Origin of the sequence: Actinobaculum suis (assembly GCF_900618115.1) — a bacterium.
GTDB classification, from domain to species: Bacteria; Actinomycetota; Actinomycetes; order Actinomycetales; family Actinomycetaceae; genus Actinobaculum; species Actinobaculum suis.
On the sequence record NZ_UYIO01000001.1, the window covers coordinates 346,029 to 403,699 of the forward strand.

At 58.5% G+C, this 57,671-nt stretch carries 44 protein-coding genes and 1 tRNA gene (2 of these 45 cut by a window edge); 26 read left to right on the plus strand and 19 right to left on the minus strand.

Going from position 1 to position 57,671, the window contains the following annotated elements:
- On the plus strand, window positions 1–531 hold the 3' portion of the coding sequence (locus H8274_RS01385) for an ATP-binding protein (protein WP_185933634.1). Its footprint begins 909 nt before the window's first position; the window shows 531 of its 1,440 coding nt (coding positions 910–1,440); its start codon lies off the left edge, out of view; it ends in the stop codon at window positions 529–531.
- Window positions 532–596: 65 nt separating this feature from the next.
- Here the strand turns inward: H8274_RS01385 and ybaK are convergent, their stop codons facing one another.
- Both ybaK and H8274_RS01395 read right to left on the minus strand, forming a co-directional pair.
- Window positions 597–1,145: a Cys-tRNA(Pro) deacylase gene (ybaK, locus tag H8274_RS01390; RefSeq protein WP_185933635.1), complete on the minus strand. Its 549-nt coding sequence runs from the start codon at window positions 1,143–1,145 to the stop codon at window positions 597–599.
- A 62-nt stretch (window positions 1,146–1,207) separates the two neighbouring features.
- Window positions 1,208–2,419, minus strand: coding sequence for a zinc finger domain-containing protein (locus H8274_RS01395; RefSeq protein ID WP_074662541.1), 1,212 nt, complete (start codon window positions 2,417–2,419; stop codon window positions 1,208–1,210).
- A gap of 314 nt (window positions 2,420–2,733) precedes the next feature.
- Between H8274_RS01395 and H8274_RS01400 the strand changes: the two genes are divergently transcribed.
- The 3 genes from H8274_RS01400 (at window position 2,734) to H8274_RS01410 (ending at window position 6,740) form a co-directional block, all read left to right on the plus strand.
- Window positions 2,734–2,997, plus strand: a complete 264-nt coding sequence (locus H8274_RS01400; RefSeq protein WP_185933636.1) for a hypothetical protein — start codon at window positions 2,734–2,736, stop codon at window positions 2,995–2,997.
- Window positions 2,990–5,644: an ATP-dependent chaperone ClpB gene (clpB, locus tag H8274_RS01405; protein WP_185933637.1), complete on the plus strand. Its 2,655-nt coding sequence runs from the start codon at window positions 2,990–2,992 to the stop codon at window positions 5,642–5,644. The genes H8274_RS01400 and clpB overlap by 8 nt, the downstream gene beginning before the upstream one ends.
- Before the next feature lie 100 nt (window positions 5,645–5,744).
- Window positions 5,745–6,740: an NAD(P)/FAD-dependent oxidoreductase gene (locus tag H8274_RS01410; RefSeq protein ID WP_185933638.1), complete on the plus strand. Its 996-nt coding sequence runs from the start codon at window positions 5,745–5,747 to the stop codon at window positions 6,738–6,740.
- Window positions 6,741–6,866: 126 nt separating this feature from the next.
- Here the strand turns inward: H8274_RS01410 and H8274_RS01415 are convergent, their stop codons facing one another.
- Window positions 6,867–7,277, minus strand: a complete 411-nt coding sequence (locus H8274_RS01415) for a hypothetical protein (RefSeq protein ID WP_185933639.1) — start codon at window positions 7,275–7,277, stop codon at window positions 6,867–6,869.
- Between the two features lie 148 nt (window positions 7,278–7,425).
- On the opposite strand from H8274_RS01415, the gene H8274_RS01420 reads away from it, so the two are divergent.
- Together H8274_RS01420 and H8274_RS01425 are read left to right on the plus strand one after the other, a co-directional pair.
- Window positions 7,426–8,973: an amidase gene (locus H8274_RS01420; protein ID WP_185933640.1), complete on the plus strand. Its 1,548-nt coding sequence runs from the start codon at window positions 7,426–7,428 to the stop codon at window positions 8,971–8,973.
- A gap of 315 nt (window positions 8,974–9,288) precedes the next feature.
- Entirely contained in the window at window positions 9,289–10,371 is a 1,083-nt protein-coding gene (locus tag H8274_RS01425; RefSeq protein ID WP_049619512.1) for a 2,3-butanediol dehydrogenase, read from the plus strand.
- A gap of 259 nt (window positions 10,372–10,630) precedes the next feature.
- On the opposite strand, the gene H8274_RS01430 is transcribed toward H8274_RS01425, so the two are convergent.
- Window positions 10,631–11,542, minus strand: a complete 912-nt coding sequence (locus tag H8274_RS01430; protein WP_049619513.1) for a serine hydrolase domain-containing protein — start codon at window positions 11,540–11,542, stop codon at window positions 10,631–10,633.
- A 289-nt stretch (window positions 11,543–11,831) separates the two neighbouring features.
- Here H8274_RS01430 and H8274_RS01435 point away from each other — a divergent pair, with 289 nt between their 5' ends.
- The 5 genes from H8274_RS01435 to H8274_RS01455 all read left to right on the plus strand — a co-directional run bounded on the left by H8274_RS01435 (window position 11,832) and on the right by H8274_RS01455 (window position 18,607).
- Window positions 11,832–13,232 carry a GntT/GntP/DsdX family permease gene (locus tag H8274_RS01435; protein ID WP_185933641.1) on the plus strand — a complete coding sequence of 467 codons (1,401 nt, stop codon included), beginning with the start codon at window positions 11,832–11,834 and terminating at the stop codon, window positions 13,230–13,232.
- Between the two features lie 150 nt (window positions 13,233–13,382).
- Complete coding sequence (locus tag H8274_RS01440; RefSeq protein ID WP_185933642.1) at window positions 13,383–14,846, plus strand: D-serine ammonia-lyase; 1,464 nt, start codon at window positions 13,383–13,385, stop codon at window positions 14,844–14,846.
- Between the two features lie 226 nt (window positions 14,847–15,072).
- On the plus strand, window positions 15,073–16,353 hold the full coding sequence (serS, locus tag H8274_RS01445) for a serine--tRNA ligase (RefSeq protein ID WP_185933643.1): 1,281 nt from the start codon (window positions 15,073–15,075) through the stop codon (window positions 16,351–16,353).
- A 43-nt stretch (window positions 16,354–16,396) separates the two neighbouring features.
- Window positions 16,397–17,755 carry an L-serine ammonia-lyase gene (locus H8274_RS01450; protein WP_256332543.1) on the plus strand — a complete coding sequence of 453 codons (1,359 nt, stop codon included), beginning with the start codon at window positions 16,397–16,399 and terminating at the stop codon, window positions 17,753–17,755.
- A 78-nt stretch (window positions 17,756–17,833) separates the two neighbouring features.
- Complete coding sequence (locus tag H8274_RS01455) at window positions 17,834–18,607, plus strand: HAD-IIA family hydrolase (RefSeq protein WP_049619517.1); 774 nt, start codon at window positions 17,834–17,836, stop codon at window positions 18,605–18,607.
- A gap of 289 nt (window positions 18,608–18,896) precedes the next feature.
- On the opposite strand, the gene H8274_RS01460 is transcribed toward H8274_RS01455, so the two are convergent.
- Window positions 18,897–19,745 (minus strand): exodeoxyribonuclease III, encoded by an 849-nt coding sequence (locus H8274_RS01460; RefSeq protein WP_049619518.1) that lies wholly within the window; start codon window positions 19,743–19,745, stop codon window positions 18,897–18,899.
- A gap of 166 nt (window positions 19,746–19,911) precedes the next feature.
- Here H8274_RS01460 and H8274_RS01465 point away from each other — a divergent pair, with 166 nt between their 5' ends.
- On the plus strand, window positions 19,912–20,682 hold the full coding sequence (locus H8274_RS01465; RefSeq protein ID WP_185933644.1) for an SDR family NAD(P)-dependent oxidoreductase: 771 nt from the start codon (window positions 19,912–19,914) through the stop codon (window positions 20,680–20,682).
- Window positions 20,683–20,812: 130 nt separating this feature from the next.
- Here H8274_RS01465 and H8274_RS01470 read toward each other — a convergent pair whose 3' ends face one another.
- Window positions 20,813–21,808 carry a hypothetical protein gene (locus tag H8274_RS01470; RefSeq protein WP_049619519.1) on the minus strand — a complete coding sequence of 332 codons (996 nt, stop codon included), beginning with the start codon at window positions 21,806–21,808 and terminating at the stop codon, window positions 20,813–20,815.
- A gap of 477 nt (window positions 21,809–22,285) precedes the next feature.
- Between H8274_RS01470 and H8274_RS01475 the strand changes: the two genes are divergently transcribed.
- The 3 genes from H8274_RS01475 (at window position 22,286) to H8274_RS01485 (ending at window position 25,579) form a co-directional block, all read left to right on the plus strand.
- A complete protein-coding gene (locus H8274_RS01475) occupies window positions 22,286–22,996 on the plus strand; it encodes a TrmH family RNA methyltransferase (protein ID WP_185934419.1) in 711 nt (236 codons plus the stop codon).
- A gap of 506 nt (window positions 22,997–23,502) precedes the next feature.
- Window positions 23,503–24,648 (plus strand): 3-dehydroquinate synthase, encoded by a 1,146-nt coding sequence (aroB, locus tag H8274_RS01480; RefSeq protein WP_083078470.1) that lies wholly within the window; start codon window positions 23,503–23,505, stop codon window positions 24,646–24,648.
- A 4-nt stretch (window positions 24,649–24,652) separates the two neighbouring features.
- Window positions 24,653–25,579, plus strand: coding sequence for a cation diffusion facilitator family transporter (locus H8274_RS01485; RefSeq protein ID WP_049619522.1), 927 nt, complete (start codon window positions 24,653–24,655; stop codon window positions 25,577–25,579).
- 86 nt (window positions 25,580–25,665) lie between these two features.
- On the opposite strand, the gene H8274_RS01490 is transcribed toward H8274_RS01485, so the two are convergent.
- Window positions 25,666–26,139 (minus strand): RidA family protein, encoded by a 474-nt coding sequence (locus tag H8274_RS01490; RefSeq protein ID WP_185933645.1) that lies wholly within the window; start codon window positions 26,137–26,139, stop codon window positions 25,666–25,668.
- 199 nt (window positions 26,140–26,338) lie between these two features.
- Window positions 26,339–26,677, minus strand: a complete 339-nt coding sequence (locus H8274_RS01495; protein WP_065415050.1) for a WhiB family transcriptional regulator — start codon at window positions 26,675–26,677, stop codon at window positions 26,339–26,341.
- A 357-nt stretch (window positions 26,678–27,034) separates the two neighbouring features.
- On the opposite strand from H8274_RS01495, the gene H8274_RS01500 reads away from it, so the two are divergent.
- From H8274_RS01500 to H8274_RS01515, 4 genes are all read left to right on the plus strand, one after another.
- Window positions 27,035–29,299, plus strand: a complete 2,265-nt coding sequence (locus tag H8274_RS01500; protein ID WP_185933646.1) for a transglycosylase domain-containing protein — start codon at window positions 27,035–27,037, stop codon at window positions 29,297–29,299.
- A gap of 193 nt (window positions 29,300–29,492) precedes the next feature.
- A complete protein-coding gene (locus H8274_RS01505; RefSeq protein WP_185933647.1) occupies window positions 29,493–30,629 on the plus strand; it encodes a metallophosphoesterase in 1,137 nt (378 codons plus the stop codon).
- Window positions 30,630–30,690: 61 nt separating this feature from the next.
- A tRNA-Pro gene (locus tag H8274_RS01510) sits at window positions 30,691–30,764 on the plus strand.
- 1,005 nt (window positions 30,765–31,769) lie between these two features.
- The gene (locus H8274_RS01515) at window positions 31,770–37,802 is read left to right on the plus strand and encodes a Rib/alpha-like domain-containing protein (RefSeq protein ID WP_185933648.1); all 6,033 of its coding nucleotides are present in this window, start codon (window positions 31,770–31,772) and stop codon (window positions 37,800–37,802) included.
- 525 nt (window positions 37,803–38,327) lie between these two features.
- On the opposite strand, the gene H8274_RS01520 is transcribed toward H8274_RS01515, so the two are convergent.
- Window positions 38,328–38,738 carry a hypothetical protein gene (locus H8274_RS01520; RefSeq protein WP_185933649.1) on the minus strand — a complete coding sequence of 137 codons (411 nt, stop codon included), beginning with the start codon at window positions 38,736–38,738 and terminating at the stop codon, window positions 38,328–38,330.
- Here H8274_RS01520 and H8274_RS01525 point away from each other — a divergent pair.
- The gene (locus H8274_RS01525) at window positions 38,731–39,030 is read left to right on the plus strand and encodes a hypothetical protein (protein WP_185933650.1); all 300 of its coding nucleotides are present in this window, start codon (window positions 38,731–38,733) and stop codon (window positions 39,028–39,030) included. The two genes, H8274_RS01520 and H8274_RS01525, sit on opposite strands and share 8 nt — an antisense overlap.
- A 442-nt stretch (window positions 39,031–39,472) precedes the next feature.
- Here the strand turns inward: H8274_RS01525 and H8274_RS01530 are convergent, their stop codons facing one another.
- The 5 genes from H8274_RS01530 to H8274_RS01550 all read right to left on the minus strand — a co-directional run bounded on the left by H8274_RS01530 (window position 39,473) and on the right by H8274_RS01550 (window position 44,065).
- Window positions 39,473–40,150 (minus strand): Crp/Fnr family transcriptional regulator, encoded by a 678-nt coding sequence (locus H8274_RS01530; protein WP_049619530.1) that lies wholly within the window; start codon window positions 40,148–40,150, stop codon window positions 39,473–39,475.
- 282 nt (window positions 40,151–40,432) lie between these two features.
- Window positions 40,433–40,969 (minus strand): type II secretion system F family protein, encoded by a 537-nt coding sequence (locus H8274_RS01535; RefSeq protein WP_185933651.1) that lies wholly within the window; start codon window positions 40,967–40,969, stop codon window positions 40,433–40,435.
- Window positions 40,966–41,682: a type II secretion system F family protein gene (locus tag H8274_RS01540; RefSeq protein WP_185933652.1), complete on the minus strand. Its 717-nt coding sequence runs from the start codon at window positions 41,680–41,682 to the stop codon at window positions 40,966–40,968. The genes H8274_RS01535 and H8274_RS01540 overlap by 4 nt, the downstream gene beginning before the upstream one ends.
- Window positions 41,679–43,067, minus strand: coding sequence for a TadA family conjugal transfer-associated ATPase (locus H8274_RS01545; protein ID WP_185933653.1), 1,389 nt, complete (start codon window positions 43,065–43,067; stop codon window positions 41,679–41,681). The genes H8274_RS01540 and H8274_RS01545 overlap by 4 nt, the downstream gene beginning before the upstream one ends.
- Entirely contained in the window at window positions 43,064–44,065 is a 1,002-nt protein-coding gene (locus tag H8274_RS01550) for a CpaE-like family protein (protein ID WP_185933654.1), read from the minus strand. The genes H8274_RS01545 and H8274_RS01550 overlap by 4 nt, the downstream gene beginning before the upstream one ends.
- 364 nt (window positions 44,066–44,429) lie before the next feature.
- Between H8274_RS01550 and H8274_RS01555 the strand changes: the two genes are divergently transcribed.
- Window positions 44,430–45,953, plus strand: a complete 1,524-nt coding sequence (locus tag H8274_RS01555; RefSeq protein WP_185933655.1) for a hypothetical protein — start codon at window positions 44,430–44,432, stop codon at window positions 45,951–45,953.
- An 18-nt stretch (window positions 45,954–45,971) separates the two neighbouring features.
- On the opposite strand, the gene H8274_RS01560 is transcribed toward H8274_RS01555, so the two are convergent.
- From H8274_RS01560 to H8274_RS01575, 4 genes are all read right to left on the minus strand, one after another.
- Complete coding sequence (locus H8274_RS01560) at window positions 45,972–46,880, minus strand: metal ABC transporter permease (protein ID WP_074662595.1); 909 nt, start codon at window positions 46,878–46,880, stop codon at window positions 45,972–45,974.
- Window positions 46,877–47,935: a metal ABC transporter permease gene (locus H8274_RS01565; protein ID WP_185933656.1), complete on the minus strand. Its 1,059-nt coding sequence runs from the start codon at window positions 47,933–47,935 to the stop codon at window positions 46,877–46,879. Before H8274_RS01565 ends, H8274_RS01560 begins: the two co-directional genes overlap by 4 nt.
- Window positions 47,936–47,940: 5 nt before the next feature.
- Window positions 47,941–48,678: a metal ABC transporter ATP-binding protein gene (locus H8274_RS01570; RefSeq protein ID WP_185933657.1), complete on the minus strand. Its 738-nt coding sequence runs from the start codon at window positions 48,676–48,678 to the stop codon at window positions 47,941–47,943.
- 81 nt (window positions 48,679–48,759) lie between these two features.
- The gene (locus tag H8274_RS01575) at window positions 48,760–49,725 is read right to left on the minus strand and encodes a metal ABC transporter substrate-binding protein (protein ID WP_049618905.1); all 966 of its coding nucleotides are present in this window, start codon (window positions 49,723–49,725) and stop codon (window positions 48,760–48,762) included.
- A 427-nt stretch (window positions 49,726–50,152) separates the two neighbouring features.
- Here H8274_RS01575 and H8274_RS01580 point away from each other — a divergent pair, with 427 nt between their 5' ends.
- From H8274_RS01580 to H8274_RS01590, 3 genes are all read left to right on the plus strand, one after another.
- Window positions 50,153–50,332 carry a DUF4244 domain-containing protein gene (locus tag H8274_RS01580; protein WP_049618906.1) on the plus strand — a complete coding sequence of 60 codons (180 nt, stop codon included), beginning with the start codon at window positions 50,153–50,155 and terminating at the stop codon, window positions 50,330–50,332.
- A 344-nt stretch (window positions 50,333–50,676) separates the two neighbouring features.
- The gene (locus tag H8274_RS01585) at window positions 50,677–51,099 is read left to right on the plus strand and encodes a TadE family type IV pilus minor pilin (protein ID WP_049618907.1); all 423 of its coding nucleotides are present in this window, start codon (window positions 50,677–50,679) and stop codon (window positions 51,097–51,099) included.
- Window positions 51,100–51,551: 452 nt separating this feature from the next.
- Window positions 51,552–52,112, plus strand: coding sequence for an Rv3654c family TadE-like protein (locus tag H8274_RS01590; protein ID WP_185933658.1), 561 nt, complete (start codon window positions 51,552–51,554; stop codon window positions 52,110–52,112).
- Between the two features lie 69 nt (window positions 52,113–52,181).
- Here the strand turns inward: H8274_RS01590 and H8274_RS01595 are convergent, their stop codons facing one another.
- Entirely contained in the window at window positions 52,182–54,641 is a 2,460-nt protein-coding gene (locus tag H8274_RS01595; protein ID WP_244924488.1) for a DEAD/DEAH box helicase, read from the minus strand.
- 164 nt (window positions 54,642–54,805) lie between these two features.
- Between H8274_RS01595 and H8274_RS09560 the strand changes: the two genes are divergently transcribed.
- Both H8274_RS09560 and topA read left to right on the plus strand, forming a co-directional pair.
- The gene (locus H8274_RS09560) at window positions 54,806–56,767 is read left to right on the plus strand and encodes a methyltransferase (RefSeq protein ID WP_244924489.1); all 1,962 of its coding nucleotides are present in this window, start codon (window positions 54,806–54,808) and stop codon (window positions 56,765–56,767) included.
- Window positions 56,768–56,831: 64 nt separating this feature from the next.
- A protein-coding gene (gene topA / locus H8274_RS01605; RefSeq protein WP_185933659.1) for a type I DNA topoisomerase crosses the window boundary here: on the plus strand, window positions 56,832–57,671 show its start. It continues 1,977 nt past the right edge of the window; the window shows 840 of its 2,817 coding nt (coding positions 1–840); its start codon is at window positions 56,832–56,834; its stop codon lies off the right edge, out of view.

Sequence of the window (57,671 nt, forward strand, 5' to 3'; positions counted from 1 at the left end):
ATGCATCGTGACTATTCGCCGCAGGCGCGGGGCACGCAAGTGCAAGTAAATATGTTTGTGGATCGCTTGGAAATAATGAGCCCGGGTGGGTTATATGGCGGCGTAACCCTTGAATCTCTCGGCACCGCGGGGCAAAGTTCCACCCGCAATGAGCGGCTGGCGACCTTCTTGGAAAGCCCAGCCTTGCCCGGCGGGGCCTTGGCAGAAAACCGCGGAACAGGAATTCAAGTTATACAGACTGCGCTTGAAAGAGCTCTAATGCCACCTGCGGAAATGTATAACGATCTCACTCAGTTCACGATTATCTTCCGGAAACGACGCGTGGCACCAACGGAACGTTATGCGACAGCGTATGACAAAGTGAAAGCACAACTCGAGAGCCAAGAGAGTGCTAGCACCACGGAGTTAATGGAGAAAACCAAGCTCAGCCGTACTTCCATACAGCGCGCAATAAACAGGCTGATCGAAGATGGTATAGCTGAGCCAACTGAACCACCGCGGAGCCCTAGGCAAAGATACCGGGCCCGCTAACCGTATAGGAGACCTTTCCCGGACGGGTTGTCACTGCCGAGTGCACCCGGGCAGGTTGCCGACACCTAGAAATGCCGGGAGAAATCGGCGACGGCGGCGAACTTTCCTTGCGGGGCAACCCGTACCAAATCCGCGGGCGCAAGTTTTACGGAAAGCGTGCGCTTCCCACCAGAAACCAGCATGTATTCCAGCTCGCGCGCGGATTCATCAATAAAAGTAGGCGAGGTGATCTTTTGCCCGAGCGGGGAAATCCCACCCGTCACGTAACCGGTACGGCGTTCCGCGGCCGCCGGATCCATCATCGCGGCCTTCTTCCCGCCCGCAGCTTTCGCCAAAGCCTTCAAATTGAGCATCGCATTAGCCGGCACCACCGCTACCACCGGTTTACCATCGACCTCCGCCAGCAAAGTCTTGAATACGGTAGCCGGATCCAAACCCAAGGCCTGCGCCGAATCTAACGCATACCCATGTTCCATATGCGCGGCGTGTTCATATTCGACCTCCGTGAACGGCACCCCAGCCTGCTCCAAAACTTGCAAAGCCGGAGTCGCCGCCGCGCCCGGCTTTTGGCCCGCCGCCCCGCTACGCCCGCGGTCTCGCTTCTTCTTTGCCATACTTCCTAGGGTAGTACCTTCCCGCGCGGCCCCACGCCAGCGGAGATACGGCGTCGTACCCGCTAGTGTTGGCAACCCGGACACCAGAAGAGGCGGCGGCCAGCCATTTTTTCTTCGGCGATTGTGGCGCCGCAACGCACGCAAGGCCGGCCGGTGCGATGGTAGGCCACAAAGCGGGAAAGTTCCGGGTCATCTGCGGGGATTGGGTCGGGCTGGTATTCCGGCGGGATGGTAATAATGATGCCGGTAGCTACGTCCTTGCTCATGTAAAAGCACAGGTCATCCCAAAGTTTTTCCCATCTTTGCACGGATACCTTGTTGGCGGGCCGGTGCGGGGAAATCCCGATATGCCACAAACAATCTGCCCGGTAAATATTGCCCGGCCCGGCCACAAGCGACTGGTCCATTACCGCCTGCCCGGCAGGAATGCGCCGGCGGCGCACGCCCTCCACGAAGCGCTCCCGATCGCCGGGCTGATTCCGGATCGGATCGGGCCCCAAAGTGGCAAGCTTTTCTTGCACCTCGGCGCCCGTCAAAATATTGCATTGGGCCGGGCCGGTCAGCTGCGCCACCGCCGCCGCCCCCACAATGCGCAGCCGCGTAGTAGGCCGCGGGGCAAGCGCGGCCGTGACTTCAATATTGTCTTCCGGAAATTGAAGCGAGGTAGTCATGTCCTTCCCGCCATCAGTAGCTTGCCGCATAGCCGCCATCATCCCGGAATCTTCCGTCGGGGAAATCTGAATCCCGGCGCCCCCTAAATCTGCTACGCCGGCTCCCGCAAAAGCCCATTTTCCGTACAAACCCAAATGGATCTGCAACCACACCGGGCCTTCCTCGCCCAGCTCCGCCTCCGGAATTACTAATTCCGCGTTTTCTGCGGGGGCGTTTTCCGCAGAGGAGTTTTCAGCCGCGTGCGGGTGCGCCGCAACCACCGCGTTAGCGCTTTCCGCAAACGCCGTGCCAGCGCTCTCCGCAAACGCGGAATTGGTAGGAACTGAAACCGCGGAATTGGTATCGGTGGCTGCAACCGGCGGGGCGGGCGCATCGGCCGGCGAAATAGGTGCATCGGCTGGCAGGGCAGGCACATCGGCCGCAGAAAAGAAGGGCCAGAAAAGATGTTTGCCCCAGGCTTGGGCCCGGCCGGGGATGCGGCCATCGAGTATTTGTGCCCCGGCCGCGAAGCGCCCTTGCGGGGAAGAAGTATGCACGGGCCGCCCGCCAAATAGTGTGGTGAGAATCCGGGCATGCCGGTGAATGGAATGGCCCTCAGGCATTTCTGCGCTCCTGCTCCTCGTTCCGCTCAACTTAGCTATGACTCTATAAAAATGCTATCTGGAGACATTCGATTATAGGTGGGCAGGGGTTTTCGGGACATGCCCTAGCTCTCTCAATCCCGTCGCAGCCGCGCCGCGCGTCCCCGGCCGCAGCCGCGCCACGCGTTCCCCAGCTGCAACCTGTGCCCAGTCCTTCCCAGTTGCGGTCTGCACCGCGCCTCTCGGCCGCAGTCTGCGTCTTGCTCTCCCGTACACGTCCCTCTGCCCTGCGCCACATAAACTCAGGAAAGCTTGAGTGGAATAGACTCAAGAACTTGCGCGTTGTCTTTATCGGACGGGGAAACTACAAGGGTGAACCGGCCGCGCAAGGTACGAACCGGCAAGGCCTTAGCCACAGCGTAGGTACGTGTTACGACGTCGTTCTGCGGCGGCTGGCAGCCACGGCTGGCTACGGCGGCGGCGTTTTACTGCGGCGCGCTACGACGGCGGCGCGCTACGGCGTCGGGCTGCGGCGTAGCGTTGCGGCGGCACACACCACGGCAATGTTCCCCATGAGGAGAATTGGAGAAAATGGATAAGTACACAACGAAATCACAGGAGGCGCTAGCACAAGCTGTGCAGCAAGCAACTGTGGCAGGCAATCCGCAAGTGGAGCCGCTACATTTGCTAGGCGCACTCCTGGAACAGGAAGGCGGGGTTGCCAACGGTCTGCTGGAAGCCGTGGGTGCGAACCGTGCGAATATCGTCAACCGCGTGAATGGGGCATGTGCGGCTTTGCCGGCAACCAGTGGCGCTTCGGTACAAAACCCGCAAGCGGCACGCACTCTCGCGCAAGTACTCAGCCAGGCAGGGAAGGAAGCCACCGCGCTTTCCGATTCCTACATTTCCACCGAGCACTTGCTGCTTGCCCTGGCCGAATCCCAATCCCAGGCAGGGGAAATCTTGCGGGCGGAAGGCGCTACCCATGAAGCACTCATGGCAGCGCTCCCGAATGTGCGCGGATCGGCACGCGTCACTTCCCCCGACCCGGAAGGCACCTATAAGGCGCTCGAAAAGTACGGGCAGGACCTCACGCAAATGGCTCGGGAAGGAAAAATGGATCCCGTGGTGGGCCGCGATAGCGAAATCCGCCGCGTTATCCAAGTACTCTCGCGCCGCACAAAAAACAACCCGGTACTAATCGGGGAGCCCGGCGTCGGGAAAACTGCGATCGTAGAAGGGCTCGCCCAGCGCATGGTAGACGGCGATGTGCCCGAGTCCTTGCGCGGCAAGCGGCTCATTCAGCTCGACGTAGCTTCGATGGTTGCGGGTGCCAAATACCGCGGCGAATTTGAGGAACGGTTCAAGGCCGTGCTCAACGAAATCAAGGATGCCGACGGCGAAATCGTCACCTTCATTGACGAAATCCACACCATTGTGGGTGCCGGTGGAGGTTCCGAAGGCGCCATGGACGCGGGCAATATGCTCAAGCCCATGCTCGCCCGCGGGGAACTGCGGCTCATTGGCGCCACCACGCTAGACGAATACCGCGAACACATCGAAACCGATCCGGCCCTAGAACGCCGCTTCCAACAGGTGTACGTGGGAGAACCGAGCGTGGAAGATACGGTAACTATCTTGCGCGGTATCGCACCCAAATACGAAGCACACCACAAGGTGACCATCACGGACGGCGCCCTGGTAGCCGCCGCACAACTTTCGAACCGGTATATTACCGGCCGGCAACTACCCGATAAGGCAATCGACCTGATCGACGAAGCCGCCTCGCGCCTGCGGATGGAACTCGATTCTTCCCCGGAAGAGATCGACACCTTGCAACGGCAGGTAGACCGCCTAAAAATGGAGGAATCCTACCTTGCCGATACGGAAGATCCAGACGCTGCCACCACGGAACGGCTCGCCGAAATCCGTGCCGAACTGGCCGATAAGCAAGAAGAACTCTCCGCGCTCAACGCGCGCTGGGAATCCGAAAAAGCGGGCCGCAACCGGGTGGGCGATTTGCGCGTACAACTTGATGATTTGCGCACGCAACTCGAACTGGCCATCCGCGAAGGACGCTTCGAAGATGCCGGCCGCCTACAAAACCGGGACATCCCGGGCGTAGAACGCCAAATCGAACAAGCCGAAGCGGCCGAAAAATCCGGTGCCGGTAAGGAAACCGAACCCATGGTGGCCGAACGGGTTGATTCCGAAGAAATCGCGGAAGTCGTAGCCGCATGGACGGGCGTACCGGTAGGCAAACTACTACAGGGCGAAACCGAAAAACTACTCAATATGGAGCAGGAGATCGGCAAGCGGCTCATCGGCCAAGAATCTGCGGTGCGCGCGGTATCCGACGCGGTGCGGCGCTCGCGGGCCGGCGTTTCTGATCCGAACCGCCCCGATGGTTCCTTCATGTTCCTCGGCCCCACCGGTGTGGGTAAAACCGAACTGGCGAAATCTTTGGCGGAGTTCATGTTCGACGACGAACGGGCCATGGTCCGTATCGACATGTCCGAATACGCGGAGAAACACACCGTTTCGCGGCTCATTGGTTCCCCTCCGGGGTACGTGGGCTATGAGGAAGGTGGCCAGTTGACGGAAGCGGTACGCCGCCGCCCGTACTCGGTAATCTTGCTCGACGAAGTGGAGAAGGCCCACCCGGACGTCTTTGACGTTTTGCTGCAGGTGCTCGATGATGGCCGGCTCACGGATGGGCAGGGGCGAACCGTGGACTTCCGCAACACCATCCTCATTATGACTTCTAACCTGGGTTCTGCTGCGCTCGCGGATCCGAGCCTGGGCGAAGAGGAGAAACGTAATGCGGTAATGGTGGATGTGCGGGCCCACTTCAAGCCAGAGTTCTTGAACCGTTTGGACGATATTATTATCTTCCAGCCTTTGACGATCGAACAGATCGGCAAGATCGTAGACCTGCAGGTGAGCCAGTTGGAGGCACGGCTGGCCGAACGGCGCATCCACTTGGATGTAACCGCGGCAGCCCGCGACTATCTGACTTTGGAAGGATACGATCCGGCCTATGGGGCCCGCCCGCTACGCCGGCTCATCCAACGCGAAATTGGCGACCAGCTGGCCCGGGAAATCTTGGCCGGGCACGTGGAAGATGGCGATACCGTCCGCGTAGACGTAGCCGTAGGCGATGTGCCCACGGATGCGCAAGGCCGGCGGCACGGCCTCAACCTCACCGTGGAAGATAAAGCTACCGCGGAAGGCGTGGAAGCCTAAAAAACTGAGAGGCCTCGGCTACTGCGCCGAGGCCTCTTTTGTGACTAATATCGGGGGAAGGTCCCCGAAAAACCAACGACGGTGGAAGAAGATGATGGAAATGGCCGAAGAACGTATTGAAGACGTCATTATTGTTGGAAGCGGGCCGGCGGGATGGACCGCCGCAATCTATGCCGGCCGGGCCGGCCTCAGCCCGCTCGTATTAGCTGGGAAAAAACCTTTGGGCGAACTAATGCGCACCCACCGTGTATACAATTTCCCCGGCTTCGCCGAAGGCATCGAAGGCGGGGAGCTTATGGACGAAATGCGCGTGCAAGCTCTGCGTTTCGGGGCGGGCGTGATCTACGAAGAAGTAACGGGCTTCGCGCTATCTGAGCCCATCAAAGTGGTCCGTACCGATGAACGCGTGTACCGGGCCAAGGCCGTGATCTTGGCGGTGGGAGCACGGGCCCGCCAGCTCGGAATTCCGGGAGAAAACGAATTTGCGGCCCGCGGGATTTACTACACTTCCCGCGTGAACGGCCCGGACCTAGAAGGCAAAGAAGTGGCCGTAGTAGGCGGGGGAGATTCTGCGGTGATCGCCGCTTCCTTCCTTTCCCGCTTCGCCCGGAAAGTGCATCTCATCCACCGGCGCGACCACTTGCGGGCGGTTAGCCCACTGGCCGAACGCGTGCAGGACGCCGAGAACATTGAGATCCACTGGAATACGGAAATCACCCAGGCACTCGGCCAGCGCGATGGGAATCTGGAAGCAATCCGGGTACGTACCGCGGCGTCGGCCGCAAACGGAGGCACCAGTACCGAAAGTGCGGAAAACGCTACGGAAACCGATATTCCGGTAGATTCGCTTTTCGTGGAGATCGGCCGGGAACCGAATACTACGCTTTTGCAGGAGGAACTAGACCTGGGGTCCAATGGCTACATTTTGGTGCAGGCACCATCTTCGCGCACCAGCCGTTCCGGCGTCTTTGCCTGCGGTGATGCGATCGATCCGGTGTACAAGGAAGCGATCAACGCGGCCGCTTCCGGGTGCCGGGCAGCTATCGATGCGCAACGGTACGTAGAAGATATCGACGCCGTCGCCGCCGCCAAGTAAGCCGTGGAAGCCGCCAAGCAGGCCGTAGAAGCTGCCGCTAGGCAGACCGTGGAGGCCGCCGGCAAGCAGGCCGTGGGGGAAACGAGCGCCGAGCCGCTAGGTAGGGGCCGGGCTGGCAAGCAGGCGCTACGCGGCGCGAGACGCTACCGCGTAAGCGCCGGCCCACGGTTGTGGAGTGTTATCTAGTTGCCGAAAATGGGCTTGTGCTCCGGACGGCTGGCCTGCCAGCTGGCTCGCCTGCGCGTTTGCTTGCGCGCCTGCCTGCGCGCTTGCCTCGTACAAAGCGTGGCGGTGGGCTTGGCGGCGGCGTGCCCGGCGGCGCACCATTACGAAGCAGGCGATAGGGCCCGCAAAAGGTATGAGCGCAATCGCGCACCACAGCACTTTCACGCTCACCGGTAGGGAAGAAAGCGCCACCCAGTTGAGGGCGAGAAGGAAGAGAATCAAAGCGAGTGCGCAGGCGGCCAACACCAAACCGATTACGCCGATCACGGCCGGGAGGTTCAAACCGCGCACCATGTCCATGAGCTTGTCCATGTTTTAAAGCTAGGGCGGGCCGGGCGAAAAGGGATGGGCGCCAGCTCTCTTCGATGGTAGACCTAGGTGTACCATCGGGCGGCGCCCGGCTCCGCCGCGCGGCAAGTTTCCGTGGCCAGTGCCGTGCCAGCTGGATAGGATTAGGTGCATGACTTCCCGTGCTTTTGATCTGGGCGGTATCGACCCGCTGGATTTGCCGGCAGTGGAGCTGGCCCAAGAAATGAAAAATGGACGCGTGGACCCGGTAGAACACACCGAACGGGTGTTGGATCGTGCCCACGGCCCAGGCGCTACCATCGGCGCCTTCGCCAGTTATGCGGAAGATCTATCTTTGCGGCAAGCCGAAGCGGCCCGGCAGGCCATTGCCGCCGGAGACCAACGGCCCCTCCTAGGTGTACCCTTCCCGATCAAAGATGCCACGGCAGTAGAAGGCTTACCTTTCGAACTGGGTACGCCCTTGCTGGCCGGCAATATTGCTAGCCACACGGACGGCGTGGCCCAAGACATCCTGGACGCCGGCACGGTAACCATTGGCAAAACTAATGTGCCCGAATTCTTGTTCCCCGGCTATACCGAACCGGAAGGGAAAACCCCGGCCCGTTCGCCGTGGGATTTGCGGCGCACGGCCGGCGGTTCCAGTGGCGGATCGGCCACGGCAGTAGCTGCCGGTATCGTCCCTATCGCCCATGGGAACGACGGCGGAGGTTCGTGCCGCATCCCGGCCGCCTCCTGCGGCATCCTCGGCCTGAAAACTACGCGCGGCCTGGTTTCACCCGGCCCGCACGGCAATGCCGGCCCCGGTTTAGGCGTACACGGCGTACTTACCCGCACGGTTATGGATATGGCAGCCGGGCTGGATACGATCGCCCATATTCGCCCCGGCGACGACTACCCCTACCCGCACGAATACTCGTATTTGCAGATCATTCGGGCCGAACCGCGGCCCACTAGCACCACTTTTGAAGGATTGCGGGTAGGCGTACTTACCGAACCGCTCAATGTAGACACAAACGTGCATTCCGGGTGTCTGAATGCGGTAGATCGCGCTGTTAGCCTCCTTGAAAGCATGGGCGCACAAATCACGCGGATTAGCCGCCCCTTCGGCCCGGAAGATTGGGCGGCTTTCATGCCGATCTGGCAGAGCATGGCCGTCACCCTTCCGATCCCGCCCGGCGGCGTCGAAAAACTCAAACCGCTCACGCGGTGGCTATACGAAACCGGGCAGCAAGTAAGCCTCAAAGAATTTTTGGCAGCACAAGCAGGAATGCAGGCAATCGCCCGGCGCATGGGGCTCGCTTTCGCAGATTTCGACGTGATTCTCACCCCCGGGCTCGCTAAACCCGTGGTGGAACCGGGGTGGATGGAAATCCTGGACGACCCGGCGAAAGACTTCGAGCGGCAATGCGAATATACGCCGTGGACGAGCTCCTGGAATATGTTCGGCCCGGCCGCCCTCGCCGTGCCGCTACACCGAGAGACCATCCAGCGCGGCCAGTTCCGTGCCGAAAGCGATTCCGACGGCGTCCTTCCCGCCGGCGCTTCCGCCCGGCCAGACGATAACGAGCCGATCGAACTGCCCTTCGGCGTACACTTCGGCGCCGTGATGCCCGGCCAAGAAGCACTCTTGCTGCGCATCGCCCGCGCCCTGGAAATCCTCGACCCGTGGCCAGCCATTAAACGCCCGGTTGCGGCATAACGCGGCAAGGCACAGCTACGCCGGGCGGAAGCGGCCAGTACGGTTGCGCTGGGCCTAGCCCGGCCTAGTATGGCGCGGCGCGGCTACGCTGAGCCGAAGCGCAGCCGCGCGGTTACCGGGAAGGGCCGGCATGTAACTAGGGCAACGAGCACTAGTGCGGCCAGTGGCGGAGCTCTATGTTCGCACGAGAAAGAAACGCCCAAAAAACACGCCGTCCCGAACAGCCTTAAATCCAGCGTTAATCAAAATGCGTACTACTCTGGTAGCGTGCGGAAATTCCTTCCGTGACAGCGAAGTCTCAAGGAGAGGAACACTATGAAGGCAGCACGTTATTACGGTAACCGTGATATTCGGATCGAAGACATAGAACCGCAGCCCTTACTGCCGGGCACGGTTCGTATTGACGTGGCATGGTGCGGTATCTGCGGTTCCGACCTGCACGAATATTTGGACGGCCCGATCTTCTGCCCGCCCAAGGGCCACCCGCAGCCAATTTCTGGGGAGGAATGCCCGGTCACGCTCGGCCACGAGATGTCCGGCGTCGTTGCTGAAGTAGGCGAGGGCGTAGAAAAGGTAAAGGTAGGGGACCACGTAGTGGTGGAACCGTACCTGATTTACGACGACGTAGACACCAGCGAAAAGTCCACCACCTACCACCTTTCGAAGGATATGAACTTCATTGGTCTGGGTGGCGGCGGCGGTGGCCTCTCCGAAAACATCGTGGTCAAGGAACGTTGGGTGCATAAGATCCCGGATTCGATTTCACTGGACGAAGCAGCGCTCATCGAACCACTTTCGGTGGCAGTGCATGGCGTGCTCGACCGCGGGGAAGCGAAGAAAGGGCAGTTCGCGCTGGTGGGCGGGGCTGGCCCGATCGGGGTGCTGTGCGCGGCGGTCCTCAAGGCCGTGGGATGCACGGTGGCAGTTTCGGAGCTTTCGCCAAAACGGCGTGAAATGGCGCTGGAAGCTGCGGGCGTGGATTATGCCTGGAACCCGAACGAAGTTGACATTGTGGAAGAAGTGCAGAAAGTAACCGGCGGGAAGGGTGCCGAGCTGGCTTTCGAATGCACTTCGGTAGACGCGGTGCTCAACCAGCTGATTGCGGCGCTCGGGCCGCGGGGTGTGCTCGTAAATATGTCGATCTGGGGCCACCGCCCGCAAATCGACATGCATTCCGTAGTCATGAAAGAAATTGATGTGCGCGGGGTGATCGCCTACGTGAACACGCATCCGAAGACGATCGAGCTGGTCGCTTCCGGAAAGATCAACCTCAAGCCGTTCATCACCCGCAAGATCAACGTGGAAGACCTAGTAGAGAAGGGCTTCGAAACCCTTATTCACCACAACGAGGATCAGGTGAAGATCCTTGTTTCCCCGAACGGGCAAGGCGAAGACTAAACGCTTGGCCACCGGCTAAGAGTGCGCTACTGGCGCGAGCGTACCGCCGCAAAATGTGCGGTACGGCGAGAAGCTAGCGCTAACGCCAAAAAAGGAATAACGTGCGCCGCGAGGGCGTGGGCTGCGGCTCGCCCCTCGCGGCGCGGGCTTTAATAAAGCCGGGCTTTACTACAGTCTGGCTTTACAGCCTGGCTTTATAGCACACCTTTATAGCCCGCCTTTACCGCCCGCCTTTACCGCCTACCTTTCCCGCCCGCCTTTATAGCCCGCGCATTTCGGCGGTTATGGCCGGCCAGGCGTGGGAGTGGGCGCGGCCGAATTTCTGGGCACCCAAGAAAATGCCGGCTTTGCCCAGGTCTGGATCTACCCAAATAAAAGAACCCGAAATACCAAAATGGCCAAAAGTGCGGGGAGAGAAAACATCTGCCAACCAGTGTGGGCGTTTATGACCGCGAATTTCGCAACCCAAACCCCACAAATTGTCTTCCTGATAGCCATAGCCAGGCAAAATCCCCGGCAGGCCCGCGTACTGGGCGCTTTGTGCGTAGCGTGCCAGCGGCTCCGAAATTAGTTGTGGATCCATTAGTTCGCGCACAAAAAGCCGCAAATCTTGCACATTAGAAAAAGCGCCGTGCGCGGGCGAACCGCGCAATTCGGAAGAAACCATGCCGAGCGGGCGAAATACGGAATCATGCACCCAGGTAGCAATCGGCATGCCCACCCGCTCCTCCACGTAACGGCCCAGCACTTCATAGCCATAGTTCGAATACACGCGCCGCTCGTACAGGCCGTGCGCGGGTGGGGTTATTGGCGCATCGGTACCCGGGCCCCACGCCTGGCCCATATCGGATTCCTTTCCGTAAGCGTAACGGGTGAGCCGGCGGGCGCCGTCGATCCGACGCCGAAACTCCCCATCCACCGGAAGCCCGGAAGCGTGCGCGAGCAGCGCGCACACGGGAAGCTGCCACGCCGTAACTTCATCATCTAGATCTAACTTGCCCGCTTCGATCGCCACCAAAACCGACCAGGCCACGATCGGCTTGGTAACCGAAGCTAGCGGCCACACGACTGCTGTGTCCGAATCCCGATAGGTGAGTTCGCCGCCGCGCTGCACCACCCCGAGAGAATGTTTGAAGGGGAGGGTATCCGAAGCCAGGCGTGCACGATTCATGAGGTTATTCTTCCACGCGCGGCGGCTGCCGGGCAGCGCTCTCGGGTCGCAGTTTTGTGGTACCCAGCGCCCGGCGCGCGGCGTTCGGTTAGTACGAACCCGGGCGGTGCCTAGCGCGCGGCGCGCGGCCTGGTACGTAGCTGAGCTGGGGCAATGCTCGGTGCAGGGTTGGTGGCACGCGGCGTTTAGCAGGTAGTAAACAAGCAGGACTAAAGTCTGAGAAAAATGAGGCCTGGCGAATAGGCTCTAAGCCACAAACCAGACCGCTTTCGAAGAAGAAGGAGGCACTATGGTGACTTCTACCGCGGGACTAGTGGGCGTGCTGATAGCCGCTATCCTGCTCATTGTTTTTCTGATTGTTGTCCTCAAAATGCACGGCTCGATCGCGCTGACGATTGCTGCCATCGCCGTCGCCCTCGTTACCGGCGTGAAACTCTCAGACGTGGGCGACCTGTTAGAAACCGGCGTGGGTGGCACGCTCGGCTTCCTGGTGCTGATTATTGGCTTTGGGGCTGTGCTTGGCAAAATGCTGGAAGTTTCGGGCGGTGCGGAACGGCTCGCAAACACTATGCTGCGTGTTTTCGGAGAAAAACGTGCCCCGCTAGTTATGTCCCTGTTGGGAATTATTGCCGGCATCCCGGTTTTCGTGGAGGTCGGTTTTGTGCTTTTGGTGCCTCTCGTTTTCGTGGTGGCCCGCCAGGCTGGAATGAGCAAGTTGCGTATCGGCGTGCCACTAATTATTTCGCTCATGTGCGTACACTGCCTGCTCCCACCCCACCCGGCCGCCACCGCAATTTCTAATACTTTGGGTGCCGATATTGGCCAGGTAATTATGCTCGGCCTGCTCGTGGCCCTGCCGGCTTCGCTGATTGGCGGGCCGCTGTACATGCGCTTCGCGGACCGCTGGTTCGCGCGCCAGGAAGCCAAAGTCGAAATCCGTGCCGAATCCCTTGCCGAAAACCAGGCTGAAATCCATGCCGAAAGCAGCGGACGGCACGCTGCGCCGCAAACCCCGGCGCGGGAGCTACCCGGCTTCGGGATTACTTTATTTACGATTTTGCTGCCGTTGCTTTTGATGATCGGCAAGACTATTACCGAGGCCACGCTGCCGGAGACGCATGCCTTGCAACAAGCTTTTGCACTGGTAGGGCACCCGATTATTGCGCTGTTGGTCTCTACGCTTTTCGCCTATTGGTCGCTGGGATTGCACCGGGGTGCTTCGCTCAGTCAGCTTTCGGAAGTAACGGATTCTTCTTTCGGGCCGATTGCGGGCGTGCTGCTAATTATTGGTGCGGGCGGGGCTTTCAATGCGGTACTTACCGAATCGGGAGTGGCGCCGGCTTTGGCGGAAGCACTCGGAAACCTGCCGGTAAGCCCGGTGATTATTGCCTGGCTGATCGCGCTGGTTTTGCACTTTGCGGTCGGTTCGGCCACGGTGGCGATGATTTCCGCGGCCGGGATTGTGCTTCCGATGCTCACTACCAACCCGGATTTGAATCCGGCGGTGCTGGTTTTGGCGGTGGGTGCCGGGGCGATGGGGCTCACGCATGTTACGGATTCGCTGTTCTGGCTGTACAAGGAATACATGGGGATTTCGGTAGGTCGGGCCTTGCAAACCCTCACCGTTGGTACCACGATCGCTTCCGTGGTCGCCCTCGGCGGGGTGCTTATTTTGCACCTAGTTATATGACGACGCCGGCCGCCACCGTATCTGGCACGCCCGGACGGCGTCGTACCCGCTATCGCCGGTAGATAACCGGCGCATCGTACAAAGAGGCAAAACGCAAAGCACAAAAGCATAAGGGCGCAAAAGAACCAAGAACTAGAAAGGAAAACTCTCATGACGCAAACACCACAAACCCCGGAATCCAGCTCCGCGAACGCTGCTTCGCCCGCTGCCGCTAATACCGCCGCTAACCCGGAACCCAACCAGGCGAACTCCGCTCCGCAGCAGGTACTTGGCAAAGACCTTTCCGCGTGGGTGGCCGAATATCCGCTTCTGGAAACGCTCATGGACTATCAGGAGACCGCGTGGTTTAACCCGAAGGTCACCGGTGTTGCGGAAGGATTGGAGCACGTGGGTCTATCCGCGGCGGATGTGGCAGATACGCGGCGCCGGCTCCAACGCTGGGCGCCTTATTTGGCGCAGGTGTTCCCGGAGGCGCGGGCTACGGGCGGGATTTTGGAATCCCCACTGGTATGCGTACCAGATTTTAAGGCGCGCTTGGAAACCCACTACGGCCAGGAAATTTCGGGCCAGTTGTGGGCGAAACTGGATTCACACCTGCCGATTTCGGGTTCGATTAAGGCCCGCGGCGGCGTGTATGAAGTGCTCAAACATGCCGAAGATATTGCGCTCAAACACGGGCTGATAGAACTAACGGACGATTACCGCGCCCTGGATACGCCGGCCGCGCGGGAAGTATTCGGCCAGTACAAAGTGGCCGTGGGTTCTACCGGAAATCTCGGTCTTTCCATTGGGATTATGAGCGCCCAGCTCGGCTTCCAAGCGTTTGTGCACATGTCTGCCGATGCCCGGCAGTGGAAGAAAGATAAATTGCGCGCGCACGGCGTTACCGTGGTCGAATACGAATCGGACTATTCGGTCGCCGTTGCGGAGGGCCGCAAACAAGCCGAATCGGATCCTTCCATGTACTTCGTGGACGACGAAAATTCCACCTCCCTATTCTTGGGATATGCGGTTTCCGGCTTGCGGCTGGCCGGCCAGCTGCAAGCCCTCGAAGTTACGGTGGATGAAGAACACCCGCTGTTGGTCTACTTGCCGTGCGGGGTAGGTGGGGGCCCGGGCGGCGTGGCTTTCGGTTTGAAGTCCGTGTTCGGAGAAGCTGTGCGTTGCATTTTTGCCGAACCAACCCACTGCCCGTCCATGCTGATCGGCGTAATGACGGGCCAGCACGATAAAGTTTCCGTGCACGATTTCGGGATCGATAATGTGACCGCGGCAGATGGTTTGGCCTGCGGGCGGCCTTCCGCTTTCGTGGGTGAACACATGCAGTACCTGGTGGATGGTTACTATACGGTGGACGACGCCGAAATGTACCGGCTCGTGGCTCTCTGTGCCGAAACCGAAAACCTGCGCATGGAACCTTCATCAGCCACGGCTTTTGCCGGCCCGGCACACCTTCTTGGCAGTGGGGAAGCCGCTACCGCTTACCGGGAACGCCTCGGGCTCACGCCCGAAAAACTGGCCCGGGCCACCCATCTGGGTTGGGTGACGGGCGGCAATATGGTGCCCCAAGCTGAAATGGACGATTACATTAGCCGCGGCAAATCTTTGCTCTAAACGGCGTCTTTGCTGCGCCGGGCGGCGCGGAACGGCGTCGCCCGGGCACGCACGCAGGAAAGTGCCCGGGCACGCACGCAGGAAAGTGCCTGGGCGCGCGGACTGATTCGCGGCGCCGGGCGGGCCGGCGCGCTAAAGTGGTATGAATACAGCTAGGCGGGTGGCTATATCGCAGTTGAGCCCAGAGGGGCACTTATAGCCACCCGCGGACGCACAAAGGAGAAACATGCTTGATATTCGCCTCGTTCGGGAAAACCCGGATGCAGTTCGTCAATCGCAGGAAAAGCGCGGCAACGATCCGGCACTGGTTGATGCCTTGTTGCAAGCCGATGAAGCGCGCCGGGCCGCGCTGAATGCTTTTGAAACCGCGCGTGCGGAACAAAACGAAGTATCTCGCTCTATCTCCAAGGCGTCCCAAGAGGAACGGCCGGCAATCATTGCCCGGGCCAAGGAACTTTCGGAACGCGTCAAGCAACTCGAAGAAGCTGCGGATGTAGCCGAAAAGGCCTATGTGCATGCCAATTCGGTGATCGAAAACCCGATCCTGGAAGGCGTGCCGGCCGGTGATGAAACCAAATCGGAAGTAATCGAAACTATTGGTACGCCACGTGATTTCGCGGCGGAAGGTTTCACGCCGAAAGACCATCTAGACGTAGCCGAAGGTTTTGACGCCATCGATATGGCCCGCGGTTCTAAGGTATCCGGTTCGCGCTTCTACTACATGAAGGGGATCGGGGCCCGGCTGGAATGGGCGCTGCTCAATATGGCCATGGACCAAGCTCACGAGCACGGCTATCTGCTCATGAATACGCCTACGATCGTCAACCCTGATATTATGGCCGGCACCGGCTTCTTGGGCGAACATTCGGATGAAATCTACTATCTGAATGCGGACGATCAATACTTGGTGGGTACTTCGGAAGTAGCTTTGGCCGGCTACCACAAGGATGAAATCATCGACCTTTCGAACGGCCCCCTCCGTTACTCCGGATTTTCGGCCTGCTACCGCAGGGAAGCGGGTTCCTACGGGAAGGATACGCGCGGAATCATCCGCGTCCACCAGTTCAATAAGGTGGAAATGTTCGTATTCTGCCGGCAGGAAGACGCCCTAGCTGAACATCAAAAGCTTTTGGCGATGGAAAAGGAAATGTTGGCCAAGGTAGAACTGCCGATCCAGGTGCTCAATATTGCAGCGGGGGATTTGGGCTCTTCTGCCGCACAAAAGTTTGATTGCGAAGCTTGGCTACCCAGCCAGCAACGCTATATGGAAGTAACTTCTACTTCGAATTGCACTACCTACCAGGCCCGGCGCCTCAATATTCGGGAACGTACCGAAAAAGGTACGCGAACAGTAGCCACGCTCAACGGCACTTTGGCTACTACCCGCTGGCTCGTGGCCATGTTTGAAAACCACCAGCAGGCAGACGGTAGCCTCTACATTCCGCAGGCAATGCGGCCCTACCTGGGCGGCCTGGAAGTAGTAGAACCGCTCGGCCGGGAAGAATAAATTAAACAGGAGGGAGTGCTTTTCGCTTTCGGGAGGATAAACATTGTTTGTCAGCGTTTTTGACATGTTCAAGATCGGGATTGGGCCTTCTAGTTCGCACACCCTCGGCCCGATGAAGATCGGCAAACAATTCGTAGATGAGCTGCAAGAGCAAGGCTTGCTCACACGGGTGGATAGCGCCGTCGTCGACCTTTACGGTTCCCTTTCCGCCACCGGAAAGGGGCACAATACTGACCTGGCGATCACGCTGGGTTTGGCCGGCGAAGAACCGGAAACTGTGGATGTGGACGCTATCCCGCAGTTCATGGCACAAGTGCAGGCTACCGGCCGGTTGAAACTGGCCGGTACGCAAGAAGTGAGCTTCCCGGAAGAAGCGATTCGCTACCGCACCGAAACTCTACCTTTGCATGAAAACGGGGTCACGCTAACCGCGTATGCGGGCACCGAAAAACTGTATGCGAATACGTACTATTCGATCGGTGGGGGCTTCACGGTGGATGAGGCACATTTCGGGGCGCCCGCGGTAAACGAAGTGGAAGTGCCCTACCCGTATAACAGTGCGGCAGACGTGCTCGCATTTTGCGAACGGGACGGTATTTCCATTTCGGAGATGCAGTGGCGCAATGAGATAGCGGTGCGGCCGGCGGAAGAGGTGCGGGCGCATTTGCGGGCCATTTGGAACGTAATGCAAGAAAATATTCGCCGCGGCACCAGCGTGGAAGGGCCCTTACCCGGGCCTTTGCAGGTGCCGCGCCGGGCCAAAGCCCTCTACGAACGCATCAGCAAGAAGCGGGATAAAAGTGATCCGCTGCTCGCAATGTCGTGGTTGAACGTGTACGCGATGGCGGTCAATGAAGAAAATGCGGCCGGGGCGCGCGTGGTCACTTCGCCCACGAATGGGGCGTGCGGGCTGTGCCCTGCTGTGCTCGCTTACTATGATGCTTTCTTCGGCCCCACGGATGAAGAAAGCCGCGGCCGGTTTTTCCTCAACGCTTCGGTGATTGGCGCGCTCTACAAAATGAACGCTTCGCTTTCTGCGGCGGAGGTTGGTTGCCAAGGGGAAGTGGGCGTGGCCTGTTCCATGGCCGCTTCTGCCTATGCTGAGCTGCGCGGCGCCGACCCCGAAAAAGCGTGCAATGCCGCCGAAATCGGGATGGAACACAACCTTGGCCTCACTTGCGACCCGGTGAATGGCCAAGTGCAAGTGCCCTGCATTGAACGCAACGCTATGGGCGCGGTGAAAGCCGTGAACGCGGCCGCGCTGGCCATGCTGCGAGATTCCGATCCCATGGTAGGGCTCGACGCCGTAATCACCACCATGTACGAAACCGGCAAGGACATGCACCCGGACTACCGGGAAACTTCCCTGGGCGGGCTCGCCCGCAACGTGCCGTGTGCGTAAACGAGCTGTGGCGCACAGCCGGGCGCCGATTAGCTCCCATTTACCCAGAATTTGGGATTAACCCCGTATCCTTGAGGTATGACACGTGTAATCAAGAATTGGTTGACGGACATGGACGGCGTGTTGATCCACGAAGAGGTTGCACTGCCGGGCGCCGTCGAATTTATTGAGACTTTGCAGGAAAAGGAGTACCCCTACCTGGTGCTCACCAATAACTCGATTTTCACGCGGCGCGATCTTTCCGCGCGTCTGCACGCCGCAGGCTTGCAGGTGCCGGAAGAAAACATTTGGACTTCCGCGAGTGCTACCGCTAATTTCTTGGCCCAGCAGGTGGAGAATAAGCGGGCGTACGTGGTGGGAGAAGCCGGGTTGACGACGTCGATGTACAACGTGGGTTTCATTATGACCGATGTGAACCCGGAAGTGGTGGTGTTGGGGGAGACCCGCACGTATTCGATCGAGTCTTTGACCACGGCGATCCGGCTCATTGAAAAAGGAGCGCGGTTCATTGCCACCAATCCGGATGTGACCGGGCCTTCCGAGCACGGCCCGATTCCGGCCACGGGTGCGGTAGCTGCCATGATTACTGCTGCTACCGGCCGCAAGCCCTATTACATAGGCAAACCGAACCCGGTAATGCTACGGGCCGGCCTGAACTTGGTAGGCGCCCATTCGGAGGAAACCGCTTTGGTAGGCGACCGGATGGATACGGATATTTTGTGCGGTATGGAAGCCGGCTTGCAAACGCACTTGGTGCTTACCGGTTCTTCCACGCTAGAAGACGTGCAAAAGTTCCCCTACCGGCCCGATTACATTCGTAATTCGATCGCCGATATCGTGGAGCTTCTCTAGCTCACAACGTGTTAATTCGCGAACATCCAGCTAGCTGGCCAGAACGCTCCCAGCCTGCTAGCGGATGGCTTGCACGCTCCGGCCTGTTAGCAAATAGCTTGCACGCTCCGGCCTGTTAGCAAATAGTTTGCTGGCTGGTGGCTTGCTAGCGGATAGCTTGCTAGCGGGTGGCTTTCTGATTGTGCTGCGGCGCCGGGCCCTTAGCCTGGCGCCTTTCTAGTCTCTGCCAAACCTGTATACAAACCGGCCCCTAGCCCGGCTATACAAACCGGCCCCTAGTCCGGCGTATTTACGTGAACTCGAGAATAACGGGCACGTGGTCGGAAGCACCTTTACCTTTGCGTTCTTCGCGATCGATCCAGGCCGCCGAAAAATCTTGGGCGAGGGGCTGGCTAGCCCACGCGAAGTCAATCCGCATTCCGTGATTTTTCGGGAAACGCAGCCGCTGATAGTCCCAGAAAGTGTATTGGGCGCCGCTTGCCTGGCGGCTCAGTTCCACCAGCCCGGGTGCCGCCCCTTGGCTTTGCCCGAAGGCATGGAAAGCAGCGCGTTCTTCCGCGCTCGTATACATCTTTATTTCTTGCGCGAACAGTTCCGGATCCCATACGTCCGTATCTTCTGGGGCCACATTCCAATCCCCGCCCAACAAAATTCGGGCTTGCGGGCGCGCCGCCAACTCTGCCTTGACGGCTGTATTCAGCTTTTCTAGGAACTCCAGTTTGTAGTGGAAATGCGGATCCCCATAAGCGCGGCCATTGGGCACGTAAATACTCCACACCTCGATGCCGGTTTCCTTCTCGGTACCGCCCACCCGCGCGCCGATCGCCCGCGGTTCCACCACGGGAGTAGCCAGCAGAGCACCGCTAGCATCTTGTTTCGCAAAAGCCGGTTGGCCGGGGAACTGGGTTTGCACTTCAGAAATCCCAACACGGGAAATGATAGCCACCCCGTTCCACTGGTTCAGGCCTGCCGCAGCTACCTCGTACCCGGCTGCCGCAAAAGCATCAACCGGGAACTGGTCCGGCCGGCATTTCGTTTCCTGGAGGAGAAGCACGTCTAGGTCCCAGCGGTCTAAAACATCCAGGGCCCGTTCGGTGCGGGCCCGCACTGAATTGATATTCCACGTAGCAATGCGCACGCGCCCATCCTAGCCGCACCAGGATTTTAGGACTATCGGTTAGCTCGTGCCCGCGCAGCTAGAGTGCCCGCGCGGCTAGGGCAACTGCACAGCTAAGGTTCCCGCGCGGGCTAAGGTACCGGCGCGGGTGCGCGCCGGGCGGGTATGGGCGGCTAGGCTTAACCGTATGGGAACAGCATTGATTACGGGCGCGAGCTCCGGTTTGGGCCGCGAATTTGCCTGGCAGCTGGCTGCAGAACGTAATGACCTCGTTTTGGTGGCCCGCAACCGGGAAGCTTTGGAAACCGTGGCGGAAGAAATCCGGCAGGTGGCAAATGTACAGGTAGAGGTTTTCCCGGCAGACCTCGCTAAGCGGGAAGACGCCATCCGCGTGGGTGAACGCGTAGCCGATACGGCCCGCCCGATCGGTTTGCTGGTAAACAATGCGGGCTTCGGATTAGGGCAAGATTTTGCTACCGGCAGCCTGGAACAGGAAGAAAATGCGCTCGCGGTAATGGTGCGAGCCGTAATGATCACCTGCCACTATGCGGCCCGCGAGTTTTCCCGGCGCGGCTACGGTGGCATTATCAATGTTTCCTCACTAACCGCCCTTACCGCACAAGGTTCATATTCGGCCCATAAATCCTGGGTGCGAACATTTTCGGAGGGTTTGGCGGTAGAACTGGCCCCGCACGGAGTATCGGTAACCGCGGTCATGCCGGGCCTGATTCACACTGATTTCCATCGGCGTTCGGCTGTAGATAGTACGCAGTGGCCGGAGATTGCTTTCATACCTGCCGAAAAAGTGGTGAATGCTGCCCTTGAAGCTTGCCGGCGGCGCCGGGTGCTGGTAACTCCCAGCCTGCTATATAAGACCGCTGCCGGTATAACTCGCTTGGCGCCGCGCAATTTGGTTCGCAAATTTGCGGGACCAGGCCTTTCCGGTCGCGGGAAGTAACCACAGGCACGCACAGCGCGTGCCCACCTACGGCCGTTTGCCGCCGAAGGGTTGGGTAGCTGCCGGCCCACACCGAGCAGAGCCCGCGCCTTGCCCGGTGCTTAGAGTCAGGCAACACCCTGCCCGGTACTTACAGCGCCGTGGCTCCCATAATGGAGTTGAAGATTTCTTCGCCCGGGAATTCCGTGCCGTTTTCGGCTTCGGCCGGTAAAACAATCTGCGGGGTGGCGGTTTGGTCGTACACGCTCGTCGTCGTTAACGAAAACGCATTACCATCAACCTCGGTACCTCGAAAAGTGTACGAAACGCCTACGGATTCGAAAGTTTCCTTATTTACCAGGATTTGCATGGAAGAATCAGCCCCGGAAATCTTCATGCCCTGGGCTTCTGCATCTTTCATGCTTTCGAGGACGAACGGGCTCACAGGCCCGCTAATCAGATACGCCTCCGCGTTTTCTTTCACCTGGTAGAGAGCCGGATCGGCGAACAAATCGAGCTCGCCCGAACTAGGCACGGCAAGGCTGCCACTTTCACTAAGTAAACGATCGAAATCAGTGGCGGAAAGCGTTCCCTTCATCCACATCCCCAAGGCTTTCGCATACAACTTCACCTGCCCGTCCGGGGTAGCGGCAAGATAACCCTCGATATACAGATCCTGCCCGGATGCCTCACCTAGCGAATCGACGGGAATATCGGCCAGGGAATTCATGTCTATCGTGGTGCGCATAATTTTTGCTTGTGCATCAACTTCGTATTCCACCGGGATTGATACGGAAACAAAACCGACCGTAGGGTCCGTGTATTCAAAAGTGGTGACCGTGGAAGTTGCCATGGAACGGGCAAAAATATCGGTGGTGGTAGGCCACTGCGCGGCGTCGGCCTTGGTGCGCTGAAGTATTTGGTCAATAACTTGCTGGGCCGCTTCACCTTCCACCAGCTGGTAGTTTGCCGCGTCTTCGAAACTTGGCAGGTTCTGCGCTTCATCGGTGGCGGTACGCGGGAAGGTGCCCTGCGCGGCCGGGGCTTGTGCGGTTTCGAACAGTTCCCCGCTCCCCGTGTTCGCACAACCGCTGAGCCCCATGAGTGCCGCGGCTCCCACCGCCAAGGTTTTCTTGAGCTTCGCCATTGCTGTGCCTTCCCCGAGTTTCCGGTGTTTCGTGCGGAGCTTCCGGCGGCGCTTACACTTGCGGTGCCGGTGAAAACTTCCCGCGGCGCTTACACTTGCGGTGCCGGTGAAAACTTCCCGCGGTGCCTTCCGGATTTTGCGTTACTACCTGTGCAATATCCTACGCGACGCCGCCCCTCTGCGGAAATGCGAAGCCGAACGCAAAATGCGGAATCGTTTTAGTGCCGACGCCGCACACCGCGGAAAACTGTGCGTGGAACGCAAAGCGTACTTGCGGCGTCGGTAACACTAGGGCGAAAAACGCTGCCGCCTCCACGCGGCTACCAATTCCGCGAAATTGGTACGGCGTAGGGGCCGGGCGCATCGTCTAGGCTGGAATGCGTGGAAAATTCGGAAGGAAAGCAGTCAGTAAATCCGGAAAGCACGGCCGCAGGCCCCGGGGGCGCCGAAGCGGGCACCCCGGGCCCGAAAGCGGGCTTGACTCCGGATGCAGAAACGGGGGCCTTCGCCAATACGGTCGCGGGTGCGGACTTGCCGCCCGGTGTGCAACCGGCGAGTGGTGGTTCGCCTTATGGGGAGCGCCGCACGGTAGGTGTGGGGCCGTATGTGGGGCCGTGGCCGGAAGATCCGCGCCTTGACCCGGAACTGTTAGCGGCCGGTGATCACCGGAATGTGCTCGACGAATATCGGTATTGGACGGTAGAGGCAATCAAGGCTGATCTGGATACGCGCCGCGCCCCGCTGCATATTGCGATTGAGAACTTGCAGCACGATCTCAATATTGGTTCGATTGTGCGTTCCGCAAATGCTTTCAATGTAGCCGGCGTGCATATCGTGGGCCGGCATAAGTGGAATCGGCGCGGGGCCTTGGTCACCGACCGCTATCTGAATATGCATTATCACCGCGAACCTGCCGAACTGACACAGTGGGCGCAAGAGAATAGCTACGAACTCGTGGCCATTGATAATCAAGAAGGAGCCACACCGATTGAGAGCACGGCTTTACCGGCGCAGTGCGTGCTCGTATTCGGGCAAGAATCGGCCGGGATTTCCCCGGAATTGCTAGAGCTTTGCAATAGCGCGGTAGAGATCAGCCAGTACGGTTCCACCCGTTCGCTAAACGTGGCGGCCGCGGCGGCAATCGCCATGTTTGCTTGGTCGCTCCAACACCAGGCCGCGCGCAACTAGGCCCGCTAGGCCGCCCGCGCGCAAGTAGATCTGGCCGGGGGAGAGCGGGCTCACGGTGGGCACACGTAGATCCGCCCCGGGCGGCCTGCAAAGGCTCACGTATCTGCACAAGCAAACCCTGCAAGCAGCACGCATCTGCATAAACAAGCACTGCGCAGTAACTACCGCGCCACATATTGGCCTGCGCCACCGCCACCGGGCGGCCCGCCGGCTAAGATCGGTGCACATAACCATCATTGTTCAACCTGCTAATCGGGTTCGGCCTGGAAACAGGCGTGAACCTGAAACCGGGCCCGGCCTGGAGACAGGCTAGAACCCGAAACCGGGTCGCGCTTGGACAACAGGCTCGGCCTGGGTAACGGGCCGGAACCCAAAACCGGGCCACGGCTGAAACCAGGCCGGAACCCAAAAACCAGGTTGAACCTAAAAGAAGATCCGAAAAGAAGACCGGGAAAAGAACCCCGGAAGAAAAGCCCCGGAAGAGAACCGGAATAGAAGGGATTTACGTGGGAGCAACGCGAATCACTATTGAATTGCAGCGGCAGATCGACGAATCCTATCCGCTCATTATTGGACGCCACGTACTGCCCGAGTTGTTGCAGGTGCTCGCTCAACCCGATTTGGCACAGCGCCGCATCGCCGTAATTTCCGATTCCACCGTGGCAGAAAATTATTGCGGCGAGATTATGGAGGCGCTGGCCGCGGCGGGCCGGCCCGCACAACTGTTTACTTTCCCGGCCGGGGAGAAATCCAAAACCCGGGCCACGAAGGAACGCCTGGAAGATGAAATGCTGGCCGCTGGCTATAACCGGGATACCGTAGTGCTCGCGGTAGGTGGCGGAGTAGTCACCGATTTGGCCGGTTTCGTGGCAGCCACTTTCACGCGCGGAGTGCCCTATGTTTCTTATACGACCACGCTCGTGGGTGCGGCCGATGCGGCTATTGGCGGGAAAACTGCGGTTGATACACCGGCCGCAACCAATCTTATCGGGGCTTTCCACCAGCCGTGCGGCGTCGTTATTGACCTTGAAACTTGGCTCACGCTAGACGCCCCGAAAATTCGGGACGGTTTGGGCGAAACCGTGAAACACGCGTGCATCGCGGATGCCGAATTTTTCGCCCGCCTCGAAGATGCTTTCGTAACCCGCAAACTCACCCCGGAACAGTTCGTGCGGGAAGCGGAACTGGCCCACTACACAGCGCTTCGCAACGCCGAAATTAAACAGGATTTCGTGCAGTCAGACGTTACCGAAGGTAACCGGCGCATGGCCCTAAATTTGGGGCACACGATCGGCCGAGCCTTGGAAGCCGCGCTCGGTTTTACGTGGGCGCACGGCGAATGCGTGGCGGTAGGGCTGAATTTGCAAGCGCGTTTGGGGCGCAGCTTTGGCTACCTCACCGCTACCGAAGCAGAGCGGATTGAAAAACTATTGCTGGCTATCGGCTTGCCCACGGAAATCCCGGCCGGGGTGAGCGTGGACGCCATCATGGCCGCCATGGGGCACGATAAAAAATCCTTGGGCGGGCAGGTCCGCTTCGTATTCCAACGCGGCATCGGTGCCATGCAGACCTTCGAAAATGGTTCCTATGCGCGCGTAATTCCCGTTGCAGATATCCGCGAATTTTTGGAAGCACAACCGAAAGGTAAATAAAACTATGGGGAATAACCATGCCGAGCACGCCCACTCACACGGCGTGAGCCAAGACGCAGATCGGCGTTACTTGTGGGGCGCATTAATCCTGCTCGTGGTCTTTATGCTCGGGGAAGTAGTGGTGGCCTTCGCCTCCCACTCCCTGGCTTTGCTTTCCGACGCCGCCCACATGCTCACGGACGCCGCGGCGATCGCCATCGCGATTTGGGTGAGCCACGTGGTTACCCGCCCCGCCACTAAACGCTGGACTTTCGGTTTGGTGCGCGCGGAAATCCTTTCCGGACTGGCCAATGGTGCCACGCTGCTTATTTTGGGCGTAATCATCGTGGTGGAAGCGGTGCAAAGGTTCTTTGCCCCGCCGGAAGTTTCCGGGTGGGCAGTGGTGATCACAGCGCTCGCGGGCGTGGTGGTAAATGTTGGGGCCACGGCTCTGCTAGCCCGTGCCAATCGCGATTCTCTCAATATTCGCGGCGCCTACCAGCACATTCTTACGGACCTGTACGGTTTTATTGGTACGGCGGTAGCTGGCGTGATCATTGTGACCACGGGGTGGGTGCACGCGGATGCGATCGCCTCGCTTATCGTTGCTTTCTTGATGTTGCATGCCGGGTGGGGTTTGGTGCGCGACGCCGGGCACGTGCTTTTGGAAGGCGCACCCGCAGATATTAACGTGGCCGAAGTGCGCGAACATATTACGGGCGTGGAAGGCGTGCTGGCCGTGCACGACCTGCATTTGTGGTCGGTGGGAAGCGAATTCCCGGTAATTTCCGCACACATCGTGGTAGAAGACGAAGCTTTCTACGATGGCCGGCTCCCGCACCTATTGGATAAAGTGCAGGATTGCTTGCAGGATCATTTCGACGTCGAACACTCGACCTTCCAATTCGAACCGGCCGTCCATTCCTCCCACGAACCCCGCAGGGACTGCTAAGGCGGCGCGCCGCCGCTGTCCGCCGTGCTTAGGCTTGGCCGCCGCACTACCTCGAGCTTAGGCTTGGCCGCCGCACTACCCCGTGCTTAGGCTTGGGCCCGTACCGTGAATACTGCTTCCACTTCTACCGGGGCGTCGAGCGGCAACACGGCTACTCCAACCGCAGACCGGGTATGGGCGGCGGCTTCCCCAAAAATCTCTCCGTACAGTTCGGAAGCCCCATTGGCAACCACGTGTTGTTCGGTAAAGCCTGGCGCGGAAGCTACAAATACCGTCAGGTGTTCCACTCCGGTTAGGTTATCTACCCCACCGGCGGCTTGCGCGGCCGCGGCCAAAGCATTCAGCGCACTAACCCGGGCATAGCCAGCTGCCGTGGCCGCTTCGCCTGGCTCTACTTTGCCGCTGGCCACGAGCTTCCCATTCGTGGAAGGCAACTGGCCGGAGGTGCGCACTTTACCCGCGCCGCGGTCGGTTTTGGCCGGAACATATGCGGCAACCGGTGCCGGAACGTTCGGCAATTCAATATCCAGTTCTTGCAAACGCTGCGAAACACTAACCATAAAAACTCCTATCCGCTCAATTTCTTCGATGCCCCACAGGTGTTCTATAGGGCTATATTCATGTACCTATTATGGTGGGCGCGGAGCTGTTTTGTTGGCGCCGCTCATGGTGAGCGCGGAGATGTTTTGTTAGCGCTGCTCATGGTGGGCGGGTGGCTGCTCAGTTGGCGCCGCTTATGACGCGCGGGTAGCTGCTTGGTTAGCGCCGCCGGTTGCGGCGGGCAGGTTTTTCGGCCGGGCCTTCTCGCAGGGTGCGGGAAAGCTCATCTTCGCCTTCCATAATGTGGCGATACCAGTTTGTTTCATGCGGGAACTTGCGTAGGAGGGCCCGCCTTTCGCGTTCCGTCATGCCACCCCACACGCCAAAATCCATATTGTTATCGAGGGCATCGGCTAGGCAGAGCAGGCGTACCGGGCAGGTGAAGCAGATCTGGCGAGCTTGGCGCTGCGCAGCACCTCGCACAAAAAGCGCATCTGGATCGCTCGCGGCACACGCGGCATGGGATGCCCAGTCGGTATGCCGAGACAGCTGCCCCATATTACTCAAACCGTCCTCTTCCCTACTTAGCCAACCATATGTAAACAATTATCAACGGCACGCAGATAATAAAAACCGCTATCGCGGCGCCGCCCGGCAATTCCTATCCGAACGCGAGAGAGCTAAATACTGCACGCAAAACGCCCTGGTTGATTACTTTACTTGTACACCCGCAATGGTGCCAATAAATGGGCTGAGGGTGGAGTGTGAAACCACAAAAAATACCCTTCTGTAGCCCGTAACCTGGCCTAGCGGCGTTCTTACTGTACTTTACAGTACAGAATCACTAGAAAATATGGCGTAGCTGGCTCGCGGGCTTCCTCCCTTTTCGCGGCGCAGGCACGTATTCTTGAGACTATGGTAAATAACCGTCCACCTCGGCAGGCTACGGGACGCCAGATCGGCACTTTGCTGCTGGCTCTTATTTTGGCAATCGCGGGAGGAGGCGTGCTTGTAGCAGGCCTCATCCTCCCGCTTGCCATGACGGCCGGTACCGCCGCTAATGCGATAACCGGTGTGTTCGAAGATGTTCCAGATGATCTCGGTTTCACCGAACCTTCGGAACAGTCCGTGTTGCTGGCGGCGGATGGTTCGGTGATTGCGCGGTTCTATGCGGAGAACCGGATCGTGGTTTCTTCCGATCAGATCTCCCAGCCGATGAAAGACGCGGCGGTAGCGATTGAGGATCGGCGTTTCTACGAGCATCACGGGATTGACGTGCAGGGCACCCTCGGCGCCCTCTTCTCCAATATTGTTTCGGGTGGTACTTCGGGTGGTTCTTCGATCACCCAGCAGTACGTGAAGAATTCTTTGGTGGAGCAAGGCCGCACTCTCGGGGACGACGACTTAGTCAAAACCGCCACGGAGCAAACCCTTTCCCGAAAGATTAACGAAGCCCGGTACGCTATCGCCGTCGAAAAGACGATGACGAAAGACGAAATCCTCACCGGATACCTAAACCTCGTTCAGTTCGGCCCCTCCCAGTACGGCGTGGAAACTGCGGCGCAATACTATTTCTCCAAGTCCGCGAAAGACCTCAGCTACCTGGAGGCGGCCACGCTCGCCGGGATCACTCAGAACCCGGCGAAGTGGGACCCGGTAAAGCATCCGGATAATTCTTTCGAACGTCGTAACGTTGTTCTTACCACCATGTTGCGTGATGGTTATATCACTCAGGAAGAGTACGACGCCGGTGTCAACGTTCCCGTGGAAGATACTTTGCACGTTTCGCGGCAGGTAGCCGGGTGCGGGGCGGCCGGTAATTCCGCGTACTTCTGCGAATACGTGGTCAAGGATTTGTTGCAAGACGAATCTTGGGGCAAGGACGCTGCCGACCGTACCCGCCAGCTGTACCGGGGCGGCCTGGTTATTCGCACTAGTTTGGATCCGAAGAAGCAAGAAATTGCTTTCAATACGGTAACCAAGCATCAGCCGGTGGATGATCCTTCGGGTATTGAGGCCTCGCTGACTTCCATCGAACCGGGTACCGGGCACATCGTGGCGATGGTGCAAAACACCCGGTGGGGTACGCCGAATGAAACTGATGATCGCATGACCCAAGTGAATGTAAACGTGGGTAAGACCATGGGTGGCGGTTCTGGTTTCCAAACGGGTTCCACCTTCAAGATTTTCACTCTGGTGGAATGGATCCGCGCTGGCCATAGCGGGAAAGATGTGGTCTCTTTGAATGCGGATACTACTTTCCCGGCCGGTACTTTCAAGGCTTCGTGTTCCCCGCGTTCGGCAATGACCAGCTGGCGGGTTTCTAACCTGGGCTGGCCGGGCGGTGCAAATACCGTCGAATACGCGATCAAGAACTCGATCAACGGCGGCGCCGCCCACATGGCGATGCAACTCGACCTGTGCGATATTATTAACGACGCCGAAAAGATGGGCGTGCGTTTGGGAAATCCGGATGCGGAATGGAACTACGGGCCCTCCCTGGTATTGGGCGCGAATGAAGCTACGCCGCTTTCGATGGCCGTGGCCGTATCGACGCTGGCCAATGATGGTACGCGGTGCGATCCGATGAGCTATACGACCATCGAGGATCAGGACGGGAACGTGATTTCCAAGCGTTCTCCGAAATGCGAGCAGGTTTTGGAACCAGATGTGGCCCGGCAAGTCACTAAGGTTTTGCAGGGTGTGGTGACGCCCGGGGCTACCGGTGATAAGGCGCGGCTGGCGGATGGCCGCCCGGTAGCTGGTAAGACGGGTACCGCGAATAATGACTGGCACGCGTGGTTCGTGGGTTATACGCCGCAACTGGCTACCGCCGTGTGGCAGGGCCATATCGAAGGCAATATTTCAATGCTCAACTCCACGATCAACGGGCGGTTCTACCGCGAAGTTTATGGTGGTTTGTTCCCGGCCATGATCTTCTCCGAATACACTTCGCAATCTTTGGAAGGGGTGCCGCCGGCAAGTTTCCCGGCGCCCAGCCAGCCTAATATTCCGACGCGGCCACATTATGAGGCGCCAGCGGAAGAAGAGCACGAAGAAGCGACCGAAGAACCGGCAGTTGAGGAACCGGATAATGCTGCTCCAGAGCCGGCGGAAGATCCCGAAAACTGGGAAAATAACGGCAATGGCGCAGAGGGCACCAAAGTCGAAAGTAACTAGCCTTCTAAGAATGGATGGCTAGATTCACCAAGCCCGGAAGCAACCAACGGCACCGAAACTGAAACGGTAGCGGCGGTAAGGCCGGAAGTGGCCAACGGCTAACGGTATGGAAATAAAGCAGCTAACAGAACTTGAGTAACACAGGGAACTCGAGTAACACAGGGAACTCGAGTAACACAGGGAAAGGAAGTGCATGGTTTTCTCGCGTAAGGGGTGTGGCCGCCTACTTGGGGCCGGAGTGGTAGCCGGGCTGGGCGTGCTGGCCGGGGCCTATGTGGAGGCCCGGGCGTATTGTTTGCGGCAACGCACTCTTATGCTTATGCGGGAAGGCGCATCGGATAATCGGGCGAGTTCTTCGGAAAACGGCGAGGCTGGGCAGCACACCGGCGAAGAGGAGCCGTTAGTGCCGGAGCGCCCCTTGCGGGTTTTGCACTTGACCGATATTCACCTGGTACCCACCCAGCGCAAGAAGATTGCATTTGTGCGGAGTTTGGCCGCGCAGGATCCGGATCTCGTAGTGCTTACCGGTGATCTGCTGGCTGCTCCAGATGCACTGGATTCTTTGTTGTATGCGCTAGAGCCCTTTGCGGGGATTCCCGGTGCTTTCGTGTATGGCTCCAATGACTACTTCTCGCCACGTCCTAAAAATCCGCTCAGTTATTTGGATAAAGCTCGCTATCAGCACTCTTCGCGTGCCGCCGAGCCAGCAACCGAGGCACCGCGGCGCTTCCCAGATCTGCCATATCAAGAACTCACCGAACGCCTGGAAAACTATGGTTGGCTCAACGCCAATAACCAGCGCGGGCGCCTGCAAGCCGCCGGATGGGAGATTGATCTGGTAGGTGTAGACGATCCGCATATTGGCCGCGACCGGTTCCCGGAAGCTACACCGCACCTTGCGGAAGGGGTGGCTTTCTCAGAAGGGCAGTCTCTCGTAGCCGGCGTGGATGGAAAATCGCAAGCTGCTGATAAGAAAGCAGATCTGTACGTGGGGCTCACGCATGCCCCCTACACGCGTACTTTGAACGCCATGCTGGCTGATGGCCGCGATCTCGTATTTGCCGGGCACACGCATGGCGGCCAGTTGGCTTTACCGGTGATCGGTGCTCTAACCACGAACTGCGATCTGGTGAACCGCCTGGATTCCGGGCTGTTCTCCTGGCCAGATACGGGTGCGCAACCCGTGCGCGGTGATGGGGGAGTGGTCAGCCTGGAAGGGGAAATGTACGTGAATACGCCAACGGGTATCGGCACTTCCCCATTTGTTCCCTTCCGGGCGTTTCGGCAACCGGAAGCCGTTTTACTCGAAATTCGGGCAACGGTGCGCTAGATCTCATAGCTCAGGGTTTTACGTTTCGGCTTCTCTTAGTTATTATGTATGAGTTGCCAATCGGGGTATGGCGCAGTTTGGTAGCGCGCTTCGTTCGGGACGAAGAGGTCGTGGGTTCAAATCCCGCTACCCCGACAGATAAAGGGAAATCGCGAAAAACGCGGTTTCCCTTTTTTGTTTTCCACGCCGGCGCGCAATCGGGGTGTAGGTGTGGCGTATAGGCGTATAAGGCCTAGGCGGCGTATAAGCCTATAAGGCCGGCCCGCATGGTTCCTCTATCGCATTGTAAATAAAATCTGTTCTCTCGCCCCGAACCGGGCAAAAGTCCCGCCGTAAACCCTTTTCGCGATCTGCATCACTGCTGCTAAGCGTCTGCACAAATGTGAAATATAAGCGGGGCTCCAGCCACTACTGGTTATGCGGATTTAGGGGCTAGCGTGTAGTTCAGTGACGTACAGATTGCAATACTGTCTTCCAGGTAATCTGCCGGCCTACCAGCGCAAATATCGGCTTGTTATTTCATACGCCTGGGGCGTGCGGCCGGGCAATGCCTTAAGGGTTGCGGCGCGTCACCTAATGCTAAGCCGGGCTCATTGGGAAGGTTTCTCCTGCCTAACAGATGTGTGAGTTTGCTTACTGTGCGCGGGGTCGAAAGTCCCATGCCTACAAACCTAAATGGCGAAGTGGCGCCGAAAGAGCCTGAAAACTAACGTAAGCATTGATTAAATCCGCGAATGTGAAGTTCTCAAGAACTGCTGTGAAATGGCTGAATGCCGCGTAAATTTTTACATACACCTTCGAGGTTGGGATAGCGCACTGGCACGTTTTTCGAGGCTCGGCACGGCCTTGAGCTGCTTCCCGGGAGTTCGGACCCGAGAAGCGAACGACGCGCCCCCTTCCGGATTTTGGCGCGCAAAACCGCCAGTTGGAAGGTGTTTGCAAAAATATGGAGGAAATATGCAAGAAAAGCCGAAAGCGCGGCGGCAAAGAGCTAGAAGATCTCTAGCCCTCCTCGCTGTAGCTTCTTTGGTAGGTACGGGCTTTGGGTTGCCCGCGGCCGCCTATGCGCAGCCCCGGGGAGGTGCTCACGCTAATCTCACTCCTACGGATAAGACAGATGTTCGATCTGTCCCGAATTCGGTGGACTCTCCCGGTAGTACCGACACTCCGAATACGATTTCGGGCACGGTAAGCCTACTTAATTCTGACGCCAAGCCGCTCATCTTCAGTACCGGTAAGGTTCCGCTGAAGGGCGTACGTGTATATGCACAGTGGTTCGAGCATGGTGTTGCATCGCCCGTTTATACGTCGGTTTCTGATGATCAGGGCAACTGGGGCATTATCATGCAGCCCTTCCTGGGTGCTGATGGTGCTGTTCATACTTTCGATGCGGATCCGAATCTGCCCGAGGGCGAGAAGTTCCGCGTTTGGTCCGACAATCCTGATCCGTCCTCGTACTCGGTGCAGTACTCGTGGGGAAATCGGCAGATTTTCCCGAAGACTGACGCCTATGAACTGCAGGGTGGTACCAACTTCCTAGTCGGCACGAATGAGATCAAGCCCGTATCCATTTTCTACCAGGCCAATCCGAATCGGGAGCAGTGGCACCTAGATGCGGGTAGTGAGAACCTGGTAGACACTTCGGATGTGACTAAAGATGCGTACGGCCAGATTCGTGGTCGCGCCATGTGGCAGTACGGAGTTGACTCCATCATTTCGAGCTATGGGGTTACGCCGACTACCTGGGCGGCAAAGAATCCCGAGGATTCATGGGCGCCAGGCCTGCGCGTTACCGGATCGTATCTTAGCGATTACGGGGTTAACTACATTAACGATCACTTCACGAGCGAAGATGGGCGCAAAGCTCGCGAGTCTGGCTGGACTGACAAGGATGAAGCCGAGCTTCAGACTTGGATTCAGACGCAGATTGCGCGCGAAGGCAAGGAAAAGTGGATCGCCGAAACGGCGACCGCGACTACCGGTATTGACGGCACGTACCGTCTGCAATTCAAGGGTACTTTCGGTAATAGTGCAACCGAGAAGGGCATTGTTTCCGAGGGAAAGTTCCACAAGCTTGCGAACAGCCCTGCCGACGGTTGGTGGACTGCTGGCGCTCTGGTTTCGAAGCACATCAACTTCGATTACTTCGCCCTGACCGCTGAGAATGCAGAAGGTGTTGAAATTGCTAGCGCGACGCCTCGCACTGGTTTCGTGAATGTTTCTACTCAGAACGTCTGGGGCGTTGGTAACCCTGGTTTCCAGGAACGTTACGATTACAACTTCGTTTTGCAGCCGAGCGATCCTCGCTTTGATGTGACGCCGTATGATTCCAACGTCAACTTCGCCAAGATTGGTGACACTGCGGAAACTAAGACGACCGGCCTGGGCTATAAGTTTGACCCGGATCGTACTTACACGATTACGTGGACCACTGAAGAACCTCAGCCGGACGGTAGCTCAAAGACCGTCGAAGTAAAATCGTGTGAAATGGTTCCGCCGAACCAGGATGGCACGCTTGAGTCGTGCCCGCTCACCGTACCGGAAGATGCCTTCTCTCAAGGCGAGAAGTCTCGTACCTATACTGCAACTATTCGGGCGGTAACCAAAGATGGGAAGGTTTCGGAGCCTTTCGGTATCGATTCCTTCACGGCGCTACCGACGCCGGCCGCACCGCTTGGTTCGGTAGGGGACGAATACAACCTGCCGTCGAATTTGGAACTCACGGTTTCTAAGAAGTCGGATGCAAAGGTTTCGCGCGGTGACTACACCACGGAAAACCCGTTGCCCGAAGGATTGGAACTCGATCCGAAGACTGGCACTATTTCTGGCACACCCACCAAGCCAGGCACCTACCCGGTGACGCTGACTCGGCAGTACACGGTTGAGGTTCCGGGTGCGGATCCGATTTCGGGTACGCAGAAGGTCGAATACACGATCATCATCACCGATTCGCCGCTAGCCGACGGACAAGAGGGTAAGGAATACAGCCAGAAGGTTGAACCGCAAGGTCTTCCGGAAGGTGCCTCGGTTCAGAACATGCAGGTTACTAACCTGCCTGAGGGCCTGAAGTTTGATCCCGAAACACAGACCATCACGGGTACCCCGGCGGAAGGCACTTCGGATCAGAGTCCTTATGCCGATGTGAAGGTCACCTACGATGTAGTCCTTCCTGCAGGTGTGAATGTTGATGGTAGCGAAAAGGTGTATATCGGCAAGAATCCTGCCGACGTCGTTAAGCAGCACACCGATACCGTTACGCTCAACATCACGAAGCCGGAAATTGTCGATGATGATCACGATGGAGTACCCAACGAGCTCGACAAGTGCCCGGAAACTCCGGAGGGTCAGAAAGTTGACGAAAACGGTTGCTCTTTGAGCCAGAAGCTCGAAGGGTCCTACACGGATACTCCGGCCAACATCGGCAAGGAAGCTACTTCGGCTGCTCCGGTCTTCGATAATGTGAAGACCGAGGACGCCAAGGAAGCTGATCCGGCTCCTAAGGGTTCGACCTTCGCGCTCGGCCCGAACGCTCCGGCTGGCGCCAAGGTTAACGAAACCACTGGCGAGGTCAGCTACACGCCGACTCTCGATGATGCAGAGAAGACGATCTCTGTACCGGTTGTTGTTACCTATCCGGATAATGGAGGTACCGACAACCTGACGGCAAACTTCGTCGTCGGGAAGAAGGATGCGGATACGCACAACCCGAGCTATGGTGATGCGTCTGGTAAGCCTGGCGAGGAAGTGACTGTGCCGTTGGTTCCTGGTGATAAGGAACTGCCGGAAGGCACGACCTTTACTGGCCCGAAGGACGATCCTTCGGTGACGGTTGACCCGAAGACTGGTGAAGTCAAGGTTACGGTTCCGGCTGATGCTCAGCCTGGTTCCGAAATCACCAAGGAGATCACCGTTACCTACCCGGATGGTTCGCAAGAAACCATCCCGGTCAAGGTCAAGGTTGCTGAGCCGATCGATTACCAGCCGGCATACAAGGAATCGCCGCTCGTCAAGCCTGGGGAAACCGCAAAGTCCACCCCGAGCTACGAAGGCGACACTCCGGCTGCTGCTAACTACTCCATCGCTGACGGTTTCGTTGCCCCCAAGGGCTGGAATGTGGCGATTGACAAGGCCACTGGCGAAGTTACCGTTACCACTGCCGCAGAAGGTGTGGAAGGTCAAGAGTTGAAGGTTCCGGTTCACGTGGAATACCCGGGTACGGGTTCCGCGGCGGACGATATTGAAGCTACCTTCCAGCTCGATTCGGACGGCGACGGCGTGCCCGATGCCACCGACCTGTGCCCCGGTACCCCCGCGGGCGTGAAGGTTGATGGTTCCGGTTGCTCCCTGAGCCAGATCTACGACGGTAGTTACGCTGATACGCCGGCCAAGGTTGGCAAAGAAGCAAAGTCTGCTGCTCCTGTGTTTGACGTCGTATCCACGAAGGACAAGCAGGAAACCGAAGCTGCACCGGAAGGCTCCACCTTCGCCCTGGGTGAAGGCGCTCCGGAAGGCGCAGCCGTAGATCCGCAGACCGGCGTCGTCTCTCTCACCCCTGCACTCGAACAGGCCGGCACGGAAGTTACCGTTCCGGTAGTGGTGACCTATCCCGATAACAGCGGCACTGATAACCTCACCGCGAAGTTCGTGGTTGAGCCCAAGGATGCGGATACGCACAACCCGGCTTACGAAGATGCTTCTGGTAAGCCTGGCGCGGATGTGACCGTGGACCAGACTGGTGATACGAAGCTGCCGGAAGGCACGAAGTTTGCTGGTCCGGAAGGCGATGACACCGTGACGGTTGATCCGAAGACTGGTGAAGTCAAGGTTACGGTTCCGGCTGATGCCAAGACCGGTGACGTGATTTCTAAGGACATCACTGTTACTTACCCGGATGGTTCGCAAGAAACTGTTCCGGTGAAGGTGACGGTTGTTCCGACCGATGCGGATACGCACAACCCGGCTTACGAAGATGCTTCTGGTAAGCCTGGCGCGGATGTGACCGTGGACCAGACTGGTGATACGAAGCTGCCGGAAGGCACGAAGTTTGCTGGTCCGGAAGGCGATGACACCGTTACGGTTGATCCGGCTACTGGCAAGGTGACCGTGAAGGTTCCGGCTGATGCTAAGGCCGGTGACGTGATTTCTAAGGACATCACTGTTACTTACCCGGATGGTTCGCAAGAAACTGTTCCGGTGAAGGTGACGGTTGTTCCGACCGATGCGGATACGCACAACCCGGCTTACGAAGATGCTTCTGGTAAGCCTGGCGCGGATGTGACCGTGGACCAGACTGGTGATACGAAGCTGCCGGAAGGCACGAAGTTTGCTGGTCCGGAAGGCGATGACACCGTTACGGTTGATCCGGCTACTGGCAAGGTGACCGTGAAGGTTCCGGCTGATGCTAAGGCCGGTGACGTGATTTCTAAGGACATCACTGTTACTTACCCGGATGGTTCGCAAGAAACTGTTCCGGTGAAGGTTACGGTTGTTCCGACCGATGCGGATACGCACAACCCGAGCTATGGTGATGCTTCTGGTAAGCCGGGTGAGGAAGTGACTGTGCCGCTGGTTCCTGGTGATAAGGAACTGCCGGAAGGCACGACCTTTACTGGCCCGAAGGACGATCCTTCGGTGACGGTTGACCCGAAGACTGGTGAAGTCAAGGTTACGGTTCCGGCTGATGCTCAGCCTGGTTCCGAAATCACCAAGGAAATCACCGTTACCTACCCGGATGGCTCGCAAGAAACCATCCCGGTCAAGGTCACGGTCTCTGAACCGGCTGCGAAGGACGCCGATAAGCACACGCCTGGTTACGGCGAAGCGTCTGGTAAGCCTGGTGAGGATGTGACCGTGGATCAGACTGGTGATAAGAACTTGCCGGAAGGCACGAAGTTCGCTGGTCCTGAGGGTGATGACACCGTGACGGTTGATCCGGCTACTGGCAAGGTGACCGTGAAGGTTCCGGCTGATGCCAAGGCCGGTGACGTGATTTCTAAGGACATCACTGTTACCTACCCGGATGGTTCGCAAGATAAGGCGACCGTGAAGGTGAAGGTAACTGAACCTGAAGTTGTGGTTACGGATGCTGAAAAGCACACGCCTGGCTACAACGATGCTTCTGGCAAGCCTGGTGCGGATGTGACCGTGGACCAGACTGGTGATACGAAGCTGCCGGAAGGCACGAAGTTCGCTGGTCCGGAAGGCGATGACACCGTGACGGTGGATCCGGCTACGGGCAAGGTGACCGTGAAGGTTCCGGCTGATGCCAAGCCCGGTACCGAGATCACCAAGGAAATCACTGTTACCTACCCGGATGCTTCGCAAGATAAGCCGACCGTGAAGGTAACGGTTACCGAACCGGAGAAGCAGCCAACGGATGCCGATAAGTATCAGCCGGTTTACGGTGATGCTTCGGGCAAGCCGGGCGATACCGTAGAGGTTCCGCAGACTGCCGATCTGCCTAAGGGCACGAAGTTTGCTGGTCCGGAAGGCGATGACACCGTTACGGTTGATCCGGCTACTGGCAAGGTGACCGTGAAGGTTCCGGCTGATGCCAAGCCTGGTTCTGTGATTGAAAAGCAGATCACGGTTACTTACCCGGATGGTTCTAAGGAAACCGTGACCGTCAAGGTCAAGGTTGCCGAACCGACCCCGGTACAGACGGATGCTGACAAGTATCAGCCGGTTTACGGTGACGCTTCGGGCAAGCCGGGCGATACCGTAGACGTTCCGCAGACTGCCGACCTGCCTAAGGGCACGAAGTTTGCTGGTCCTGCTGGTGACGACACCGTTACGGTTGATCCGACTACTGGCAAGGTGAGCGTAAAGGTTCCGGCCGATGCTAAGCCTGGTTCTGTGATTGAAAAGCAGATCACGGTTACGTACCCGGATGGTTCTCAGGAAACCGTGACCGTCAAGGTTACGGTTACCGAACCGGCAGATACGACGCCGAAGGCGGAGCCCTCCGCCCCGGCAGCGGATCAGTCCGCGCAGAACCAGCCGGCTGCTACGGAAAAGGCAAAGGCTCCGAAGGCTAAGGTACAAGCGCCGGCAGAAAAGCCGAAGCGTGGCAAGCTGTCCTTCACGGGTAGCGATGTAGCTGGCTTGGCCGGTATCGCAGCACTGTTTGCTGTGGCTGGTGTAGCGTTGGTTCGCCGCAACAAGCGCAAGTAACAAGTAGCCTGGCAAGTAGTCCGACAGCTATCAAATGAATAGCTCAAAGTAGGTGGCGCCTCAGCTTAGGTAGCGCCGAGTTCTAGGTGGCGCCCGCTTCGCGCCGGCTTCCCAAATACTCTCTCAATAGAGGGAGGGAAGGGGCCGGGCGCGGCGGGTAAAACCAAAAGGCCCCGGCCCGGAGGGCACTACGAAAGTAGTGCTACTCCCGGGCCGGGGCCTTCTACATATTTAGACGTATACGCTTGAAACGTATATGCGACACGGAGGCGTTTCAGTTACTCAGCTACCAGAGCCTTAGCTGCCGCCTTCAGCTACCGGTACTAGCTCCCAGCTTCAGATACCAGGTGCTAGCTCCCAGCTTCAGGTACCAGGTTTCAGGTACCAGGTTTCAGCTACCACAGGCAGGCAATATTTTTTGCCAGCAAATTGGGTATACCTGGGATTCCAAGTTGCCTTGATTATTTTGATTATTTTGCAACTCTAGGCCTGGAAGGCCGCGTTGTCTTGGGGTCCCTATTGGGCCTAGGAAGCCGAGCCGGTCGAGGAAGCTGGGTTAGCCGGCGGAACTGGGCCACCCTGAGCCTGCGAAGCCGGGTTAGCTGGCCCGGTTTGCGGAGTTTGCTGCTGGCCCGGCTGGGCATAAGACGTGGGCGAACCGTAGGCACCCGGAGCGCCATACTGCTGCGTCGGGGCAGGAGCAGGCTGGGTGGGCGGCGTCGTACCTTGCGGATACTGCCAAGCCGGGGAAGCAGCCGGTGTGGCAGCCTGCCACTGCTGGGGCAGGAGCGGCACGGCGCGGCGCTGCGGCCGGAAAGGAATCGACAAACCGGCAAACACCAGGCCACACAGAGAAGCCAAAAGCAGCAAGTAAGCGCCCATTCCGTGTTCCACAATTCGCAACTCGTGCAGGTCCTCCGTAACAAAGATGACCATTATTGCGAACTCAAAGAAGAACGTGACGAACGCAAACGCAATAGCGGCGATTCGCACCCCACGTGACCCCGTTCGGAAAGTGAGCCCCGCCAAGATCAGCACCGGCAAGGTGAATATCAGGAACAAAAACCCGAGTGCCATCAGTTCGTCAGTAAAGAAATTGATGGTAAAGCGCCACGCTTTTGCCAACGGCAAGAACAAAGAAATAATTGCGAGACCGGCACATACCGCCACGCCTAACATCGGCCAATTGTTTTTCAATGTGGCCTTATCCCGCACCCACTTGAAATAAACACCCGCCGAGCCCGCAAAAGCATTGCTGGGCTGTTGATATCCGTAACCGGGATACGGAGCCGGGCCCCCACCGGGTGCACCTGCAGGCGGTGGCGGGGGTGTTTGGTTTCCCGGGTTTTCTCGGTGAACCGGTGGAACGGAATTGTTAGTGTACGGATAATCTTGTGGCTGTGAACTCGTCATGAGTAGATGCTTCCTTTCGAGCAAAATGCTTGCGGTGGCACAAGCAGATAAGGAAATACTATTCCAAGGTAGAAAAAGTGGCGCCGAGGTCCGCTTTTTAAACCTCAGCGCCACAAAATATTGGTAACCCGTTATACAACTAGCACGCACGGAGTAGTATGCGCCAAGCCCGCTGGTTACCGTGCCTGCACGCAGATCTAAGCGGGTAACCCGCACCCGCACGCCGCCGCCTCAACACAGAAATGGTTTAAATGGTTTTAGTGAGCGCGGCGTTGCAGGCGGCCAATTTCAATCAGCAAGACGGCCCGGCCTTCCAACCGGATCCAGCCCCGCGAAACGAAATCAGCGAGAGACTTATTAACCGTTTCTCGCGAAGCACCTACTAAGTGTGCCAATTCTTCCTGCGTCAGATCGTGTGCCACGAAGACGCCTTCCGGAGTGCGTTCACCGAAGCGATTAGCCAAATCCAGGAGGGCCTTAGCTACGCGTCCCGGCACATCGGAGAAGACGAGGTCTGCCATATTTTCATTAGTGGCGCGCAACCGCTTCGAAAGTTCGCGGAGCATGGAGATTGCCAGTTCCGGATGTTCCCGAATGAAAGCCTTCATATCGCGATGCGAAAGGGAAAGCAATTTCGTGGGGGCAATCGCGGTAACCGTGGAAGACCGCGGGCCCAAATCGAAGAGAGAAAGTTCGCCAATAATTTCGCCCGGGCCCAACACTGCGATGAGGTTTTCCCGTCCATCATCTGAAGTGTGGCTGAGCTTCACCTTGCCGTCGGTAATAATGTAAAGGCGATCGCCTTCGTCGCCTTCGTGGAAGAGGCTCTCGCCGCGCTTGAGCGAGCCATCACTCATCATCGACCCGAGAGAAGCCAGATCTTCCTGGCTCAGATCTTTGAAGAGAGAAACTGAACGCAAAACGTCTGTATCCACCGCATCCTACTTTCTGACTACTGTTATATTCGCTTACGCGATCATGGCGCAAAGCGCCACTTTCCGTTCACCTCACATCTTGCCAAAGATATAGCGAAAATGGTGACTTATGGCTCATGAACTGCGTAAATTACGCGAAGAAAGCTCAGAACCAGTGATAGAAGCGCCTTTTCGGCGTTCCTGGAAAGCCTAAAAATCATTCTACCCCGATAACGTGCGGTAGGGCACAACTCCGGTATTGGCGTGGGCGCGTCGCGAAGTTAGCCATGACCAGCTAGAACTCTATCCGAAAAAGGCTAAACCAAGTGAGGCAATGATAGGCACTACGCCCAATAGTACGAAAGCTGGTAAAAAACACGTAGTCAACGGTAATACCAACCGGGTGCCAAGCTCGGCTGCCGCTTCCCGCGCCTCCCGGATACGGCGGGCCCGGTGGCTTGCGGAAGCGCGACGCAAAAGCGGTACGGGAGCGGCGCCGTCGTGCCACGAAGGGGCAAGGGTATCGCGCAAAATACGGCACCTTTCGGGTACGTGCGTCCAGGCTTCCTCCCAGCTCGCACCTAAAACTAAGAGCCGCGCGGTAAGCTCCAGCCCGCACGGTTCCTGTTCTTCGGCGGTAGCCGCGGCGACGGCGCGCAGCGCGTCTGGTACGGAAGCACCGGAAACGAGGGCGGCCCGGGCAAGGTCGGCAAGGGTCGCTGGATCGGAAGGCGGCAGGGCCGGCGGCGGGGCCGGGCGGCGGCGCGCAAAGAACCGCGGCGAAGTGTAAGCACCAGCAGTAAAAAGCGCCAACAGGCCAGCGGCAAACACAAATATCATTGTCCCATTCCTGCCTGGCGCACCAGCCGCCGCGTCCACCAAATCCCGGTGCCCTCAAAAATAATTGCGAGCACCAAACACACCAGCCCAAAAGGTGAACCGAAAAGGAAACCAAGCGGGTTCGCGCCAAAAACAATCCCTAAGAAAATCCCGAAAATGGGCAGGCAGGCCAATATTCTTGCGCTGGAAAGCGGGCCGGCGAGCGCAATTTGGCGTTCCCCGGCCGCTTCTGCTGCTTCCGTAATACCCTGCGCGCAGGCCTCTAAAACGTCTGCGGCGGAAGCCCCGGTCAGATGCGAAAGTCGGCACACGGCGATCACGGGCGGGATTCCGTACAAGGACACGTCCTTGCGTTTGCGGCGCCGGCTTGCCGTTTCCCAAATCATGCGCAAGGCGCGCGGCACCCCGGTAGCATCAAGTTCGCCGCCGGCAGGTACCGAAAACCCTTCCCGGGCAACGGTTAGCCGCCACGCATTTTCGGTAGTGGCACCAGAACGCATCCGCGCTGCTGCTTCCGCGGCGAGCATCCCTATATCCGTAGTGCGGGCCGCTTTCCGTGCGGATTTCTCTTTCGCGCGGCGGGCCTTTTGTGCCGCGCGGCGTTCCCGGTTGCGTTGGCTTTGGGCCAGTAACGCCGGGCGCGTCCCAGCCCGGGGTGCCCGCCGCGTATAAACCGCGGCTAACAAAAGCAAGGCGCAGGCAAGGAAAATCATGGCGCGGCTGGCCTCCTACTACCTGGGGAGCTACCTGGAGGGTTCCCGGGATAGTTACTCGGAAAGTATCCCAGAGAGTTACTTGGAGGGTTCTCAGGAAAGTTACTTGGAGAGCTACCCGCAAAGCCGAGCCGCGGGCCCAGTTTTTTCCAGCCGGCACAGAAACGTAACCGAGGCGGTGCGGACGCGGCAGGTTTTGCCTGCGCGGCGGGTTCTACCAGGGCGGTGGGTTTTGCCGGGGTAGCGGGCTCTGCTAGGGCTGTGGGTTCTGCCAGCGCGGCGGGTTCTGCCCGGGCTGCAGGCTCTACCAAGATTGCCGGTTCGGCGCGTAGTTCTCCGCCCGCGCGGGTGAACACCCCTATCTGGGTAATCATCCGCATGCCGTGGCGGCGTTCCACGTGGATCACAGCGTCCAGGGCACTCGTGGCCTGGGCAGCAACCACGTCCTCCGTCATTCCCGCGAGCGCGCCCAGCGCGGTGAGCCGGGCGGGAACATCCAACGCGGAATTGGCGTGAATTGTTGCCCATCCTCCTTCGTGGCCGGTATTGAGCGCAGAAAGTACGTCCCGCACTTCGGGGCCGCGGCATTCGCCCAGCACTATTCGGTCGGGCCGCATCCGCATGGCTGCCCGCACCAGTTCACTCATACTCACTTCTCCCACGCCTTGCACATTGGCGTGCCGCACCTGCAAATGCACTACGTGCGGGTGGTGCGGGCGCAGTTCTGCTGCCTCTTCGATAACTAAAATGCGTTCGGTTTCCGGCACTTCCGAAAGGAGCGCGGCCAGTAAAGTAGTTTTTCCCGAACCGGTAGAACCAGAAATCATCACGTTGGCACGCCGTGCCACCAAAGCTTCCACGATAGGCAACAGTTGCGGGGCCACCATGCCATTTTCCGATAGTGCCGTCAAACTAAAAGTGATCGCCCGCTGGGTTCGCAAAGAAATAAGTGCTCCTTCCGCCCCGAGCGGCGGGAGTACCGCGTGCAAACGCAAACCCCCAGAAAAAGTGCCGTCCGCAATCGGGGAGGCATCATCGAGCCTTTGCCCGGCCGCCGCGGCCAGCCGTACCGCTAGTGCCCGCACATCTGCTTCGGTTTGTAGGATTTTTGCTAGTTGTGGGGCCCGTTCCAGCCCGTTCCCGCGATCTATCCATGCCCCGGCCGTCCCGTTGATGAGAATATCGGTGATATCTGGTTGGTCTAACAAGTTTTGCAGTTCCGGGCCAAACCCGGCGGCAATCGCGCGCAGGTTACGGTCGCGGCCCAGGAGTTCTTTGGCTCCCACCGCTTCCGGCACGGTTTCTGCCACCACCGTGGCCACTCTTTTTCCGCGCGCAAGATTTAGCCGCGCCGCCCGCAAACTAGCTTGGTCTGGCCGTTTCATAACGCACTCTTTTCCGCGAGGGTGCGGGCCAGGCGCGAAATGTCTCGATGCGTGGCAGAACGGGTGCGCGAGCCAAGCGCTAGGCCATGCTCAATATCGGCGTCGAACCCGCGTAAGGGGCGGATGAGGTGTACGGGGTGGTCGATTTCTTCCGCGAATGAGGCAGCTTCTAATTTATTGGTGGCGCGCGTGGCTACGGTAACGGTACGGCTGGTGAGCCGGGAGAGGGCGAGTTTTGCCTGACTCACCCCACGCACCCCCGGCACGGTGAGGACCACCAGGTGGTCACACCAGTCCAGCCAGGTGGCGGCGGTGCTGCCAGGTTGCAAAGCTAGGCGCGGCAAATCTAATACGGTATGGTCATGCGATTGGGAAAGGGCATCAATGGCACGTTGTCCCACGGTTCCGGTGGGTACGACGGCGCCGCGCCCATCTGCCGATAACACCCGCAAGGTGCCGCGTGCTGGCAAAGCGTCGGCCAGGCGGCCGGGCACGAGCACGCCGGCGGATTCGGGAATATCGGCCCAGCGCAGGCCGGCCGCGTTTTCCATGGCTAAGAAACCTAAAAGCCCGGCGGAAGCCGGATCTAAATCGGCTAGGGCCGCCCGGGCGGGTAGGCAGCTAGCGATCCAACAGGCGAGCGCAGTTACCCCAATCCCGCCGCTAGCCCCAACCACGCCGATAGTCAGGCCGCGCCGGGTAGAACCGGCGGCAAGCATGAGTTCCAAAAGGTCTTCGGCTTGGGCGGGAAGTTCCAAGGTGATCGAGCCGGAAGCAAAATAGGGCGCGTAGGCCGGATGGAAACTAGCTTTCACCCGCACCCGGGCACCCGCGATTTCTTCAAGCCGCAGCACGGCTTCCTGCCCGCCGGCGCGTTCGGCAACCTGTTTGACGGCGATCCCTGCCAGTTCCGCGATCCGATTCACTTCCTGCACTGTAACCCCGTGCGAACCGGTGAGGGAAACCGTGTCCATAATATTTCCGCGAGTAGCATCCATAGCTGGCAGTCTGGCCAGAAAAGAAAACCGCGGCGTGGCCGGTGGGCGCCGCTGTGGAAAATAGGAACGCGGGGCCAAACTGTGGAAAGTTCGGAGCGAAAGTTCGAGGCGGACGGGCGGCGCGGTAAACCGTTTCGGCGGCTCGCTGGGTGGGCGGGTTGCTGGGTGGGCGGATCGCTGGGTGGGCAGGTTGCTGGGTGGGCGGCTCGCTGGGATTCAGGGTAGTTTTGGGCCACTGTAGGCCGCTGAGCATGGACTTATGGGCCTTGATAGGGAGAAAATGTGCAAAACGCCCGGCCAGTTTCGTACCTACAAAAATTTGTCGCGTATTCTTTTGGCAGAGAAATATTATAAGGAGGAACCTGTGTCAACTCCCAATGATCCGTACAACGCGCAGTCGCGCCGTCCGCTCGATGATGAAGACTTCTTGGCTCCCATCGAGGAATCCGTGCCGCCCGCGCGGAGTGGTAGCGCGATGAGTGCGGCCAGTATGGCCAGTGCTGCCAGTGCGCAGGAAGCTATTAGTGCTTTGGAAGAACCAATCTTCGACGAGCCGGCGGATCAGCAAAACGCAGGTTCTTATTCTTCCGGCACTGCCGGCGTGGCCGGTGCTACCAGTGGGGCCGGCACTTATGGTGCCACTAGCACGGCCGATGCCAAAGCTACCGCTGGCGCCGAAGCTATGGCTGGCACGGCTGCCTCAACCGGCACAACCGATACTGCCGGCACTACCGGTACTACGGGCACTGCGGGTGCGGAGACTGCCGCTGTCGAACTATCCGGCCCCGCCACCGTAACTGGCCCAGCTACTGTAGCTGCTCCAGCTGCCGTAACTGGCTCAGCCGCTACTTCCGGCACCGCTGGTGTTGCCGCGGGGGCAAGCGGTCCGCGCGCGCGGCGTTCCGTCTGGCCGGCGGGCACCATATCGGATTCCTCCATCGCAGGTGGTGCGGATGCGCCAAGCGCGGCGTCGAGTAGCGCGGCAGGTTCGGTGCCAGATGCGGTGCCACCTGTGGCCGGTACCGAAACTGTTGGCGGTACGAGTTTTGGCACGGGCACAGAAAACGTTTTTGACGGGGTGGGCGCCCCGGCTCCTACTCCGGCCCCGGCCTCCCAACAGGCCGCTATGCCGCCCGCCCGCGAGTATGCGACTTTGGGTCAAGCAGCCGGGATCGATAAGCCGGTGAGTGCAGAAGGCGGGGAGCAAATCAGCCCCTATGTGGCCGAAGAAATCCCGTACACACCGCCGGCCGCGCCGTCCGAGTTCTCACCTGCGCCGGAATCGGAAGCACAAAGCCGCATGTCGCAGTGGGCCACGGTCGAAGGCGGTGCTATCGCACTGCCGGAAGAACCGAAGGGCCGCGGGTGGACGCACGTGTGGGTGACCTTCGTGAGTTTCCTATTAGTCGTGGTCGGTTGGTACCTGATTTCTGACGGTATGGCCGGTTTGCGGCTCGCCCAACCTCTTACCGAAGAATTCCTGGCCGACCCAGCAAGCGCGCACGCAGCCGGCGTTTCTTTCGTTCCCCTCGTGGAACTTTTGGGCGGCGGCGCAGCGCTCCTTTTGCTGGGTTTGCTAGCGCGCAGGTCTAGTTTTGCGGCGCAATTCTTCGGCGTCGTCTTTATTGTGGCAGGCTTGCTCACGCTGTTCGTACCCGCACTCGGCATGTATGCGGCGCAGGGCTGGGCGCAAGTAACCGCCTCGCTCAACTATCAAATCGTCCAAAATATTACGGCGCACCTGTTCCGCAACTTTATGTGGGGTGGGTTCCTCATCTTCGGGGTGGGGCTGTTCAGCATCGGTTTCGCCGCCCACGGGGCACGACGCCGGGGCGCCCGCCGTGCCGAAGCAACAACCCGCCGCGAAATCTACGAACAGGGCAACTAGCAAAACTAGCAGAGGAGTCTAGCAAGCCGGCTGGGCGGCCGGCGCTACTTCCACGATTTTGGTAGTGCCGTGAATTTTGGTGCGTCGCTTCCAGGCTTGGACCAGGGCGGTAAGGCCGAAGAGCACGCCGTCCACGAAGGCCATCATGGCGGAGGTGGGCAGGTCGAGCCGCCACGCCACGAAGAAACCAATAATCGCGCTGGCAATGGCGATCGCGATCGTCAACGGAATTACCTTGCGCAGGTTGTGGCTAACCAGCAGCGCGGTAGCTGCCGGGCAGATCATGAGGGCAATTACCAGGATTGAACCGGCCACGTTAAAGGCCGCCACGATCGTCAGTGCCACCAAGAACATGAGCATATTTTCTACCGCGCGTACCGGCATGCCAGCCGTGAGCGCAAACTGCCGATCGAAGGTCGCGGTTTCTAGGACGCGGAAGTAACGCCAAATAAACAGGGCATTGATCGCGCATACCCCCAGCAGGATCCACATGGTCCGCGGGCCAATATCGTAATTCCCCACGATAATATGCTCGGTGCTCAGCGCCATGAGGTTCAGATCGCCGGCCAACACCGTATCGGTGCAAATATGGATATTTGAGAAAACCGTCGATAATAACAGCACGCCCAAGGAGAAGAGCGCGGGGAAGATAACGCCTTGGTCGGCGTCGCCGGCAAGGAGGCGCGAACCACGTAACCAGTTAGACGCCCACACAATAATCAAACCCATGAGCGTGGCCGCAACCACCATGATGGGGGAGTGTAGGCTCCCGGAAAGCGCCACGCCGATCACGATCCCGGGCAGTACCGCGTGAGAAATGGCGTCCACAATCATGGATTGGCGGCGCAGCACCACAAAAATACCCGGCAGCGCGCAAGTTACCGAAGCAACCGCGGCTAACAAGAAAGCAGCCGTAATAAAACTCATGAAACCGTCACTCCTTGCGCGCCTGCTTCGGGCGCGTCTAGTTTTTGCGCAGCTGCTCCCTGCGCGCCTGCTCCCTGCGTAGCTGCTCCGGGCGCGTCTAGTTTTTGTGCATCGGGTGCGGGCACCTCGGGTTCGGGTGCATCGAGTTCGCGCATTTCCTGCATATCGCCCGAAAGCTTGCGGCCGCGCCGGCGGGGGCTAAGCACCAAACCGACCACGAACATGAGGAACAAGAGCAGTACTACCACGGGCCCGGTCGGTACTTTGCCCGCACAAATTGACAGATAGGCACCTATCCCGCCGGCGGCCGCGCCAAGCAATCCGGAACCAAGCACCATTTGACTCATCGAGCGGGCAAATTGGTGCATTACCGTGGCCGGCAGAATTGCGAAAGCGACCATGAGGATCATGCCTACGGATTTCACGCCGGTCACAATCGCGATGGTAATGCACGTCATGAGCAGGCCGTTCACGATAGCGGGCCGGTAGCCGTAGCTCTGCGCGGTGAGCGGATCAAAAATACTCACTTTGAATTCTTTCCAGAACAAGATAAGTACGATGAGGATCGCAACTCCGAACCAGAAAATCGTGCTCAAATCAGAAGCCCGCGTGGTGGCAGCATTACCGAAAATATAGTTGGAAAGGCCGGAACGGTTCGGCAGGGAAGAATGATTTACCATGTGCAATCCGCACATCCCGCCGCCGTAAAACAAGGCGAGGCTTACTGCCATCGCAGTATCGGGGGCGATGGTGGTGCGCGCGGTGATCCAATGCGTGAACGCTACCGAAAGGAATCCGGATATGGCCGCGCCGATCACCAGTACCGTCATCGACTGGCCATTAATGCCGAGCACAGCGGTAGCGAAAACGAAAGCTCCCACCACGCCGAAGATCGCCGAATGCCCCATTACATCAGAGAGCAAAGACTGCCGGCGCAAATACAACAAAGAACCAAAAGCCCCAGCTAGTAGCCCTACCAGTAGCGCCGCCAAAAACGTGGTACGAAAACCGTAGGTGCCCAAAAACTCGCTGATTGGGATGAAGGAAAAGTCCATTCCGCTTACACCCCTAGCAGGTCGCTCGAAATTCCATAGGCTGCGGTAAGCGCCTGCGGTGCGAGCACCTTTTTCACGTCCCCGCTTTCCACTACGTGCCCGCCGGAAAGTAAAGTGGCGTGCGTGCAGAAACTCGCGAGGTTGTTCAGGTCATGATGCACGATAATCACGGTTTTTCCGTTCGCCACTTCGGCGCGCAGCACGTCAATAATGAGCGCTTCGGAAGCTTTATCAATGCCCGCAAAAGGTTCATCCATCAGTAATAGATCTGCTTCTTGGGCGAGTAGCCGCGCCACAAAAACGCGTTGCTTTTGCCCGCCAGAAAGTTGCGAAATGTGGCGCCGCCCCAGCTTTTCCAGGCCCACCTTTTCCATCGCCTGCTTGGCTAAGGAACGTTGTTTGCGGCCCGGCCGGCGCATCCAGCCCAGCTTCGGGTAGGTGCCCATGAGTACGACGTCGTTCACAACGATCGGGAAATCCCAATCAACATCGGCCGTTTGCGGCATATAAGCTACCCGCGGGCGCACTTTATCAAGGGGTTCCCCAAAGAATTTCGCGCTCCCCGTAGTGCCGGCCAGCAGGCCGAGCGAGGCTTTGAGCAGTGTTGATTTCCCCGAACCATTCGGCCCCACAATGGCGTGGATCGTTTGCGGAGAAACGGTTACCGAAACCGAATCGAGGGCGAGAGTGCGCTGGTAACCGGCACTCAAATCGCGAACGCTCAACGGTGCGTGCTGTGTCATTTTCACTTCCTCAGGAAAAGAAAGACTCCCGTTGTGAAGAATAACGAGGGAGGCTTTCTTAGCTAATTCGTGGCAATCGCGCTATTTGGTAAGCGCTCCCACAATTGCTTCAATATTGTGTTCGAAAGCGCCCAGGTACGTATCCAGAGGCGCGGTTTCGCCGAGGGTGTCAGCGAAAAGCTCGGTATCGGAGACTTCCACGTTTCCTCCCTTGGCGTGCACGGAATCCTGCAGGTGCTTAATCACTTCCGGATTCTTCAGGTTATCTTGGAAGACGACGCCGATCTTATGGTCCACGATCAACTGGGCCAGTTCGTCCATTTCAGCGGCAGACATTTCTGATTCCGAGGAAACGAAATCCGTGGCATAAACTTCCAGATCGTAGGTCTTGCCCAGGTAGTTAAAGGCATCATGGCCGGTAACCAGGAAACGCTTTTCCTTCGGGATTTGAGCCATTTGTTCCGCGGCCTTTTCGTGAGCCTTTTGGATTTCGGCATTGTACTTTTCCGCATTCGCACGGTAGGTAGCCGCATTATCGGGCCGCAGCTCGCTGAACTTATTGGCAATGTTGTTTACCGTGTACTGCCACAGTTCGGGCGAGTTCCACACGTGCGGATCGTGCCCTTCGATCTTGCCATCTTCTTCCCAGGGGAGAAGTTCGTTTTCGGGGATAGCTTCTGCCGCGGGTAGGGACCGTTCTCCCAGGTTATCGAAATGGTCCATCATGCGATGTTCCATATCGTGGCTCGTCCACACCACAACGTCTGCCTTATCGACCTTTTCGATATCGGCCGTGGTTAGTTCTTGGGTGTGGGGATCGCCGCCCGGGGCAACCAAGGTGGTGACTTCAGCTTCCGGATCGATATTCTGGATCGCGTCGGTAAGATAGCCGGTAGTGGAAACTACTTGGATCGGGCCGGAAGAAGTAGCACCTGAGGTAGCCTCGGCTGTGCCTGAATCGGTGGCCGTGTCCGTGGCACAACCGCTCATAGTGGTAAGTGCGAGGACGCAAGCGGCAACCGATCCGAAGATGCGTGCGATTTTCATGTGTTCTCTTTCTAGGCATAAAGCCGTCGAATAATTCCAATTTGCGTTAGAGCTAGAAACGCTATAGCGCGCTAGTACGGTTAGGCTAACCTAATTCGCTACCCGCCGTAAAGGTAGAGAACCTCTCATCTTTGAAAACCATTCGCATTAACGCTGCTTACGTGCATGAATGCGTGATTGATCGCCTGGCGCGCGGTGCACATGGTTTCCACAGTTGGCGGCGCGGCACGCAGATTCACAGTTTTTCCTCCCGGCCGGGTGGGGCCAGGCCACTTCGACGATTCTTTTCCTAGGCGCTTTTCGAAGACGCCGGCACGCTCGCCGCATTATCACGCACCGGAGTTTTAGTTTCCCGGTTGTTGGTAATTGCAATGCGGCTGCGAGCAAAGAACTGGAAGAAAACAAAGAAAACAACAGTGGAGGAAAAATGTCTACACATTACGCAGATATTCGTCATAATCCAGGTGAAGAAGGAATGACGACGGCGGAATATGCTGTCGGTACTGTAGGTGCAACAAGCATTGCCGGAATCCTGGTTTGGCTAGCCCAACAAGACTGGTTCAAGGATATGATTTCGGCGCTCTTCAAGAAAATCTTTCGCCTTTAAACGTATTTATCCTTTGTTCATTATCTAGGCCTCGCCTTGTGCGGTCTTTAGATACAAGGCGAAATAAGGCAAATTGCGCAGAAAAGTTATTTTCTGCCATCGTGTGTCATTTTCTAGCAACTGGTGGGCAGGCCGAACGGCAGCAAAAACTGCTGTTCGTGCCTGCCCACTAGGGAAGGCCGCCGGGAAGTCCCACGGTAAAGGCTTCCGGTAAAAGCCCCAGGGAAAAGTCCGGCGAAGGCCGAGGGAAGGCACTGGGAGGCACTGGGGACGGTCGCAGGGGAGGCCCCACAGTGCGGGAAAGGAAACAGAGTAAAGGGACTAGTGGTAGGCGGCGAAAGTAGATGCAAAAGAAAAATACGCAGGTGATAGATTGCGGCGAACCCGCATCTGCGGTGCGCTGGGCGGGAAAATCTAGGCGCGATAAATCCGAAAGCGGCATGGTAACCGTGGAAATTGCCTTAGGAATGCTTGCTTTGCTGAGCGTGGTGATTTTGGCGCTATATGCCTTGTGGACGGCGGTGCAATATTTTGAGGTGCAAGATGCGAGCCGGGAAATTGCGGTGCTCGCGGCCCGCGGTAGATCTTATGAAGAAGTTTCGAGCCAGGTACTTCCTTCCGGTGCCAGCCTAAAAATTGATACTGGTTCGGGGCAATCAGGCCGGGCACTAATAACGGTAGAAAAACGGGCGGCCGGCCCTTTTAATCTCCAGCTTCGTGCCGAAACCCTGGTTGATCTAGAACCGGGTGTGCTGCTCGAAAAATAAGCCGTAAGGCCGGTGCCGAGGCATAAAGCCGCGGTCAACGCCGCGGAGAAATCCGGGCCAGAACCCGAGCAGAACCCAGCTATAACCAGGGCCAGAACTCAGACTAAAACCTAGCCAGAATCCGGGCAGTAACCCGGCAATAACCGGGCCGCAACCGAGCAGCATTAAAGATCAAAAAGCCCAGTACTAACCGGCATCGAAAAAGCATGGCGCCGCGAGCATCGGAAGTAACACGGATACCGCAAACAAACTGAGTACTGCGAATAGCACAGGAAGCCAAACAACACGGTCAAGAAAACAACACGGTCAAGAAAGAACACGGTCAGGAAAGCGGCACGGTCAGGAAAACAACACCGTCAGGAAAGCGGCACCGTCAGGAAAACGGCACCGTCAAGAAAGAGCACGGTCAGGAAAACAGCACCGTCAAGAAAGTAACACAGGAAGGCAAATGTATGGAGAAGTGGAAGTGCCGGTATGTCGAAAGCCGCCAGGTCCGCCCGCGCTCGCGGCAGCGCGCGTGGGTGCTTCCACATTTACATAAACGAAACTGGCGGAAGGCCGGGGGAAGGAACCGCGCAAAGACCTGGGGAATGGGCCGGGCAAAATTCTGGGGAAAGAACCGGGCGAAAGCCGGGCAAACACATGTAGGCCCGCCAAAACCCGGTGGCGGTACCGCAGAAACAGGGGCAGGAAGTGTTTTGACTATTGGGGCTATTGCCGTGCTACTCGCGGTATTCGCGGGTGCTATTGCAGTTGCGCAAGGCCTGAAAATACGTGGTCAAGTGCGCATGGTGGCGGACGTAAATGCAATCCAAGTGGCCGACCGTATTATTAACCAACACCAGGAAGTGGGCCAGGCCTGTGCACTGGCCGCCGCGAATGTACAAGCGCAGGGCCTGGAACTCACCTCTTGCCGGGAAAATGAAGAAATCGTGACGGTAGAAGTTCGCGGCAAAGTGCCGGCGTTGCCAGGCGTATATATGTGCCAGGAAGCCCGGGCCGGCCCGGTATAAACTTCGTGCCGGCCGATATGAACAAGGCATATTTTGCTAGGGCTTTCCGCTGTGCTTCGTGTAGAACATTTAGGCTTCTTGTAGCGCATCTAGTAGTAAACGCAGGAAAGCTATGGCGGCCTTTTTGTGTAGCGGTTCGTTATTGTTTCCGCATTTGGGGGATTGGATACAGCGGGGGCATCCGCTATCACACGGGCAGGAATCAACCAGGTCCAAAGTGGCGGCTATCCAGCGGGCGCCGGCGTCGTACCCGCGTTCGGCACAGCCGGAACCACCCGGAATCGCATCGTGCACGATCACCGTGGCACACCCCGTATCGGCATGCAAAGCCGTGGAAAGACCGCCCAAATCCCACCGGTCGCAGGTGGCGAAAAACGGGAGCATGGCGATCGCCGCGTGTTCGGCACCGTGCAGGCCGCCCGGCACTTCGGCCGCTAGAATTCCGCTCGCGGCCAGAGCCGCCGGTGTGATCGTCCACCAGGTAGCTTGCGTACGTAGCTGCCGCACGGGCATGGTGAGCGGCACGAAACCGAGGTACATGCCATCGCGGGCGCGGCGCAAATCGTATCCGGTGACCTGCGATTCAACGAGCACTTCCCCGCGCGCCCACACACCAGTGGGAGTAGAAATCGAGTTTTGGGTGTCCAAGATTTCCACGCGCGATTCTTGCCGGGCAAAGGTGCGTAGGTCGGCTTCTTCTTGGCGGGAGACGAAGGCTACTTCGGCGGTGAGGGATTCGACGTGGAAGGCGGCGCCTTGGTGGATGTAGATCGCGCCCGGGAAAACAGTGGTGTCGGCCCGGTTTGAATCGACCGTGCCCAGTAGCGCACCCGTGCTTTGCTCGATAATGGAAACAGTGGTGCCACTACCGCGCAGGTCTACGACGTCGTGTGCACAAACTCCGAGGGAAGTGTTCCAGAACCAGCCGGTGGGGCGTTTCTTCAAGAACCCTTCCGCTTCCAGGCGGGTGAAGAACTCGGGGCCGCTCACCCCAAAAATGTTGGCATCGGCGCTCGTGAGAGGTAGTTCGGCGGCAGCCGCGCACACGTGCGGGACTAACACATTGGGGTTGGCTGGGTCGAAAACGTTTACTTCGGCTTGCCCGGTAGTAATCTGTTCCGGGTGGGAGAGGAGGTATTGGTCGAGCGGGTTTTCGCGGCCAATAAAAATGCCGACGCCGCTTTGCCCGGCCCGGCCGGCACGGCCGACCTGTTGCAAGAAGGAAGCGCGTGTGCCCGGCCAGCCGCAGACAATTACGCCGTCGAGCCCGGAAATGTCGATTCCGAGCTCCAAGGCGCTCGTGGTGGAAAGACCGCGCAAGGTTCCTTCCCGCAGTTCTTGTTCGAGCAGGCGGCGTTCTTCGGGAAGATAGCCGCCGCGGTAGGCAGCCACCGAATCACGCAGGTGCGCGGCAATTCTCTCTAAATATTCGCGGGCGATTTGCGCCACCCGTTCCGTGCCTGGCCGCGAACGCACAAAAGTGAGAATCCGCCCGCCGGCCGCAACCAGGCGGGCCATGAGCTCCCCGGCTTCCGTATAAGCAGAACGCCGAATTTTCGGCGTGGTGGTTTCGGTGGACGTGGTGGTTTCGGTGGGGGCGGTGGGCACAGTGGTTTCGGTCAGCGCGGTGGTTTCGGTGGGCGAGGTGGTTTCGGTAGTTTGGGCAGGAGTTTCGGTAGTTTGGGGAGTTTCGGGATGTACCGCTACTTCTTGGCACCGCCAGAAAACGATATTCCGAGCACCGCTCGGCGAAGCATCCGCGGTTACTACCGCAACGTCCCCAAAAGCATCCCCTAAAAACCTGCGCGCAGTACCTTGCGGATCACCAACGGTGGCAGAAAGGGCCACAACGGTTGGCCGGGCCCCATAGTGCCGGGCCAAGCGCAATAAGCGGCGCACTACATGCGCGATATTTGCGCCAAAAACTCCCCGATAGTAGTGGAACTCGTCGATAACGAGCACTTGCAGGCCGCGTAACACCCGCGTCCACCGCGGATGGTTAGCCAAAATCGAACGGTGCATAAAATCTGGGTTGGAAAGCACAATATCGGCATATTCGCGGGCAAAGCGCCGGCCGTCCCGGTCCGTATCCCCGTCACAAACCGCGGCCGTGACCTGCGGATTTGCGGCAAGCAGGAGGTGGTGGAGGGAATCGTATTGGTCGGCGGCAAGAGCTTTGGTAGGGGCCAAATAGATCCCAGTAGGCCGGTGCCGCACTGCCGAAAGCCGGCTGGGCGATTCATGGGCCGGCAAGATTTTGGCCAGCAACGGCACCCAGGCAGCCAAAGATTTTCCCGAACCCGTGCCCGTAGCTACCACGGTATTTATGCCGCGGTAGATAAGGTCGGCAGCGGTGGCCTGATGCGTCCACGGTTTACCGGCCCCCGCCTCTTCCAGTGCGGCCAATAGCTCTGGTGGCACCCAGCTCGGCCATTGCCCATAGCTGGCCGGGCGGGCGGGTATTTGCACCTCGCCCGCAATCTGGCCGGCCTGGGCGCTGCGCCGTATCGTATCGAGAAGGAAATCCACGGCTACCAGTGTGCCACGCCCTGCCGCCGGCGGCTTTCGGCGCGTGTTTCCGTGTGGGCACAGGTTTGATTTGCGGCCGCTTCCGCGCAAGGGACGCTAGTTTTTGGTGAGAGGTTTCCGCGCGGGCGCATAAACACGGCAGCGCAGGGCAGTAGGGTGAACCCATGGACGAATTCTTGCCCGCCGCTAGCGTGGAACAACTTGCCGCTACTTTGCGCGCTGACCTTGCCGCTTACCGGACCGGCCCGGTGCGTGAATTACTCGGCGAGGTAGCTTACGGTGCCGTTTTGCGTGAACAACGCTTGCCCGCAGTACGGCGCTGCCACGCGCTACTAGCAGCCAGCCCGGAGCCTTCCGGGGCATTTTCGCCTGCCCAGCGGCTGGCGGCACAGATTTTGCTGCTAATGCTCGGTGAACCGTTACCTGCCGGCACGCTTGCCGCGGCTTTGCCTGCCACGTGGGCAAACCCGACGGCGCGGCACGCGCTACTCACCATGGCCACGCCCGCAGCGCTACCCGAAGCCGAGGGACCAGATTCCACAGCTACGGCAACCGCGCCCGCAGCCGCGCGAGCTAAATCCACGGATCCGGCAACCGCGCCCACAGCCACTCTCGCAACCGTGCCCGCAACCGCGCCCGGAGCTGCGCCGGCAGAACCCGCCACGCAAGATTTGTGGCAAGCACAGTTCCAAATAGTGCCGGTGCTAGACGGCTATGCGGCCGAAGCTGCGGAAGCAGGCGCCCCATCCGCAGGGGCAGGCGCCACACCTGCAATGCTTGACGGCGGCCAAAATATGCGAAGCGCCAAGCGCATCGATAGACGCGGCGGCGCTCGCGGCCGCGCTAACCACACCTCCGGTACCGGTGCCGGCTCCAACACCGGCAGCGCAACCAGCACCATCGCCGGTACCGCCGCGAACGCCAACAGCGCTGCCACCACCGGCCAAGAGTTTCTGATTGCCTCCGATTTTGGGGAGCTCGCAGGCCGCACGCCCAGCCCGGACTACGTGATGCCGGTGGGCGGGGCTACGAGTACTTTGGCGCGCGTAGTCATGTACCCGGCGGGGCGGGTGCTCGATTTAGGAACTGGCGCTGGATATCACGCAATTGTGGCGGCCCGGGCCGGATGCCAGGTAGTGGCCACCGATATTTCTACGCGGGCTTTGCGTTTTGCGGCGCTCAATGCCGCGCTGGCGCAAGTAACAGAAAATATCGAATTGCGGCAAGGTTCGCTTTTCGAACCGGTAGAAGGCCAATTCCAGACGATCGTTTCCAACCCGCCCTTCGTAATTACCCCGCAAAGTTTGCGCGAAAAACGCGTTTTCGCCTACCGCGATGGTGGTATGGGTGGCGATGAGCTCGTAGGCGAGCTGATTGCCGGGCTCGGTAAATATTTAGCTCCGGCAGGCCGGGCCTATATTTTGGGGAATGCGGAAGTGCCCGGCGGCCAACCCTGGTATGCCCATCCGCGGCGCTGGGCACAACAATCCGGGTTAGATGCCTGGTTTATTGAGCGGGAAAGAGTAGATTGTGCCCGCTATGTAGAAATGTGGTTGCGCGACGCCGGTTCCCGCCCCCGCGATCCGGACTATGAGGAAAACTATGCTGCCTGGCTGGCAGATTTCGAGGCCCGCGGCGTCGCACATATTTCTTTCGGCTACGGTATTTTCAGCCAGCCCCATAACCCCCGCACCCCGGTTTTCTGGGAACAAGAACTTTCTGGCCAGCCGCATGCCAAGTTGCGCTACCATTTGGCACGCGTGTGGGGTAGCCGCCATTTATGCGGGGTAGCGGATAGCCGCCATCTAGGTGAAGCAGCAATGGAAAAACTGCGCTGGCGCAAGCGAGACGTGATGGAGCACCGGGTGTATGCGCCGGGCGCGGAAGATCCAGCGCGGATTATGCTCGTGCAAACCACCGGTTTTGGGCAATCTTTGCCGGTCAGCTCGGAAACCGCCGCCATTATTGGGGCCTGTGATGGGGACGTAACGCTCGGTGCCCTGATCGCGGCGGTTGCTAGCATCTATGGCGAAACTGAAGAAAAAATTAGAGATACGGTCATGCCGGAAATTCGAGAAGCCGTTATGCTCGGGGTGCTTGAGGAATACGCAGCAGCGGACGGATGAGGCAATGTCTCGAAACCCGAATGTGTAGACTGCTATTTCACCAGTGGAAAGTGGAGGGAAGCTTTTGAGCACGCTCGTTATTGTGGAGTCGCCGGCCAAAGCAAAAACTATTGGCCAGTACCTGGGCCCCGAATATGAGGTTATGGCCTCGGTGGGGCATATCCGGGATCTTCCCCAACCATCAGAACTTCCGGAGTCGATGAAAAAGGGCCCGTACGGGAAATTCTCGGTGGATGTGGAAGGGGATTTCACTCCTTACTATGTGGTGGCGCCGGATAAAAAGAAAACGGTTGCTGAACTCAAAGAAGCACTGCAGGATTGCGACGAACTCCTACTCGCCACCGATGAGGATCGCGAAGGGGAAGCCATTGCCTGGCACTTGTATGAAGTGCTCCAGCCCGAAGTTCCTACCAAACGCATGGTTTTCCACGAAATCACGCAGGAAGCGATTAACCGCGCCCTGGAAAATCCGCGAGATTTGGATACCAAACTGGTAGATGCCCAAGAATCGCGGCGGATTTTGGACCGTTTGGTGGGTTACGAAGTCTCCCCGCTCCTGTGGCGTAAAGTTTCTGCCGGTCTTTCTGCCGGGCGCGTGCAATCCGTGACCACGCGGCTAGTGGTCGAACGCGAACGGGAACGCATGGCTTTCGTACCCGCCGGATATTGGGATGTAACGGCCACTTTCACCGCCGCGAAGGGCGAATTTGAGGCGAAACTACAGTCCGTAGATGAGGCGCGGATCGCCACCGGAAAAGATTTTGGCGACGACGGCGCTCTCACGCCCCGCGCTATCAAGGCCGGAGTGCGGGCCCTCGACGCGGAAGCTGCTGGTGCAATCGCGGAGGCGATTAGCGGCGGGCATGCCACTATTACCTCACTGGAAGAAAAACCGTATCGCCGC

Excerpts from the sequence above, each read along its gene's own strand:
- ybaK (WP_185933635.1), bottom strand. The coding sequence starts at position 1,145 with ATGGCAAAGAAGAAGCGAGACCGCGGGCGTAGCGGGGCGGCGGGCCAA.
- H8274_RS01395 (WP_074662541.1), bottom strand. The coding sequence starts at position 2,419 with ATGCCTGAGGGCCATTCCATTCACCGGCATGCCCGGATTCTCACCACA.
- clpB (WP_185933637.1), top strand. The coding sequence starts at position 2,990 with ATGGATAAGTACACAACGAAATCACAGGAGGCGCTAGCACAAGCTGTG.
- H8274_RS01410 (WP_185933638.1), top strand. The coding sequence starts at position 5,745 with ATGGCCGAAGAACGTATTGAAGACGTCATTATTGTTGGAAGCGGGCCG.
- H8274_RS01415 (WP_185933639.1), bottom strand. The coding sequence starts at position 7,277 with ATGGACAAGCTCATGGACATGGTGCGCGGTTTGAACCTCCCGGCCGTG.
- H8274_RS01420 (WP_185933640.1), top strand. The coding sequence starts at position 7,426 with ATGACTTCCCGTGCTTTTGATCTGGGCGGTATCGACCCGCTGGATTTG.
- H8274_RS01425 (WP_049619512.1), top strand. The coding sequence starts at position 9,289 with ATGAAGGCAGCACGTTATTACGGTAACCGTGATATTCGGATCGAAGAC.
- H8274_RS01430 (WP_049619513.1), bottom strand. The coding sequence starts at position 11,542 with ATGAATCGTGCACGCCTGGCTTCGGATACCCTCCCCTTCAAACATTCT.
- H8274_RS01435 (WP_185933641.1), top strand. The coding sequence starts at position 11,832 with ATGGTGACTTCTACCGCGGGACTAGTGGGCGTGCTGATAGCCGCTATC.
- H8274_RS01440 (WP_185933642.1), top strand. The coding sequence starts at position 13,383 with ATGACGCAAACACCACAAACCCCGGAATCCAGCTCCGCGAACGCTGCT.
- serS (WP_185933643.1), top strand. The coding sequence starts at position 15,073 with ATGCTTGATATTCGCCTCGTTCGGGAAAACCCGGATGCAGTTCGTCAA.
- H8274_RS01455 (WP_049619517.1), top strand. The coding sequence starts at position 17,834 with ATGACACGTGTAATCAAGAATTGGTTGACGGACATGGACGGCGTGTTG.
- H8274_RS01465 (WP_185933644.1), top strand. The coding sequence starts at position 19,912 with ATGGGAACAGCATTGATTACGGGCGCGAGCTCCGGTTTGGGCCGCGAA.
- H8274_RS01470 (WP_049619519.1), bottom strand. The coding sequence starts at position 21,808 with ATGGCGAAGCTCAAGAAAACCTTGGCGGTGGGAGCCGCGGCACTCATG.
- H8274_RS01485 (WP_049619522.1), top strand. The coding sequence starts at position 24,653 with ATGGGGAATAACCATGCCGAGCACGCCCACTCACACGGCGTGAGCCAA.
- H8274_RS01490 (WP_185933645.1), bottom strand. The coding sequence starts at position 26,139 with ATGGTTAGTGTTTCGCAGCGTTTGCAAGAACTGGATATTGAATTGCCG.
- H8274_RS01495 (WP_065415050.1), bottom strand. The coding sequence starts at position 26,677 with ATGGGGCAGCTGTCTCGGCATACCGACTGGGCATCCCATGCCGCGTGT.
- H8274_RS01500 (WP_185933646.1), top strand. The coding sequence starts at position 27,035 with ATGGTAAATAACCGTCCACCTCGGCAGGCTACGGGACGCCAGATCGGC.
- H8274_RS01505 (WP_185933647.1), top strand. The coding sequence starts at position 29,493 with ATGGTTTTCTCGCGTAAGGGGTGTGGCCGCCTACTTGGGGCCGGAGTG.
- H8274_RS01525 (WP_185933650.1), top strand. The coding sequence starts at position 38,731 with ATGACCATTATTGCGAACTCAAAGAAGAACGTGACGAACGCAAACGCA.
- H8274_RS01520 (WP_185933649.1), bottom strand. The coding sequence starts at position 38,738 with ATGGTCATCTTTGTTACGGAGGACCTGCACGAGTTGCGAATTGTGGAA.
- H8274_RS01535 (WP_185933651.1), bottom strand. The coding sequence starts at position 40,969 with ATGATATTTGTGTTTGCCGCTGGCCTGTTGGCGCTTTTTACTGCTGGT.
- H8274_RS01540 (WP_185933652.1), bottom strand. The coding sequence starts at position 41,682 with ATGATTTTCCTTGCCTGCGCCTTGCTTTTGTTAGCCGCGGTTTATACG.
- H8274_RS01545 (WP_185933653.1), bottom strand. The coding sequence starts at position 43,067 with ATGAAACGGCCAGACCAAGCTAGTTTGCGGGCGGCGCGGCTAAATCTT.
- H8274_RS01550 (WP_185933654.1), bottom strand. The coding sequence starts at position 44,065 with ATGGATGCTACTCGCGGAAATATTATGGACACGGTTTCCCTCACCGGT.
- H8274_RS01560 (WP_074662595.1), bottom strand. The coding sequence starts at position 46,880 with ATGAGTTTTATTACGGCTGCTTTCTTGTTAGCCGCGGTTGCTTCGGTA.
- H8274_RS01565 (WP_185933656.1), bottom strand. The coding sequence starts at position 47,935 with ATGGACTTTTCCTTCATCCCAATCAGCGAGTTTTTGGGCACCTACGGT.
- H8274_RS01570 (WP_185933657.1), bottom strand. The coding sequence starts at position 48,678 with ATGACACAGCACGCACCGTTGAGCGTTCGCGATTTGAGTGCCGGTTAC.
- H8274_RS01575 (WP_049618905.1), bottom strand. The coding sequence starts at position 49,725 with ATGAAAATCGCACGCATCTTCGGATCGGTTGCCGCTTGCGTCCTCGCA.
- H8274_RS01580 (WP_049618906.1), top strand. The coding sequence starts at position 50,153 with ATGTCTACACATTACGCAGATATTCGTCATAATCCAGGTGAAGAAGGA.
- H8274_RS01585 (WP_049618907.1), top strand. The coding sequence starts at position 50,677 with ATGCAAAAGAAAAATACGCAGGTGATAGATTGCGGCGAACCCGCATCT.
- H8274_RS01590 (WP_185933658.1), top strand. The coding sequence starts at position 51,552 with ATGGAGAAGTGGAAGTGCCGGTATGTCGAAAGCCGCCAGGTCCGCCCG.
- H8274_RS09560 (WP_244924489.1), top strand. The coding sequence starts at position 54,806 with ATGGACGAATTCTTGCCCGCCGCTAGCGTGGAACAACTTGCCGCTACT.